This is a genomic window from Streptomyces sp. NPDC058464 (assembly GCF_042721035.1).
In the GTDB taxonomy this organism is placed as follows: Bacteria; Actinomycetota; Actinomycetes; order Streptomycetales; family Streptomycetaceae; genus Streptomyces.
This window is the reverse complement of sequence record NZ_JBHXMA010000002.1, coordinates 303,920-359,774: the sequence shown is the minus strand read 5'-3', so window position 1 is coordinate 359,774 and position 55,855 is coordinate 303,920. Positions and strand designations below refer to the sequence as shown.

Annotated in this window: 49 protein-coding genes; 20 read left to right on the top strand and 29 right to left on the bottom strand. The window is 72.1% G+C overall.

Features of this window, described 5'->3' with window-relative positions; translation table 11 throughout:
• The first annotated feature begins 32 nt into the window (after positions 1–32).
• Entirely contained in the window at positions 33–3,233 is a 3,201-nt protein-coding gene (locus ACFWPQ_RS04635) for a tetratricopeptide repeat protein (protein WP_384029884.1), read from the top strand.
• A gap of 32 nt (positions 3,234–3,265) precedes the next feature.
• Here ACFWPQ_RS04635 and ACFWPQ_RS04630 read toward each other — a convergent pair whose 3' ends face one another.
• Together ACFWPQ_RS04630 and mca are read right to left on the bottom strand one after the other, a co-directional pair.
• Positions 3,266–3,487 (bottom strand): hypothetical protein, encoded by a 222-nt coding sequence (locus ACFWPQ_RS04630; RefSeq protein WP_384029882.1) that lies wholly within the window; start codon positions 3,485–3,487, stop codon positions 3,266–3,268.
• Position 3,488: 1 nt separating this feature from the next.
• Complete coding sequence (gene mca / locus ACFWPQ_RS04625) at positions 3,489–4,370, bottom strand: mycothiol conjugate amidase Mca (protein ID WP_384029880.1); 882 nt, start codon at positions 4,368–4,370, stop codon at positions 3,489–3,491.
• Between the two features lie 105 nt (positions 4,371–4,475).
• Between mca and ACFWPQ_RS04620 the strand changes: the two genes are divergently transcribed.
• The gene (locus ACFWPQ_RS04620) at positions 4,476–4,874 is read left to right on the top strand and encodes a DUF4307 domain-containing protein (RefSeq protein WP_384029878.1); all 399 of its coding nucleotides are present in this window, start codon (positions 4,476–4,478) and stop codon (positions 4,872–4,874) included.
• A gap of 167 nt (positions 4,875–5,041) precedes the next feature.
• Positions 5,042–5,542 (top strand): transcription elongation factor GreA, encoded by a 501-nt coding sequence (gene greA, locus ACFWPQ_RS04615; RefSeq protein ID WP_089099139.1) that lies wholly within the window; start codon positions 5,042–5,044, stop codon positions 5,540–5,542.
• A gap of 182 nt (positions 5,543–5,724) precedes the next feature.
• Here the strand turns inward: greA and ACFWPQ_RS04610 are convergent, their stop codons facing one another.
• The 6 genes from ACFWPQ_RS04610 to ilvA form a co-directional block, all read right to left on the bottom strand.
• Complete coding sequence (locus ACFWPQ_RS04610; RefSeq protein ID WP_384029875.1) at positions 5,725–6,855, bottom strand: catalase family protein; 1,131 nt, start codon at positions 6,853–6,855, stop codon at positions 5,725–5,727.
• A gap of 35 nt (positions 6,856–6,890) precedes the next feature.
• Positions 6,891–8,243, bottom strand: a complete 1,353-nt coding sequence (locus ACFWPQ_RS04605; protein WP_384029874.1) for a Dyp-type peroxidase — start codon at positions 8,241–8,243, stop codon at positions 6,891–6,893.
• Positions 8,244–8,363: 120 nt separating this feature from the next.
• Positions 8,364–8,954, bottom strand: coding sequence for a hypothetical protein (locus ACFWPQ_RS04600; protein WP_384029872.1), 591 nt, complete (start codon positions 8,952–8,954; stop codon positions 8,364–8,366).
• Between the two features lie 314 nt (positions 8,955–9,268).
• The gene (locus ACFWPQ_RS04595; protein ID WP_384030092.1) at positions 9,269–10,048 is read right to left on the bottom strand and encodes an ABC transporter permease; all 780 of its coding nucleotides are present in this window, start codon (positions 10,046–10,048) and stop codon (positions 9,269–9,271) included.
• A 17-nt stretch (positions 10,049–10,065) separates the two neighbouring features.
• Complete coding sequence (locus tag ACFWPQ_RS04590; protein ID WP_384029870.1) at positions 10,066–11,079, bottom strand: ATP-binding cassette domain-containing protein; 1,014 nt, start codon at positions 11,077–11,079, stop codon at positions 10,066–10,068.
• 296 nt (positions 11,080–11,375) lie between these two features.
• Positions 11,376–12,605 (bottom strand): threonine ammonia-lyase, encoded by a 1,230-nt coding sequence (gene ilvA, locus ACFWPQ_RS04585; RefSeq protein ID WP_384029868.1) that lies wholly within the window; start codon positions 12,603–12,605, stop codon positions 11,376–11,378.
• 167 nt (positions 12,606–12,772) lie between these two features.
• Here ilvA and ACFWPQ_RS04580 point away from each other — a divergent pair, with 167 nt between their 5' ends.
• From ACFWPQ_RS04580 to ACFWPQ_RS04570, 3 genes are all read left to right on the top strand, one after another.
• Positions 12,773–13,267 (top strand): MarR family transcriptional regulator, encoded by a 495-nt coding sequence (locus tag ACFWPQ_RS04580; protein WP_361303633.1) that lies wholly within the window; start codon positions 12,773–12,775, stop codon positions 13,265–13,267.
• A gap of 156 nt (positions 13,268–13,423) precedes the next feature.
• A complete protein-coding gene (locus ACFWPQ_RS04575; RefSeq protein ID WP_384029866.1) occupies positions 13,424–13,930 on the top strand; it encodes a sigma factor-like helix-turn-helix DNA-binding protein in 507 nt (168 codons plus the stop codon).
• Positions 13,927–14,175, top strand: a complete 249-nt coding sequence (locus tag ACFWPQ_RS04570; protein ID WP_384029864.1) for a hypothetical protein — start codon at positions 13,927–13,929, stop codon at positions 14,173–14,175. Before ACFWPQ_RS04575 ends, ACFWPQ_RS04570 begins: the two co-directional genes overlap by 4 nt.
• Positions 14,176–14,215: 40 nt before the next feature.
• On the opposite strand, the gene ACFWPQ_RS04565 is transcribed toward ACFWPQ_RS04570, so the two are convergent.
• A complete protein-coding gene (locus ACFWPQ_RS04565) occupies positions 14,216–15,373 on the bottom strand; it encodes a cystathionine gamma-synthase (RefSeq protein WP_384029862.1) in 1,158 nt (385 codons plus the stop codon).
• A gap of 119 nt (positions 15,374–15,492) precedes the next feature.
• Between ACFWPQ_RS04565 and ACFWPQ_RS04560 the strand changes: the two genes are divergently transcribed.
• From ACFWPQ_RS04560 to ACFWPQ_RS04550, 3 genes are all read left to right on the top strand, one after another.
• Positions 15,493–16,611 carry a hypothetical protein gene (locus ACFWPQ_RS04560; protein WP_384029860.1) on the top strand — a complete coding sequence of 373 codons (1,119 nt, stop codon included), beginning with the start codon at positions 15,493–15,495 and terminating at the stop codon, positions 16,609–16,611.
• Positions 16,612–16,736: 125 nt separating this feature from the next.
• Positions 16,737–18,371, top strand: a complete 1,635-nt coding sequence (locus tag ACFWPQ_RS04555) for a M48 family metalloprotease (protein WP_384029859.1) — start codon at positions 16,737–16,739, stop codon at positions 18,369–18,371.
• A gap of 204 nt (positions 18,372–18,575) precedes the next feature.
• Positions 18,576–21,011, top strand: coding sequence for a SpoIIE family protein phosphatase (locus ACFWPQ_RS04550; RefSeq protein ID WP_384029857.1), 2,436 nt, complete (start codon positions 18,576–18,578; stop codon positions 21,009–21,011).
• 104 nt (positions 21,012–21,115) lie between these two features.
• On the opposite strand, the gene ACFWPQ_RS04545 is transcribed toward ACFWPQ_RS04550, so the two are convergent.
• A complete protein-coding gene (locus ACFWPQ_RS04545) occupies positions 21,116–22,363 on the bottom strand; it encodes a vanadium-dependent haloperoxidase (RefSeq protein ID WP_384029855.1) in 1,248 nt (415 codons plus the stop codon).
• 360 nt (positions 22,364–22,723) lie between these two features.
• Here ACFWPQ_RS04545 and ACFWPQ_RS04540 point away from each other — a divergent pair, with 360 nt between their 5' ends.
• Positions 22,724–23,254: a hypothetical protein gene (locus ACFWPQ_RS04540; RefSeq protein WP_384029853.1), complete on the top strand. Its 531-nt coding sequence runs from the start codon at positions 22,724–22,726 to the stop codon at positions 23,252–23,254.
• Positions 23,255–23,364: 110 nt separating this feature from the next.
• Positions 23,365–24,360, top strand: a complete 996-nt coding sequence (locus tag ACFWPQ_RS04535; RefSeq protein WP_384029852.1) for a threonine/serine dehydratase — start codon at positions 23,365–23,367, stop codon at positions 24,358–24,360.
• On the opposite strand, the gene ACFWPQ_RS04530 is transcribed toward ACFWPQ_RS04535, so the two are convergent.
• From ACFWPQ_RS04530 to ACFWPQ_RS04510, 5 genes are all read right to left on the bottom strand, one after another.
• Positions 24,306–24,707 carry a signal peptidase I gene (locus ACFWPQ_RS04530; RefSeq protein ID WP_384029850.1) on the bottom strand — a complete coding sequence of 134 codons (402 nt, stop codon included), beginning with the start codon at positions 24,705–24,707 and terminating at the stop codon, positions 24,306–24,308. The two genes, ACFWPQ_RS04535 and ACFWPQ_RS04530, sit on opposite strands and share 55 nt — an antisense overlap.
• A 49-nt stretch (positions 24,708–24,756) precedes the next feature.
• Positions 24,757–25,254 (bottom strand): hypothetical protein, encoded by a 498-nt coding sequence (locus ACFWPQ_RS04525; protein WP_361303511.1) that lies wholly within the window; start codon positions 25,252–25,254, stop codon positions 24,757–24,759.
• A gap of 82 nt (positions 25,255–25,336) precedes the next feature.
• Positions 25,337–25,849: a peptide-methionine (S)-S-oxide reductase MsrA gene (gene msrA / locus ACFWPQ_RS04520; protein WP_384029848.1), complete on the bottom strand. Its 513-nt coding sequence runs from the start codon at positions 25,847–25,849 to the stop codon at positions 25,337–25,339.
• Between the two features lie 179 nt (positions 25,850–26,028).
• A complete protein-coding gene (locus ACFWPQ_RS04515; RefSeq protein ID WP_384029846.1) occupies positions 26,029–27,405 on the bottom strand; it encodes an APC family permease in 1,377 nt (458 codons plus the stop codon).
• 53 nt (positions 27,406–27,458) lie between these two features.
• The gene (locus ACFWPQ_RS04510) at positions 27,459–28,331 is read right to left on the bottom strand and encodes a carbon-nitrogen hydrolase family protein (protein ID WP_384029844.1); all 873 of its coding nucleotides are present in this window, start codon (positions 28,329–28,331) and stop codon (positions 27,459–27,461) included.
• Between the two features lie 79 nt (positions 28,332–28,410).
• Here ACFWPQ_RS04510 and ACFWPQ_RS04505 point away from each other — a divergent pair, with 79 nt between their 5' ends.
• The 3 genes from ACFWPQ_RS04505 (at position 28,411) to ACFWPQ_RS04495 (ending at position 31,151) form a co-directional block, all read left to right on the top strand.
• Positions 28,411–29,181: a FadR/GntR family transcriptional regulator gene (locus ACFWPQ_RS04505; RefSeq protein ID WP_384029842.1), complete on the top strand. Its 771-nt coding sequence runs from the start codon at positions 28,411–28,413 to the stop codon at positions 29,179–29,181.
• A gap of 114 nt (positions 29,182–29,295) precedes the next feature.
• Entirely contained in the window at positions 29,296–30,414 is a 1,119-nt protein-coding gene (locus tag ACFWPQ_RS04500) for a serine hydrolase domain-containing protein (RefSeq protein ID WP_384029840.1), read from the top strand.
• Positions 30,411–31,151, top strand: a complete 741-nt coding sequence (locus ACFWPQ_RS04495) for a hypothetical protein (protein ID WP_384029838.1) — start codon at positions 30,411–30,413, stop codon at positions 31,149–31,151. Before ACFWPQ_RS04500 ends, ACFWPQ_RS04495 begins: the two co-directional genes overlap by 4 nt.
• On the opposite strand, the gene ACFWPQ_RS04490 is transcribed toward ACFWPQ_RS04495, so the two are convergent.
• Positions 31,133–31,516 (bottom strand): VOC family protein, encoded by a 384-nt coding sequence (locus tag ACFWPQ_RS04490; protein WP_384029836.1) that lies wholly within the window; start codon positions 31,514–31,516, stop codon positions 31,133–31,135. The genes ACFWPQ_RS04495 and ACFWPQ_RS04490 overlap by 19 nt on opposite strands.
• A 91-nt stretch (positions 31,517–31,607) precedes the next feature.
• Between ACFWPQ_RS04490 and ACFWPQ_RS04485 the strand changes: the two genes are divergently transcribed.
• The 3 genes from ACFWPQ_RS04485 (at position 31,608) to ACFWPQ_RS04475 (ending at position 34,852) form a co-directional block, all read left to right on the top strand.
• Entirely contained in the window at positions 31,608–32,660 is a 1,053-nt protein-coding gene (locus ACFWPQ_RS04485) for an ABC transporter substrate-binding protein (RefSeq protein ID WP_384030090.1), read from the top strand.
• Positions 32,661–33,653 (top strand): FecCD family ABC transporter permease, encoded by a 993-nt coding sequence (locus ACFWPQ_RS04480; RefSeq protein ID WP_384029834.1) that lies wholly within the window; start codon positions 32,661–32,663, stop codon positions 33,651–33,653.
• 185 nt (positions 33,654–33,838) lie between these two features.
• Positions 33,839–34,852, top strand: coding sequence for a FecCD family ABC transporter permease (locus ACFWPQ_RS04475; RefSeq protein WP_384029832.1), 1,014 nt, complete (start codon positions 33,839–33,841; stop codon positions 34,850–34,852).
• Between the two features lies 1 nt (position 34,853).
• Here the strand turns inward: ACFWPQ_RS04475 and ACFWPQ_RS04470 are convergent, their stop codons facing one another.
• Positions 34,854–35,897: an NAD(P)-dependent alcohol dehydrogenase gene (locus tag ACFWPQ_RS04470; protein WP_384029831.1), complete on the bottom strand. Its 1,044-nt coding sequence runs from the start codon at positions 35,895–35,897 to the stop codon at positions 34,854–34,856.
• Between the two features lie 174 nt (positions 35,898–36,071).
• Between ACFWPQ_RS04470 and ACFWPQ_RS04465 the strand changes: the two genes are divergently transcribed.
• On the top strand, positions 36,072–36,986 hold the full coding sequence (locus tag ACFWPQ_RS04465) for a helix-turn-helix domain-containing protein (RefSeq protein ID WP_384029829.1): 915 nt from the start codon (positions 36,072–36,074) through the stop codon (positions 36,984–36,986).
• 113 nt (positions 36,987–37,099) lie between these two features.
• Here ACFWPQ_RS04465 and ACFWPQ_RS04460 read toward each other — a convergent pair whose 3' ends face one another.
• From ACFWPQ_RS04460 to ACFWPQ_RS04440, 5 genes are all read right to left on the bottom strand, one after another.
• Positions 37,100–40,345 carry a S8 family serine peptidase gene (locus ACFWPQ_RS04460; RefSeq protein WP_384030088.1) on the bottom strand — a complete coding sequence of 1,082 codons (3,246 nt, stop codon included), beginning with the start codon at positions 40,343–40,345 and terminating at the stop codon, positions 37,100–37,102.
• A gap of 290 nt (positions 40,346–40,635) precedes the next feature.
• Positions 40,636–41,319, bottom strand: a complete 684-nt coding sequence (locus tag ACFWPQ_RS04455; RefSeq protein WP_351486156.1) for an ABC transporter ATP-binding protein — start codon at positions 41,317–41,319, stop codon at positions 40,636–40,638.
• A gap of 227 nt (positions 41,320–41,546) precedes the next feature.
• The gene (locus ACFWPQ_RS04450) at positions 41,547–43,025 is read right to left on the bottom strand and encodes an ABC transporter permease (RefSeq protein WP_384029827.1); all 1,479 of its coding nucleotides are present in this window, start codon (positions 43,023–43,025) and stop codon (positions 41,547–41,549) included.
• A gap of 175 nt (positions 43,026–43,200) precedes the next feature.
• The gene (locus ACFWPQ_RS04445) at positions 43,201–44,730 is read right to left on the bottom strand and encodes a GMC family oxidoreductase (RefSeq protein WP_384029825.1); all 1,530 of its coding nucleotides are present in this window, start codon (positions 44,728–44,730) and stop codon (positions 43,201–43,203) included.
• 189 nt (positions 44,731–44,919) lie between these two features.
• Positions 44,920–46,227 (bottom strand): MFS transporter, encoded by a 1,308-nt coding sequence (locus tag ACFWPQ_RS04440; RefSeq protein ID WP_384029823.1) that lies wholly within the window; start codon positions 46,225–46,227, stop codon positions 44,920–44,922.
• Between the two features lie 170 nt (positions 46,228–46,397).
• On the opposite strand from ACFWPQ_RS04440, the gene ACFWPQ_RS04435 reads away from it, so the two are divergent.
• Positions 46,398–47,003, top strand: a complete 606-nt coding sequence (locus ACFWPQ_RS04435; protein WP_384029821.1) for a CGNR zinc finger domain-containing protein — start codon at positions 46,398–46,400, stop codon at positions 47,001–47,003.
• A gap of 24 nt (positions 47,004–47,027) precedes the next feature.
• Here the strand turns inward: ACFWPQ_RS04435 and ACFWPQ_RS04430 are convergent, their stop codons facing one another.
• From ACFWPQ_RS04430 to otsB, 7 genes are all read right to left on the bottom strand, one after another.
• The gene (locus ACFWPQ_RS04430) at positions 47,028–47,546 is read right to left on the bottom strand and encodes a flavin reductase family protein (protein WP_384029819.1); all 519 of its coding nucleotides are present in this window, start codon (positions 47,544–47,546) and stop codon (positions 47,028–47,030) included.
• Between the two features lie 60 nt (positions 47,547–47,606).
• Complete coding sequence (locus ACFWPQ_RS04425) at positions 47,607–47,852, bottom strand: hypothetical protein (protein WP_384029817.1); 246 nt, start codon at positions 47,850–47,852, stop codon at positions 47,607–47,609.
• Between the two features lie 52 nt (positions 47,853–47,904).
• A complete protein-coding gene (locus ACFWPQ_RS04420) occupies positions 47,905–49,407 on the bottom strand; it encodes a trehalose-6-phosphate synthase (RefSeq protein WP_384029815.1) in 1,503 nt (500 codons plus the stop codon).
• A 122-nt stretch (positions 49,408–49,529) separates the two neighbouring features.
• A complete protein-coding gene (locus ACFWPQ_RS04415) occupies positions 49,530–50,606 on the bottom strand; it encodes a zinc-binding dehydrogenase (RefSeq protein ID WP_384029814.1) in 1,077 nt (358 codons plus the stop codon).
• Between the two features lie 55 nt (positions 50,607–50,661).
• On the bottom strand, positions 50,662–51,876 hold the full coding sequence (locus tag ACFWPQ_RS04410; protein ID WP_384029812.1) for an acyl-CoA dehydrogenase family protein: 1,215 nt from the start codon (positions 51,874–51,876) through the stop codon (positions 50,662–50,664).
• Positions 51,877–52,160: 284 nt separating this feature from the next.
• Entirely contained in the window at positions 52,161–53,135 is a 975-nt protein-coding gene (locus tag ACFWPQ_RS04405; RefSeq protein WP_384029810.1) for a ParB N-terminal domain-containing protein, read from the bottom strand.
• Entirely contained in the window at positions 53,132–54,046 is a 915-nt protein-coding gene (gene otsB / locus ACFWPQ_RS04400) for a trehalose-phosphatase (RefSeq protein WP_384029808.1), read from the bottom strand. The genes ACFWPQ_RS04405 and otsB overlap by 4 nt, the downstream gene beginning before the upstream one ends.
• A 621-nt stretch (positions 54,047–54,667) precedes the next feature.
• Here otsB and ACFWPQ_RS04395 point away from each other — a divergent pair.
• On the top strand, positions 54,668–55,744 hold the full coding sequence (locus ACFWPQ_RS04395; RefSeq protein ID WP_384029806.1) for a helix-turn-helix domain-containing protein: 1,077 nt from the start codon (positions 54,668–54,670) through the stop codon (positions 55,742–55,744).
• The last annotated feature ends 111 nt before the right edge of the window (positions 55,745–55,855 follow it).

The following is a 55,855-nucleotide window of genomic DNA, read 5'->3' as shown; positions in this document are numbered from 1 at the left end:
ACAAAGGAGTTGCCGCTGGAGGGGGACGGGACATGCGGGACGCCCATCGGGCGGAAGCCGATCGGCTGCTGGTGCGGGCCGTGGAGGAGGAGGTCCGCCGTTCGGGCGGCCGCGTCGACGGACAGGTGCTGCTGTCCCGCGCGCGCGGCGGGCTGGAGGAGATGGAGCGGACGGCCGCCGAGGAGTACACGGCGTACACCCTCGCCCTCGACGAGACGGAGGCGGGCCGGCCGAGCTTCGGCCGCCGCTACGCCAAGGAAGGCTCCGGAACTCCCCTGCTGGTCGCGGCCGTCGCGGCGGTCGCCGCCACCGTCGCCGACCTCTCCCTGGGCACCGGGGCGGCCACGGCCCTGGGCGCGGGCGTGGCCGTAGGGGTGATCGGTGCGGCCGCCACGGTCGTCAAGGTCGCCGGTTCGCATCTGCCGGCCGCTCACCACCACGCCGGCGCGGCCGGTCAGCCCGGCGGTCCCGAGCAGTTGCGGCTGCAGTGGCTGACCGCGCTGGAAGTGCGGGGCATCCGGCCGTTCCTCGATCAGCAGCGGGTGCTCAGCGCCTCCACGGGGCCGAAGAAGCAGGGTCCCGGGCTGCGCGGCGCGGACAAGAGCGCGGCGGCCCGCCGGCGTACGGTGCTGCAGCAGTCGTTCGGTCAACTGCCGGCTCCGGACGGCCCGTTCGCCGGCCGGCAGCAGGAGCTGGCACGGATCCGGCAGTGGGCGCAGGCGGCGCGGGCGGCCACGGAGACCCGTCCGACGGTCGTGGTGCTGCACGGGGAGCCGGGCTCCGGCCGTACCGCCCTCGCGGTCCGGGCCACCCACGAGCTGAGGGACCTCTTCCGGGGTGCGGTCGTGGTGGATCTGCGGGGCGCCAGCCAGGAGGAGCCGCCGCTGTCCACGCGGGACGCCCTGCTGCATCTGCTCAACCGGCTGGGCGCCCCGCGTGAGCAGCTGCTGTTCCGTGAGCGTTCCTCCGCCGACCAGCAGGTCAAGCGGCTGAGCGAGCTGTACCACCAGCACCTGACGGGTCTTCCGGTGACGATCGTGCTGGACGACGCCTCGGACCCCGAGCAGGTGCGCACGCTGGTGCCGGAGCGTTCCGACAGCCTGGTCCTGGTCACCGCCCGAAACCAGCTCGACCTCCCCGCCGACCTGCCGGCCTGGGTGCACCGGCTGCCGGTCACGGCGCTGGACGCGGCCGGCGCGGAGGAGCTGCTGGACGCGGCGGCCCAGGACGCGTCGGGGCCGTACGACGCGCAGTCCGCGGACCGGATCCGGGAGTTGTGCGGCGGGCTGCCGCTGGCGCTGCGGGTGGCGGGTTCGTCGCTGGGCTCGCGTTCGCCGCTCCAGCTCGCCACCGACCTGGGCGCGTACGGTCCGGTCGGGCCGGTGGAGCGGGTGCTGTGGCTGCGGTACACCGACCAGTCGGAGACCGGGCGCCGGCTGCTGAGAAGGCTGGCGCTGGCGGGCCGGGCCTCGCTGGGGGTGGCGGCCGCGGCGGCGCTGCTGGGCGCGGACGAGGCGGAGGCGACCCGTCACCTGGTCACGCTCGCCCAGGCCGGTCTGATCGACCATGTCCGCGGCAGCCGGTACCGCCTGCACGACCTGGTCCGCTCCTTCGCCCAGTCCCGTCTCCTGGACGAGGAGACCCCGGCCGACCGCACGGCGGCTCAGCAGCGGCTGATCGTGAACTACGCGGAGCTCGCCGACTCGGTGCTGCGCCTGGTCGACGGGAACATGTCGACCCGCTCGGACCGGTTCAGCCCGCACGGCTTCACCTCGCTCGACGAGGCGCTGCGCTGGCTGGACGACGAGTCGAGCTTCATCACGGCGGCCCTGCGGCACGCGGAGGGCGTCGACCAGGCGGCCGTGCAGAACCTGCTGGGCGCGCTGTGCGACTACTGCCTGCTGCGCGGCGACCTCTACCGGCTCGGTGAGATCAGCGAGCTGGCGCAAGCGGTCGACCAGGGGCTCCTTGTCCGCTCGGTGCAGTGGCGTACCGGTATCGCGGCCCGTCAGCTGGGCGAGCTGGACAAGGCCCGCACCACCCTCACCTCCGTCGTCGACCTCTACCTGGAGGCGCATCACGACGCCGGCGCGGCCCGTGCGCTGTGCTCGCTCGGGATCACCCTGCACCACCAGGGCCACCTCACCGAGGCGGCGGCCAAGCTCCAGGAGGCCCTGGACCTGCAGGCTCCGCCCGAGCTGGCCACCGACCGGGCGTGGACGATGCACGCGCTGGCGGCGGTGCAGCGCGACCGTGCCCGGCTGTCGGAGGCCCTCGACCTGCTCACCCGCTCGCTCGTCCTGCACCGGGAGGGCGGTTCGGTGCACGGCGAGGCCTGGGCGCACTTCCAGCTCGGCCAGCTGGCGCTGCGCATGGGCGACGTACCGCGGGCGGAGCGGGAGCTGCGGGCCGCGCTGGACCGCTACGGCCGTACCCGCGACGCCCGTGGCGAGGCCTGGGCGCTGACCCAGCTGGCCCGGGCCCGACTGGTGGACGGCGACCCGTCCCCGGCGGTCGACGGCCTCCGTCAGGCGGCGTCCCGGCACCGCGAGAACGAGGACGCGCGCGGCGAGGCCTGGACGGTCTACTACCTGGGCCAGGCCCTGGAGGAGACCGGCAACCTCGACCTGGCGGTCCGCGAGCTGGAGCGCTCGCGCACGATGTTCTCCCGGATGCGGGACGTGTACGGCCTGGCCTGCGCCCGCCACCACTCGGCCCGCGTCACCCGCGACCAGCGGGCGGCCCAGACCGGCTCACTGCGCAACTCGGGCTTCGCCCGCCAGCTCCTCGTCGACGCCCGCGCCGACTTCCAGCGCATCGGTGTCGTCCACGGCGAGGCCTGGACCTGTCTGGAGCTGGCCGTCGTCGACGCCGGCAACACCCGCACCCAGCAGGCCCTCGCGCTGTGCGACGAGGCAATCGCCCTGTTCACGTCGTACGACGACCGGCGCGGTGAGGACTGGGCCCGCTTCCTGCGCTGCACCCTGCTCCCCTACGCCGCGCCCGGCGGTGTGGAGGTGGGCACCGCCGTCGCCCAGGAGGACCTGGCCCAGCTGGCCCGCACGGCCCATCCGCTGCGCGACGAGAAGCTGGCCGAGTACGTCACGGCGTACGGGCTGCTCCTGGAGCGCGGGGTGCACCTGGAGTCGGGCTGGCAGGCGTGGCGTCTGGGCATGGTGCCCAGCCGGCACGCCCGCGAGGTGATGGGCGTGCCGGTGCCGGCCGCGGCGTGACGCCGGTCAGCCCCTGCGGTCGGCCTTCGCGGTCAGCCCTTGCGGTCGGCCGGCGCCGCGGAGTCCGCCCCGCCCGGGGCGGACTCCTTGAAGTCGACCTTCTGCATGTGCTTGTTCATGGACTTCATCAGGCCCCAGACGGCCACGGCCATCACCGCGAAGACGATGAAGCCGAGGACTCCGGGGGTGACCTTGTTCTCGTCGACCTCCTTGGCGAGGGGGACGAGGTGCGTCAGTGCCAGGCTTGCGCTCATGTCAGGCATTGTCGCGGATGCCCGCAAAGAGGTCGTCCTCGGGGAGGGAAGTATCGACGAGGGACTTCGCGAGCTCGTACTCCTCGGTCGGCCAGACCTCCTTCTGGAGGTCCATCGGCACCTTGAACCAGCCGCCGTCCGGATCGATCTGCGTGGCGTGCGCGATCAGCGCCTTGTCACGGATCTCGAAGAAGTCCGCGCACGGGATGTGCGTGGTCAGGGTGCGTTCGGTGCGCTCGAACTCGTTCCACCGCTTCAGCCAGTCCCCGTACGGCGACTCCAGGCCGCGCTCCAGCATGGCGTTGTGCAGGGCCTCGGTGCGCGGGCGGTTGAAGCCCTGGTTGTAGTACAGCTTCTGCGGCTGGAAGACCGGCCCGAACTCGGCCTCGGGGTACTTCTCGGCGTCCGCGGCGCCCTCGAAGGCCACCATCGTGATCTTGTGGGTCATGATGTGGTCGGGGTGCGGGTAGCCGCCGTTCTCGTCGTAGGTGGTGATCGCCTGCGGGCGGAACGCGCGGATCTTGCGGACCAGCTCACCGGCCGCCTTGTCGACGTCCTCCAGGGCGAAGCAGCCCTCGGGCAGCGGCGGCAGCGGGTCGCCCTCGGGCAGACCGGAGTCGACGAAGCCGAGCCACTCCTGCTTGACGCCGAGGATCTCGCGGGCCTCGTCCATCTCCTTCTTGCGTACCTCGTGGATGTGCTCCTCGATGTACTTGTCGCCCTGCAGCTTGGGATTGAGGATGGAGCCGCGCTCCCCGCCCGTGCAGGTCACGACCAGCACGTCCACCCCCTCGGACACGTACTTCGCCATGGTGGCCGCGCCCTTGCTCGACTCGTCGTCGGGGTGGGCGTGGACGGCCATCAGTCGCAGCTGGTCAGTCAAGACTCAATCCTTGGTAAGTCGGCGCCCCGGTAGCTCGGGGGCAATCGGCGGCTTCTATAGTGACCGAATCGGGGGGCGAATAATTCCGGGGTCCGGAGGACGATCATGAGTACCGCGAGCACGCGCCTGCCCGAGGGCCGTTACGGCACTTCCTCGGACGAGCGCGCCGACCGCAGACTCAAGGTCGCCGGTGCGGTCCTCGGCGCACTGCTGCTGGTCCTGGTCGGCTACTGGGCCTACCACTACGTCGTGCAGAACAAGATCAGCGCCCAGGTCGTCGCCTTCGACGCCTCGGACAACGCGGTCAAGGTACATCTGGAGGTCCACAAGGACTCCGGTGCCTCCGGCTACTGCACGCTGCGCTCCCAGGCGGCGGACGGCTCCGAGGTGGGCCGGGCGGACTTCCGCTTCACCGGTTCCGCGTCCGAGATCGACAGGGTGGTCACGCTCCGTACGACGGCCCGGGGCACCACGGCGGAGCTGCTCGGCTGCCACGCCGACTGACGTCAGCCACAATACGTAGGCGCTGACCTGCGTTGACGTAATTCTGATGGCTTATGTCCTCCCCCTTCCGCCGTTGAATTGTTAGGCTCGTGGTTTCGCCCTTCCGTGAAGGAACATGCTTCTGGGTAGGGCGATGCTTTGTATCCCAGTACCTACGAGGAGCACCTGTGACCCAGACCAGCGAGAACGTCACCTGGCTGACCCAGGAGGCGTACAACCAGCTCAAGGCCGAGCTGGAGTACCTGTCTGGTCCCGCGCGCGCTGAAGTCGTCGCCAAGATCGCGGCCGCGCGCGAGGAGGGCGACCTGCGCGAGAACGGCGGGTACCACGCGGCCAAGGAGGAGCAGGGCAAGCAGGAGCTCCGGGTGCGCCAGCTGACCCAGCTCCTGGAGACCGCCAAGGTCGGCGAGGCCCCGGCGTCCGCGGACGGCGCCGTCGCGCCCGGCATGGTGGTGACCATCGCCTTCGACGGTGACGAGGACGACACCATGACCTTCCTCCTCGCCTCCCGCGAGTACGCCAGCGCCGACATCGAGACCTACTCCCCGCAGTCGCCCCTGGGCACCGGGGTGATCGGCCACAAGGTGGGCGAGAACGCGGAGTACGAGCTGCCGAACGGCAAGAAGGCCTCGGTGAAGATCCTCAAGGCCGAGCCCTACTCGGGCTGACACGGACAAGCACAGGCCCCCGGCGTCCGCGGGATGCCGGGGGCTCTGCCGTGCCGCGCGTCAGGCGGTGGCGGAGCGGTACTTGCGGACCGCCGGCGTCCGGAATATCGCGATGATCAGGCCGATTCGTACAGCCGTGCTCACCTGCGGGCAGTGAGCCGCTCACTCCCGCACGGGCCGCTTCACCGGGCCGGGCCGAGTACCTCGTCGGCGCTGCGGGGCTCTGTGCGCGGCTGCTGGTTGAGCTTGTGGCGCGCGATGGAGGAATGACGGTAGGCCTCCTTGCGGGCCCGCATGATGTTGCCGAGCGGTGCGTGCTCGGCGGTGACCCGCCAGGGTGTGAAGGACAGTGCGTCCATCTTCTCCAGGTTTTCCGGACCGGAGATGTCCTGCTGCGGCAGCCGCAGTTTCGCCACGGTGAAGGACGGCGAGAGCTGTTCGGGCCACTCCACGGTGGTGTCCTCCACCGGCATGCGTTCCAGGTCGGTGCAGAGCTGGACCTGGATGTCGAAGGCGTAGGGCCGCTCCTGCAACTCGGCCTGCAGGGTCGGCCGGAACACCTCCGCCCCCGATTTCGGGTCGATGTCGCGCCGGACCACCGCGGCGGCGAAGGACGGATCGGGGGTGATGCGCACCTTGGCGATGTAGTCCCCGTGCCGGACCGCGCCCATCGTCCAGTAGCTCGACAGCAGCAGGTTCGCCGGAGGGGTCTTTGCCAGGCGCAGGAAGGCGAGAAACTCGTCCCACGCCCAGTCGTCCTGGTCCAGCGTTCCCTTTCCGGTCACGAATTCGGTGAAGAAGCGATGTGCGCCGGGGCGGCCCTTTGAGAAGTAGGCCGGCGCGTTCAGGAACAGGTCCTGGATGAACAGGTAGTGCTCGACCGTGTTGCAGAAGAAGACCGGTCCGTTGATGTTGGCGTAGTCGAACGTGCCCGAGTCCGGTTCGTCTTCCAGCAGGGTCGGGCCGGGAATGTCGAACATCTTCAGCGCCAGCCCGGTGGCGGCACCCAGTCGCGCGTCCGCTCCGGCGTGGGGCGAGCCGTTGGAGAAGCGGATGAGCGCATCGTGGGTTCCCGGAGTCGCGTAGATGCCCTGGGCGTACTCGGGAGGCAGCCCGGCCAGGATCTCCACCTCCCCTCGAACCAGCCCGTAGCCCTTTGCATGGGCGTCGCGGAGGGCCTGTCCGGTGCCGCCGGCCTTGACCGACTCGGCGATGTAGCTCTCGGTTTTCTCGATCACCGTCTGCACGTTGCGGTCGAAGTTCGGGTCGTCGTCTTCGACGTCAGGCGTGTAGCGGACGAACTGTGCTGCCATGACTTCGGCCTCTCCTCGGAGAGTGTGATCGGACCTCAGTCCTCCAGTTCGGCGAGCCAGCGCAGGGCACGTAGACCCGGCAGGAAGCAGTACTCGCCGCCGCGGGTCACCACAAAACTCGGTAGGTTCTGCAGACGACGCCGTACCGGCCGTTCCGGGATGGTCATGCTGCCGGTTCCGCCGTGGTGCCCGGCCACCGGATCCTTCTCGCCGGGGTAGCCGATGAAGTTGCCGTCGTTGACCCACTCGGCCTTGACGAACTCGAACTGCCGCTCCAGGTGGGCGCCGATGAAGACCCCGACCAGGCCCCGGTCGGCGCCGTCGTCCTCCAGTACGCCCTCGGGCAGCGGCGGGCCGTAGGTGGTGCCGCGGCGGATGAGCCGGTGCAGGCGCACGTCACCGATGACGGTGGAGTCACGGGGGTTGATCCGCCGGATGTGCGCACCGGCGGGACACCGGTAGCCGCGGTCGTCGTTCTCCCGATAGAGGAAGTTGTTGACGCGATGCGGATCGGCCGCCAGCTCCGGATCGTCGTGCTCCGGCGCCAGCGCCAGCGGTGCCCCGCTCGGCCAGCGACCGACCATCTTCGCCGCCAGAAGTGCCTCCTCCTCGGCGCCCGAGCTGTTCGCGCGCAGGTACCGGCGCCAGGCCGCCACATCGGTGTGGATCTTGCGAACGGCGACGTAGGTCCCGTTGCGCCCCAGCACGTCGGGGCTGGGCATGGACGGCAGGCCGCCGGTTTCGTCGGGGTAGCCGAGGATGAACTCGCCGGCCTTGATCGGGGCTTCCTGCGGGTTGGAGCCGGGCAGTCCGACACCCTCGATGTTGGGATGACTGATGCCGTCACGGAAGCCGAAGGTGGTACGCCCGGTCGGGAGCTGGCGGACCTCCTGCTGCCAGATCACCCGGACACCGGGAGTGTCCTCGTAGGCGGCCCGGGCCCGCTCCAGCTCCTTGTCCAGCCGCGCCGCATCGGAGGAGAGGGCGCTCAACGCGATGTGGATGTCGCCCGTTCCGAACGGCGCCTCCCAGTGGACCGGCGCGCTGTCGCCCACGTCACCGATCAGCTCGGCCCGAGCCGCCATGCCCTCACGGAACGCCAACGGAAAGCTGTCCAGCGACTCCTGAGGCACCCCGAGAGCGCTCAGCCCCCGGTAGGTGAGGGCCACCGCCACCCACGCTTCCTGTTCTCGGCCCTCGCCGGGCAGACCGCCCGAGGTCAACGGGAGCAGCCGACGCAGCAGGGCCCGCCCGGCGTGGCGGTCGTCCACACGCAGGAAGACGAACTTTCCCGCGTAGGGCACGGGCCGTGGGCGCAGGGCCCCGCTCTGGACGTCGTCGATCTCGACGCGCACGCCGGCAGCGCTGCTGCTGTCCGCTGTGTTCATGATCCCTTGTGCCTCCACGTCGCGTCGGTTTCTGCCTGGACAGCCCGGCAGCGGCCATGGGGCCCGCCGACACGGTCCACCGATGGCGGATGGATTCCGAGGGTCGGCTGTGTCCGCCTTCTAGGCCGAGGCTTCCTCCAACAGCTTCTGGAAGGCCGGCGTGGCCAGCAACTCGGCATTCGCCGGGTTTTCCAGCGCCGCCCGGAACTGGGGGGTGTCCAGCACCTCCTGGAACGCGTCGTCCACGCGGTGGTCCTTGTAGATCTGTTGAACGGTCAGGTCGGGATAGGCGCTGACGAAGACTCCTGCGGGCTCCTGGTGAGCGACGAACCAGTCCTTCACCCCCGGATCGGTGACGCCCGGGAACCCTTCGCTGTGCGAGAAGACCTTGTCGAAGCGGGCCCCGACCACCGTCTGGGCGAAGTCGTCGATGTAGTTGTCCCAGGAGCCGTCGAAAACGCTGGCGAACATGAACCGGGTGTCGTTGTCGAAGATCACGTGCCGTGCGTCATGCAGGGTGCCGATCTGGCGCACCGCCGCGTGGACCTTCTCGTCGTCCGCCGTATCCGACAGCGCGGCGAGATCCCTGCGCAGAGCATCCGCATGCCCCGGCTTGATCTTGGTGAAGACCGTGAACTCGTTGCAGACCCCGTCCGACCTGCCCGGGCGCTCGGGGTGAGCCGATTGGCTTGCGCCTGTCGTCGCAGTCATTGTGACGTCCTCCTGCCGCGATGCGTACGAGGGTCGCCAAGCGTCCGGACATGAGGCGCCGTCGCCCTCACCTCTTCATCCTCGCCACATACGACTCGTCTCGCATCCCCCGACCAGGGTGGTGCAGGTACCCGGTGCGGCTGCTCGGCGACGGCATCGGCATCCTCATCTCCTGACGGACCGGGGCGGCGCGGAGACAGAGAGAAACGCCCACCCAGACGGAGGCCGGACCCGCAACCAGATGCCGAAGAGCCCCCTCCCATCAGGGAAGGGGCTCAACTGCTAGGAGGCAACAGCTTCTGAGAGAGACGCGCTCAGCCGGCAGCCCGGCGGTACTTGCGAACCGCGAGCGTGCGGAAGGCCAGGATGATCACGACTGACCAGATCAGCGAGGCCCAGACAGGGTGCTGCATGGGCCAGGCGTCGGACGCGTTGAAGCCCGGCGGGAGGTTGCCGAACAGCTCGCGGCACGCCTGCACGGTGGCGCTGAACGGGTTCCACTCCGCGATGTGGCGCAGGAAGGTCGGCAGATGGTTCGCGTCCACGAAGGCGTTGGAGATGAAGGTCAGCGGGAACAGCCAGATCAGACCGCCTGAGGTCGCCGCCTCGGGAGTGCGTACGGTCAGGCCGATGAGTGCGCCGATCCAGGAGAACGCGTAGCCGAGCAGCAGGAGCAGGCCGAAGCCGGCGAGTACCTTGCCGAGGTTCTCGTGCGTGCGCCAGCCGACTATCACCGCGACAATCGCCAGGACGACGAGGGTGAGTGCCGTCTGGACCAGGTCGGCGAGGGTGCGTCCGGTCAGGACCGCGCCGCGGGCCATCGGCAGGGAGCGGAAGCGGTCGATGAGGCCCTTGTGCATGTCGTCGGCGATGCCCGCGCCGGCGCCCGCCGTGGCGAACGTGACGGTCTGGGCGAAGATGCCGGCCATCAGGAACTCGCGGTAGGCCTGGGTGGAGGTGGAGGAGCCGACCGTGATCGAGCCGCCGAAGACGTAGGTGAACAGCACCACGAACATGATGGGCTGGATCAGCCCGAAGATCAGCATCTCGGGAATCCGGCCCATGCGAATCAAGTTTCTGCGGGCCACGACCATGGAGTCGTTCACGGCACTCACTTCACGGCCTCCTTGCGGGTGTTCTTCCTGGTCCCCTGCTTGGTCACCCGCGCACCGTCCTCGGGTTTCTCCTCGGCCACGTGTCCGGTCAGGGACAGGAAGACGTCGTCGAGGGTGGGGCGGCGCAGGGCGATGTCGTCGATCTCGATGCCCCGGGAGTCCAGCTCGCGGATGACCTCGGCGAGCAGCTTGGCGCCGCCGGTGACGGGCACCGTGAGCCTGCGGGTGTGCTCCTCGACGGTGGTGTCGCCCTTGCCGAAGCCGCGCAGCACCTCCGCGGCGGTGCCCATGTGCTCGCGCTCGTGCACCACGACCTCGACGCGCTCGCCGCCGGTGCGGGCCTTGAGCTCGTCGGAGGTGCCCTTGGCGATGACCTTGCCGTGGTCGACGACCGCGATGTCGTGGGCGAGGTGGTCCGCCTCTTCCAGGTACTGGGTGGTGAGCAGCAGGGTCGTGCCGCCGGAGACCAGCTGCTGGATGACCTCCCACAGCTGCTGGCGGTTGCGGGGGTCGAGGCCGGTGGTCGGCTCGTCCATGAACATGACCGGCGGGGAGACGACGAGGGCTGCGGCGAGGTCGAGGCGGCGGCGCATGCCGCCGGAGTAGGTCTTGGTGGGGCGGTCGGCCGCGTCGGTGAGGTGGAACTGCTCCAGCAGCTCGACCGCGCGGGCCTTGGCCTGCTTGGCCCGCATCTGGTAGAGCTGGCCGACCATCTGCAGGTTCTCGCGGCCGGTGAGGTATTCGTCGACCGCGGCGAACTGTCCGGACAGGCCGATGGAGCGGCGTACGGCGTCGGGCTGCTTGAGCACGTCCATGCCCGCGACGACGGCCCGGCCGCTGTCGGGGCGGAGCAGGGTCGTCAGGCAGCGGACGGCTGTCGTCTTGCCCGCGCCGTTCGGCCCGAGCAGTCCGAGGACCGTGCCTTCGGGGACGTCGAGGTCGACGCCGTCCAAAGCCCTTACGTCACCGAAGGTCTTGACCAGGCCTTCGGCATAGATGGCGCCTGGCATATGGGTCTCCACGTCGTCGGGGATTCTGCGAGAAAGAGTAGATATGCGGCCCTCGGCTCGCCTATGGTTTTCCGCCGACGCGACGGCAGGGGTGGGCGGGCGGGGGCGGGCAGCCTTGGCCACGCGACACACCATAACGCGATGTATCGCGTCCGTCGACGGATTTCCCCGAACGAGTGAATGAACATTGACTGACCTGGACGTTCACCGCGGCGAGCGGGAGCCGAAGGAACCGTCGGCGGTACGGCCGCCCCGGCCGTCTCTGCCGTCTCTGCCGCTCCGCGACCTCTCGCCCCTCAGTCGATGACCGTGTAACCGGCCTCGCGCAGCGCCTGCTGGACCTCGACGCAGTGCTCCGGGCCCTTGGTCTCCAGGAGCAGCTCCACCTCCGCCTCGGTGAGCCCGAGCCGGGGGTCGGTCCGGACATGGCCCACGTCGAGGACGTTGGCGTCCGCCACCGACAGCACCCCGAGGAGCGTGGCGAGGGCGCCGGGACGGTCGGTCAGCCGCAGCCGTACGGCGAGGTAGCGGCCCTGCGCGGCCATGCCGTGCCGCAGTACGCGCTGCAGCAGCACCGGGTCGACGTTCCCGCCGGACAGCACGGCGACGACGGGTCCGTGGAAGGCGCCGGGTTCGCCCAGCAGCGCCGCGACCGGGCTGGCCCCGGCCGGTTCCACGACCATCTTGGCCCGCTCCAGGCACAGCAGCAGCGCGGCGGAGAGCTGGTCCTCGCTGACCGTGCGGACCTCGTCGACCAGTTCCTCGACGATCGCGAACGGCACGTCACCGGGCCGTCCGACCTTGATGCCGTCGGCCATCGTCGCCGGGTTCGCCACCGTGACCGGGCGCCCGGCCGCCAGCGAGGGCGGGTACGCGGCCGCGCCCTCCGCCTGGACGCCGACGATCCGCACGTCCGGCCGGACCGCCTTCACGGCGACCGCGATCCCGGCCGCGAGACCACCGCCGCCGACACCGACGACGATCGTGCCGACCTCGGGGCACTGGTCCAGGATCTCCAGCCCGACCGTGCCCTGACCGGCGATGATGTCCGGGTGGTCGAAGGGGTGGATGAACACCGCTCCCGTCTCGGCCGCGTACTCCTGGGCGGCGGCCAGCGTCTCGTCGACCACCTGGCCGTGCAGCCGCACCTCCGCGCCGTACTCGAGGGTGGCGCTGATCTTGGGCAGCGGGGCGCCCTTGGGCATGAACACCGTCGCGTGCACGCCGAGCAACGACGAGGCCAGCGCCACGCCCTGCGCGTGGTTCCCGGCGCTCGCGGCCACGACTCCGGCAGCGCGCTCCTCGGGCAGCAGCCCGGCGATCCGGACGTAGGCACCGCGCAGCTTGAAGGAACCGGTCCGCTGGAGGTTCTCGCACTTGAGGTGCACCGGCGAGCCGACCAGCTGGGACAGATGCCTGCTGCTCTCCATCGCGGTCGCCCGCGCCACGCCCGTGAGCATCTTCTGGGCACCGCGTACATCGTCGAGGGTGACGGGGCGCAAGGAGTCAGCCGTGCTGTAGCTCATGACTCAAGTCTCGCAGTTCACAGGCCGAAGGCGCGGGTGTGACCAAGCTCCGAGACCGGTTTGCGCAGCGCCGGTACGGCTCGCCCCCTGTCCGCGTACTCTGTCCCCCACATCAGCACTCTTCATGAAGTGAGCTCCCCGCCATGCCCACAACACCTGAAATGTCGATGGACATGACGACCGTCGGTGACAGCGGTCTCCTCGACACGCTGCAGCACGAGGTGGCGGTGTTCGCCCGCCGCGCCGAACAGACCCGGCTGGGCGGTGTCGGGCAGGTGCGCAACTCCATGGACCGCGCCGCGTATCTGCTGCTCAACCGTCTGGACAAGGAAGGCCCCATGGGGGTCAAGGCGCTCGCAGCGAGCATGGGGATCGACTCGTCCACGGTCACCCGGCAGGTGGCTCCGCTGGTCGACACCGGGCTCGTCAAGCGGACCTCGCACCCCGAGGACGGCCGGGCCGTGGTGCTCCAGCTGTCCCCGCGCGGGCTGTCCCGGCTGGAGGAAGTGCGTTCGTCCCGGCGCCAGTTGATGGCGGAGTTGACGCAGGACTGGGAGCCGCAGGAGCGCGAGGCGTTCTGCGCGCTGCTCACCCGCTTCAACAGCGCGCTGTCCGCGCGGATGGCCGTGCCGCCGGGCACGGACGCGCCGCCGGCCTCCTGACCGTCCGGCACGGCACGGACGCCCGCCGGCCTCCTGACCGTCCGCATCCGTCACGCGCGCGTGGCGCGCGGCTCTTGACCGTGGACCCGCCCCTGGCCTCATATGAGACCGGGCCCTGTCGTACCCGTGTCCGGGGCCCGCGGTCGGGGAGGCACGGTGCGCGATCGGCAGATGTTGCAAGACGCCCGCCGGGCCCGGGAGTTCGAGGCGTTCGTCGCGGGCGCGGCAGGACGGCTGCTGCATGCCGCCACCCTGCTGACCGCCGAGGCGCCGGACGCCAACCCCCGTGCGCGACGCCTGCTGACTCTCGCGCTCGCGCACACGTACGCGTGCTGGGACCGGCTGCGCGGCGAGGATCCGTACGACCGGGCCCGTCAGTACCTCGCCCTGCGCTTCGCCAACTCCGCGTGGCACCAGTACGGCGGCCCGCTCGGCCGCGGCCGCCCGCACCCGCGCAGCGCCCTCGCCGTGCTCACGCCCCGGGAGCGCCTGATCCTGGTGCTGCGGTTGTACGAGGGGGTCGCCGAGGAGCAGACGGCGGCGCTGCTCGGCATGCCGACCGAACGCGTGCACGCCCTCTGCGACCGGGCGACGGCCACCCTGCTGCATCCGCCGCGCAAGGCGGCGCCGACGGTGCTGGGGGCGAAGGTGGCGCCGTCGTGAACCGCGTCGAACGCGAGGCCGCGACCCGGCGGATCATGGAGCAGGCGCCGCCTTCGGTGCCGCCCGACCTCTACGGCGAGGTCCTGCGCCGGGGCGGCAGGATGCTGCGGCGCCGGCGCCGGGCGCGCCGCCTGTTGTGGCTGCTGCTGTGCGTGGCGGCGGTGGCGTTCGCGGTCTGGGCGGCGACAGTGCATCCGTGGGTGGAGCCGCCGTCCACGACGACTCCGCCCATCGTCGGCTGGTGAACCGGCCGGCCGGTGGGACCGAACGGGCCGGCCGACCGGACTAGCCGAGCGCCTGCTGCAGGTCTTCCAGCAGGTCGTCGACGTTCTCGATGCCCACGGACAGCCGCACCAGGTCGGCGGGCACCTCCAGGGCGGAACCGGCCGCCGAGGCGTGCGTCATCCGCCCCGGGTGCTCGATCAGGGACTCGACGCCGCCCAGGGACTCGCCGAGCGTGAACACCTTCGCGCGGTTGCAGACCTCGACGGCCGCCTCCTCGCCGCCCGTGACCTGGAAGGACACCATGCCGCCGAACGCCTTCATCTGCTTGGCGGCGGTCTCGTGCCCCGGGTGCTCGGGCAGGCCCGGGTACAGGACCCGCGTCACGCGCGCGTGCCGGCTCAGCATGTCGGCGATCTTCGTGGCGTTCTCGCTGTGCCGGTCCATGCGCACGGCGAGCGTCTTGGTGCCGCGCAGCACCAGCCACGAGTCGAACGGCCCGGCGACCGCGCCCATCGCGTTCTGGTGGTAAGCCAGCTCCTCGCCGAGCGTCTGGTCCGACACGATCAGCGCGCCGCCGACCACGTCCGAGTGACCGCCCATGTACTTCGTCAGCGAGTGCACGACGACGTCCGCGCCGAGCGAGAGCGGCTGCTGGAGGTAGGGCGTGGCGAAGGTGTTGTCGACGACGAGCCGGGCGCCCGCGTCGTGGGCGATCTGGGCGACGGCGGCGATGTCGGTGATGCCGAGCAGCGGGTTGGAGGGGGTCTCCACCCAGACCGCCTTGGTCTTCGGGGTGATCGCGGCCCGCACGGCGGACGGGTCGCTGGTGTCGGCGACGGACCACTCCACGCCCCACCGGGAGACGACCTTGGCGAACAGCCGGAACGTGCCGCCGTAGGCGTCGTTCGGGATGACCACGTGGTCACCGGGGCTGAGCAGCGTGCGCAGCAGGGCGTCCTCGGCCGCCAGTCCGGACGCGAACGCGAGACCGCGCCGGCCGCCTTCCAGCGCGGCGAGGTTCTCCTCGAGGGCGGTCCTGGTGGGGTTGGCGCTGCGGCTGTACTCGTAGCCGCCGCGCAGGCCGCCGACGCCGTCCTGCTTGTAGGTCGAGACCTGGTAGATCGGCGGTACGACCGCACCGGTGAGGGGGTCCGCCGTGTTGCCCGCGTGGATGGCGAGCGTCTCGAAGTGCTGACTGATGTGGTGCCTGTCGCTCATGGTTGACGAGCCTAGTGCTCCGACGGCCCCGGCGCGTCGTCCACAGGGCGGGGCGGCGGTTGTCCACAGGTCAGGGCACCGGTTGGCCAATTGTCGGCGCCGTCTGGTTCGCTTGACGCATGGCGATTCTCTGGGCCCTGATGGCGGCGCTCCTGCTGAGCTTCGCGCTGCTCCCCGTCCTGCGGCGGCGGCGCGGCATGATCGAGCGGGTCCACCCGAGCCACCCGGACGCCGCCGACCCGGCGGACTACGGCTTCATGCTTGAGGAGGACCTGGACATCCGCATGCCGGGCCCCGACCAGGACCTGCTGGACGTCCTCGACGTCGTGCAGCACACCCAGGACTACCGGGCGGCCTCGCAGCTGCTCGCGGGCACGGAGATCGCGGGCGAGCTGCGCTGGCAGCGCGTGCAGGCCTTCGCCGGCGCGGCGGCGCTGGAGCTGCAGCAGCGGCCGGGCGGGGTCAGCGAGACGCCGGGCGGGCAGTGGCTGCGGGTCTGGCGGGCCGAGCAGCCCAAGGACGCCGGCGGCGCGGCCGTGCACGCGGAGTTCCTGGTACAGCAGGCGTGGCGGACGTCGACGCCGGGTACGGACGACTTCCGGATCATCATGGAGGAGGCGAGGGACGCCTGCGGGCAGGCGGCGCTGCTCTCCCCCGGGGACCCGGTGCCGTACATCATCGAGCTGTCGGTGGCGCGCGGGCTGAACTACTCGCAGCCCGAGTTCGAGCAGCTGTGGCTGAAGATCCTGGACCGCGCGCCCGCGCACATGGGAGCGCATCTGGCGGCGCTGCACTACTGGTGCGAGAAGTGGCACGGCTCGCGCGAGCTGGCGTACTCCTTCGCCGAGGCCGCCGCCGCCCGCGCCCCGCAGGGCTCGCTGCTGGCCGCGATGCCGCTGTTCGCGGTCTTCGAGCACCTGCCCGAGGTGAACCTGGTGGTGAGCTTCTACCAGAGCGAGGTCGTCACCAAGGCCGTCCACGGCGCCCTGCACGCGGTGCACTCGGCCCGCCAGGACGACCCGATGCTCGCGCACGTCCGCCATCTGCTGGTCTTCTTCCTGGTGCGCTCGGAGCGCTGGGCGGAGGCCATGGGCGAGCTGATACGCGTCGACGGGCACGTGGGGGCCCTGCCGTGGACGCTGTCCGCGAACCCGGCCGCCGAGTTCGCCCTCTACCGCGCGCTGGCGGTGGCGGGCTACGAGGCGAACGGCGGGAGCCCGGCGACGCTGCACAGCTGAGGGGGCCGACAAAAAGACACGTCGTGTGTCGGCTGCGGGTGAGTGGGGGCTGAGCGCGCAGTTCCCCGCGCCCCTTAGGGGCGCTTGAGTCCCGTTCGTTGTCCGTAAGTGGGGGGATCTGCCCGATGGGTGCAAGTCTGCGGGCGCTGCGCGCCCTTGTTCTGCTCTGTGGTTTCTATCTGCTCGGCCTCGTCCTGCTGGCGGTGGCGGCCGCCGTCGACGTGGCGGCGGTGACGTGGGCGCCCGGTGCCCTCGCCGGGAAGATCGTGATCGTCTCCCTGCTGCTGGCGATCCCGGTCGTGCGGGGCATGTTCATGCTCCGGACGCCCAGGGGCGAGGCCCCGCCCGGCCTCCCGGTGACGGAGGCCGAGGAGCCCCGGCTGTGGGCGCTGGTGCGGGAGCTCGCGGCGGCCACGGGCACGAGCGCACCGGACGCCGTCGTGCTCACCGGTGACGTCAACGCGGCGGTCAGTGAGGAGCCCCGGCTGCTCGGCCTGCGCCCCGGACCCCGCCGCCTCTACCTGGGCGTGCCACTGCTGACCGGGCTGACCGAGGCCCGGCTGAAGGCCGTACTCGCCCATGAGTACGGCCACTTCACCGGCGGTGACACCCGGCTGTCGGCGCTCGCCGTGCGCGGCCGGGTGCAGATCGGGCGGACGGTCGGGCACTTCCGCTCGCGGGCCGACGGCAAGGAGGCCGCCGAGCGCGCCCGGCAGGAGAAGGCCGCCGCCAGGCGGACCGCGAAGGGCAAGCAGGCCAAGGAGATCGACACCGCCGGTGCCGGGATCACGTACCGGCTGATGGCGGCGGTCTACACGGCGTACGCGAAGCTCTACATGCGGGCCACGCTGTCGACGGCCCGCGCGCAGGAGTACGCAGCCGACCTGGCCGCCGCGCGGATCGCCGGCCGGGACGCGACGGCGTCGGCCCTCCGCGAGATCCCCGTCCTGTCCGCCGCCCACGACTTCTACCTCGACTCGTACGCGACGCTCGGCCTGCGGGCCCGGCAACTGCCGCCGCGCGGGCAGTTCTTCGGCGGCTTCGGCCGGATGCTCACGGCACGCGAGACGGAGCTGGCGGGGCTGCGGAGGGAACTGCCTTCGGAGCCGAGATCGCCGTACGACTCGCATCCGCCGATCGCCGACCGGGTGCGGCGGATCGAGGCGCTGCCCGCCGACGGGCGCGGCGCGGAGGACGGCGGCCCGGCCCTCGCGCTGCTCACCGACCCGGCCCGGACACTGGCCGCGCTGGAGGACGCGGTGCTGACCGACGAGGTGGGGCAGTTCGAGCGTGCCGGGGAGTGGGAGCAGTTGCTGAGCTCGTCGATGGCCGTGGGGCTGGCCTCGCTCGACACCCCGCTGCACCGGGCGCTCGCCCGCTGCACGGAGGGCCGGCCGACGCTGCCCGCGCTGCTCACGGTGATCGACGAGGGCCGGCTGTGGCAGCTGGCCCAGGGGCTGCCGCTGCCGGACCTGGAGACCGCCGGGCGGGACCGGGAGTTCCGGGCGGCCGTACGGCCGGTGCTGCGGGACGCGCTGCAGAGCATGGTGCTGGCCGAGTTCAGCGCGCGGTCGCTGCTGCACTGGGAGTTCTCCTGGTCGCGGCCGGCGGCGGTACGGCTGCCCGGTTCCGCGTCCGACCTCGACGGCGAGGCGGGCACGGAGGCCGCGCTGCACGCCGCGGTGACGGCCGCGCTGGCCGACCACCCCGACACCGGCCCGCTGCGGGCACTCCTGCCACCGACCCCACAGTCGGCCTGACCCCACACCCGGCCTGGACCGGCAGCCGGCCTGCCCCGGACCCGGCCTGACCCCACACCCGGCCTGCACCGGCAGCCGGCCTGCCCCGGACCCCGGCGGGCCGAAGGTCCGGGCGGGCCGAGGCTCCGGGCCGGGGCGAACGGGAGAGTCGCGGACGGAGGGCACGGGGAGGAACCTGGAAGGCACGGAGGCAAGGTGGTGGCTATGGGGACGCCGTCGACGCGTTTCAGCGAGAGTCCCGAGGACCCGTTCGCCCTCGGGCGTGGCGCGTCGGCCGTGCTCGACGATCGCGGCACCGTGGTCGGCTGGAGCGCACGTGCGCAGGAACTGCTGGGCTATCCGGCCGGGAAGGTGCTCGGCCGGGCGTGGCAGGACCTCCTGGTGGACCCCGCTGACCTGCCTGTCGTGCGGTCCGTCGTGGTGACCGCCGTGAAGGCGGGGGGCTGGTTCGGCGTCCTGCCCGTGCGGCACCGTGACGGACGCCGTGTGGAGATGGGTTTCCGGGCCCGTTTGATCGCCCGTGAGGGGGGCGGCCGGGAGTGGCTCCTGGTCGGCGCTCCGGCCGCGGAGGTCATCGCCTGGCAGCGGGACCGTGCGCTGCTGGACGGCCTGTACCGCCGCTCCCCGATCGGCCTGGTCACGTACGGCCCGGACCGGACGGTGATCCGGGTCAACCGCGCGGTCGAGAAGGCCAGCGGTGTCCCGGCCTCGGCGCCGGTGGGCCGTCGCCCCCGCGAGTTCATGGTCGACGAGGACGCCGGTCCGGCCGATGAGCGGGTGCGGCACGTGCTGGAGACCGGCGAGCCGTTGATCTTCACCGAGCAGTCCGCCCGGGCACGCCACGATCCGGGACGGGAGCGGATCGTGTCCGTGTCGGCGTTCCGGATGGAAGACCCCGCGGGCCGGGTGCTCGGCGTGGCGGAGACGATCGAGGACGTGACCGACCGGCACCGGGCGCAGCGCAGACTCGCCCTGCTGAACGAGGCGAGCGCCCTGATCGGAACCTCGCTGGACGTGACGCAGACCGCCCGGGAACTGGCCGGGGTGGCCGTCCAGGGCCTGGCCGACTACTGCTCGGTGGACCTCCTCAAGCCGGTGACGCTCGGTGACGATCCGGTGTCCGGTACGGCAGGTCCGCTGCTCCGGGCCGCCCTCGCACCGCCGGAACACCGGGTGCCGTACCAGGAGGGCGAGGTGGTCCCGCTGCTTCCGGAGTCCCCGCAGGCGCGGTGCCTGGCCGAGCGCCGTCCGATCCTCGAAGGGCTGCTCTCCCTGCGCCCCGAGTGGTACGCCATGGACCGGCGGCGGATCGAGATCGCCTCGGGGCTCGGCGTTCATTCGCTGATCGCGGTGCCCCTGGTCGCGCGCGGTCTCGTGCTGGGCGTGGTGAGCCTGTGGCGGTCGCGCGATTCGGAGCCGTTCGAGGACGGCGATGCCGCGGTGGCCCAGGAGCTTTCCTCGCGTGCGGCCGTCTGCATCGACAACGCACGCCGCTTCACCCAGCAGCAGAGCGCCGCGCTGACTCTGCAGCGCAGTCTGCTGCCGAGCGTGGCCTCGGACCTGCCGGCCGTGGAGGTGGCCTGCCGGTACCTCCCCGCCAGCGGTGAACCGGGCATCGGCGGCGACTGGTTCGACGTGATCCCGTTGTCGGGGGCGCGGGTCGCCCTCGTGGTGGGAGACGTGGTCGGCCACGGGATCCACGCCGCGGCCTCGATGGGCCGTCTGCGGGCCTCCGCGCGCACCCTGGCCAGCCTCGACCTGGAACCGGACGAGGTGGTGGCGCGGCTGGACGACCTGGTCAGCCTGCTGGCCACCGAGCTGGAGGCGAACGCCGAGGGCAACCACTCGGCGATCGAGCAGGTGCTCGGGGCGACCTGCCTCTACGCGGTCTACGACCCGGTCTCCCAGCACTGCTCGCTGGCCCGCGCCGGCCACCCGGCGCCGTTGGTGTCCACCCCGGACGGCGAGGTGACCGTGCTCGACCTGCCCGCGGGACCGCCGCTGGGACTGGGCGGACTGCCGTTCGAGACGCTCGATCTCGACCTTCCCGAGGGCAGCCTGCTCACGCTCTACACCGACGGTCTGCTGGAGGCGCGCAACGGCAACATCGACGCCGCGCTGAAGGACCTGCACGCATGTCTGGCCTACGTCACCGACCCCCTGGAGCAGACCTGCCACACCGTGGTCGAAGCGCTGCTGCCCAAGGACCACCGCCCCACCGACGACATCGCGCTGCTCATCGCCCGGACCCGGGTGCTACGGCCGCAGAACGTCGCCTCGTGGCAGCTGCCCCTGGAAGCGACCGCCGCCGCCCTGGCCAGAGAGCTGACCACGGCGAAGCTGACCGAATGGGGGCTGTCCGAACTGGCCTTCACCACCGAGCTGGTCGCCAGCGAGCTCGTCACCAACGCCTACCGGTACGCGACCGGCCCCGCCACCCTGCGCCTCATCCGCACGCACTGCCTGATCTGCGAGGTGTCCGACACCAGCCACACCTCCCCCCACCTCCGGCGGGCCCTCAGCACGGACGAGGGCGGCCGCGGGCTCTTCCTGGTCGCGCAGCTCACGGAGCGGTGGGGCACGCGCTACAGCCACGAGGGCAAGACCGTCTGGACGGAGCAGCCCCTGTCACCCGCCTGACCCACGACCTCACCGGCCTGACTTACGACCTCCACCACCGCGGCCGGGCCGGCCACGAAGGTCGGAAGCCCGGTTCGGCGGCGGGTTCCTGGGGGCTTCGTGGTTCAGTGGGTGTCGTCGCCGCACTTCGGCTCGGCGGGCCTGTCCTGGCGAGCCGTTCGGGTCGGCGGGGACGGCTGGGTGCCGTTCCTGGCGAGCGGCCGGAAGTAGTGGTCCAGCGCCCAGTCGGCCACATGGGTGCCGGCCCGGCAGCCGACCACGTCCGCCGTGCGGGAGTGGACGCCGCCCCACACACGGGCGTCGACGACGTCCCGGTTCAGCTCGTCGGCGGACCCGTAGAACCGCGTGGTGCCGGTGACCTCGGAGGGGAGGTAGAGGTCGAGGTGCGAGGTGCCGAGGACTCCGGTCAGGGCGCGTGCCACGGCGGCGGCGACGGTCGTGTGGCCGGCGACGTAGTCCGGGTGCGGTGGGGTGATGAGCAGCGGCTCCCAGGCCGGGTCCGCCGTCGTCGCGGGGTTGCCGTCGGTGTCGGCGAGGCGGATGGCGGTGATCGGCCGCCAGGAGCCGTAGTGGAGCTTGGCGTCCCAGGCCGTGACGACGGCGTCGGTCGCCGACGCGTTGACCGCGGCGAACAGCCGGGCCGTCTCGGCGATGCCCAGCCGGTGCCGGGCGGCGTGGTCCCGTACGGCCGACTGGACCTGTGCGGTCAGGTTGCCGCTGAAGAAGAGCGCGGTCTCGGTCTGCCGCGCGCTCCTGCCCGAGCCGGTCTTCGCGCCCATGGCCTTCAGCTCCTGGAGATCCTTGGCGTAGGCGGCCGAGGAGAGGGCGGGCGGTCCGCCGGGCCGGAACTGCTGCGGGGAGGCGAGCAGGAGGGGGCGGAGCTTGGCGAGCCAGGTGTCGATGAAGGGCTGGAACGCGGGCGGGGTGGGCCGCCAGACCCCCGGCGCCGGGGTGGCGGTGAACGGAACGTCCGCGAACCTCCCGTCCCCTTCCCGGAGTTCGAGGATGCGGGCGGCGGCGCGCTTGCCGTAGTCGACGCCCCGGTCTCTGGCCTGACCGGCCGGAAGAGCGGCGAGCGAGTTCGCGTAGGCGGTGTCGAGCCGCGCCTTGGAGGCGGGGAAGCAGGCGAGCAGCATGTCGTGGGCCGCGGTGGCGGCGGCCGCCGCGGAAGACGCGTTCGCCGGGCCACGCTCGCGCCATTTGTACAGGGCGTAGCGGCCTTCGATCCCCACCACGGCGTTGTACACGGCGACGGAGACGAACCCCTCCCAGATCGCGGCCTGCCCGGAGGGGCGTGGGCCGAGACTGGCCTTGATCGTGTCGGTGGCGACGGCGTTCCACTCGCGGACCACCGCTGCCGGGTCCCCCGCGGTACGGGTGTCCGCGGCGGGGGGACTTGCCGCGGCGGGGGGGACTTGCCGCGGCGGTGAGCGTCACGAGGGCGAGGGCCGCGACGGCGCAGGCGAATCCCCGGACACGTGAACGCGGAGGAACGGGCAGAGGGGGCTCTTGGTACACGTCGTCCTCACTGGAGTCGAGTGCCCCAGGCTTAGCAACGGCCCGCTTCACGATCAAGACAACTCGCCGCAAAACGGGCAGGCCGAGAACGAGTGCGCAACGGGTGGGTCGCGACGCTGCCGCCCGACGACGCCCGCCCCTACCATCCGAGCACGGGAGGCCGACGCGCGCTCTCCTGGCAGGGGGGTCGGTCCATGCGGTCCAGGACTTCACGGTCGGTGTTCCGGCGCTGCGCCGGTGCCCTCGCGGTCTGCGGGGCGCTCGCCGCAACCTCCGGGTGCACGGTCCCCGTCGATGCCGTCGCCGGTGTCTCCGTGACCGCCGACGGCCATCTGCTCGGCGTCATGATGGTCTGCGGGCACCATATCGACGGCGCGTCCCTCTACGTGGACAGCGCCGACACCGACAAGACGGTGACGGTCGGTTCATGGACGTCCGACCGTCCTCTCGAGGCCGGTCTCACCACCTGGCCCCTCGATTCCGCTGTCGCCGGCTGGACCACGACCAGGCCCCTCGCCCGGCTCGGCGCCAGGACCGCCTACACCCTCTACGGCTGGACCGAGGACAACTCGTGGTCGTCGAGCGGCGTCTCCTTCACCCCGGCCGACCGAGACCGGCTCACCCCGGGGAAAGTCCTCTACGACCGCGTCTCGGACGACGGCGACGAATCCGCCGTCACCGTCCCGATGGCGGAGTTCGAAGCCGGGGCCTGCAAGGACACATGACGCCACGGCCGCGTCCACGGCCGCACCCCGAGCCGAACCCGCTGAGGACGAAGCCGAGGACGAAGCCGAGGACGAAGAGGACCGGGGCGACGGCGCTACCCTGCTCTGTCATGCAGGAGACGCGCCTCGACACTGCTCGGATCCGGGCGGCCCGCATGGTGATCGACCCGGTGTTCCTCGACACTCCGCTGTACCGCTGCGAGGCTCTGGAACCCGGTCTCGGGTGCGCGGTGAGCATCAAGCTCGAAACGGCCAACCCGGTCCGCAGCTTCAAGGCCCGCGGCACCGAGGTGGTCACGGGCCTGCTCGCCGGGCACGGGGCGCCGGCCGTGGTGTGCGCGAGCTCGGGCAACCTCGGCCAGGCCCTCGCCTGGTCCGGCCGCCGCCGGGGGCTCGACGTGACCGTCGTGGCCTCGCGCTTCGCGACCGCGGCCAAGCTCGATCGCATCCGCGCGTTGGGCGCCACGCTGGAGCTGGTGGACGGCGACCACGAGACGGCTCGCGAGCGGGCGGTGGCCCTCGCACGGGACGACGGCGTCCGGCTGGTCGAGGACAGCCTGGACATCGGGACCTGCGAGGGCGCGGCGACCATCGGCCTGGAACTGGTGGACGCCGCGCCGTCGTTCGACACCGTCCTGATCGCTCTGGGCGGCGGGGCACTGGCCACCGGCGTGGGTCATGTGATGAAGGCGCTGGCACCCGGGGTCGAGGTGATCTGCGTCCAGCCGCTGGGCGCACCGGCGATGACGTACTCGTGGCGCCGGCGGCGCGTCGTCAGCACCGAGTCGGCCGACACCATCGCCGACGCCGTCGCCGGCCGGCATCCCATTCCGGCCGTCCTGGACGACCTCCTCCTGGTCGCCGACGATGTCGTCCTGGTCCAGGAGACGTCGATCGTCGCCGGTATGCGGATGCTCCTCGACCACGCCGGCCTCGTCGTCGAACCGTCGGCCGCGCTCGGCATCGCGGCGATCCTGGAGGACCGCGAACGCTTCGCCGGCCGGCACGTGGTCACCGTCGTGTGCGGCAGCAACGTCGACGTGGCCGCCTATCACCGCTGGGTCGGTGCGGCTCCCGGCCCCGGGCCCTCGTCCGCCACCGCGTAACCGGGCACGGACGGCCATCGAACCGTCAGGACCGTCGACTCCTCCTCCGCGAACCACGAGTGGTCGACTCCGTGTCCCCAGACGACGTAGTCACCCTGTTCCTCCAGCAGGACGCTGCGGCCGGGGAGTTCGACGCGGAAGCGGCCGCTGACGAGAACCAGGAGGGCTGTGCGTTCCTCGCCCCGCACCCACTGCGACCGCTCGTCGCCGCGCGGGTGTACGCCCCACTTGATCTCCACCGCCTCGCTGTGGCGCGGATCGCCGGCGCCCTTGAAGTGCCCGAGAAGCCATCCCCGGTCCAGGGGTGCGTCCCTGCCCGCATTGCCGACGTACACGGAGTCGTTCACAGGGGCGGACGCTAGCAGTCACCACGAAGAACGGGCGGGCCGGCGGACGTCATGCCTTGAGGTGCTGCTCCCGGACGGCCTTCATGAGGCCCGCCATGGCGGACAGGGTCTCGCGGTCGCCCCCGTCGTCGATCGCCTCCAGAGCGGCCGCCGCGGCCTCACGGATCTGGTGGGGAAGCCCCTCGGCGGCCGTGAGACGGTAGGCGGCCCTACGGCGTGCCCTGCGCTCGGCGATGTCCACCGCGTCGGGGCCGGAGAGCGGGAAGACGGCTGCCCGGTACGCCGATATCCCGAGCACCACCATGTCCGCGATCCCGTCGGCGTATCCGGTCGCGGCGGCCTTGCGCCGGCCCTCCTGCATGGCCGCCATGATCCGGCGGCGGGACAGGATGGTGCCGAGGGCGCCGCCGCCCGCCAGGGAAAGGGCGCAGGTGACGGCGAGGAACGGTCCGTCCCACGCGTAGCCGGTGAATCCTCCGAGGATCGAGAGCGCGACGGTCCAGGCGGCCGCAGTCCGGGCGCTTATCTGCTCGGGTGTGGTGTCCATGACGGCAGTGTCCCAGCGGGTGCCGCCGCCACCCGCGCGGGGTGGACCGGCGGCCCGGAACCGTGGCCGCCGGTCCTCGCGGTCAGCCCTGCGCGCGGGCGGGGAGCTTCCAGCCGGGGCGGGGGAAGTGGCAGGTGTAGCCGTCCGGGTAGCGCTCCAGGTAGTCCTGGTGCTCGGGCTCGGCCTCCCAGAAGGGGCCGACCGGCTCCACCTCGGTGACCACCTTGCCCGGCCACAGGCCGGAGGCGTCCACGTCCGCGATCGTGTCCTCGGCGATCCGCTTCTGCTCGTCGTCCACGTAGTAGATCGCCGAGCGGTAGCTGAGGCCTATGTCGTTGCCCTGGCGGTTCCTGGTGCTCGGGTCGTGGATCTGGAAGAAGAACTCCAGGAGCGCCCGGTAGTCGGTCTTCGTGGGGTCGAAGAGGATCTCGATGGCCTCCGCGTGCGTGCCGTGGTTGCGGTACGTCGCGTTCGGCACGTCACCCCCGGTGTAGCCGACCCGGGTCGCCGTCACGCCCGGGAGCTTGCGGATCAGGTCCTGCATGCCCCAGAAACATCCGCCCGCCAGCACGGCCCTCTGCGTCTGCGCAGTCATCGCGGCCCCTCCAATACTCGTCGGCCTGGTCATTCGGGCTACCCGGCTCGCACATCCACCGGCGTCCGATGCCCACCCTCCTCAACGCGCGAGGGTTCCCGTCGATTCCGTGCCCCGCTCCTGTGCGCAGGAGCGGGGCATGGAGGGCACGGGGGGGGAGGAGAAGTTCGCGGCCGGTGTCAGTGGGCCGGCTGCGGATCGGCCGCCGGGGCCGGTTCCTCGTCGAAGGTCATCTCCGGCGGGGCCTTGCGGAAGCCCCTGGTGAGGTAGGCGAGGTAGCAGACGCCGACGGCCAGCCAGATCAGACCGAGGGTGCGGGCCTTGCTGTCGAGGTGGCACAGCAGCCACACGTCGACGACGGCGCCGACGGCCGGGAGCAGGACGTACGACCACACGGCGGGACGGCGGCCCGCGCGGCGCTCCCGGACGTAGGTCGCGATGACGGAGAGGTTGACGAAGGTGAAGGCCGTGAAGGCGCCGAAGTTGATGAAGGACGTGGAGGTGGCGACGTTCAGGCGCAGCGCGATCAGGCCGACCGCTCCGGCGAGGAGGATGTTCAGGGCGGGGGTGTGGTACTTGGGGTGGATGCTGCCGAAGACCTTCCTGGGCAGTACGGAGTCGCGGCCCATCGCGTAGAGCAGCCGTGCCGTGCTGGCCTGCGCCGCGATCCCGGAGGCGAACTGGGCGACGATCAGGCCGGCCAGGAACACGGAGGAGAACACGTCGCCGCCGATCGCCTTGGCGATCTCGAACGCGGCGGAGCTGGAGTCGGTGAACGCGTACCCGGGGTGGGCCAGCTGGGTGGCGTACGCGACGACGACGAAGATGCCGCCGCCGATGAGCGCGGTCAGCATGATGGCGCGGGGGATGGTGCGCTTCGGGTCGACGGTCTCCTCGGTCAGCGTGGTGACCGCGTCGAACCCGAGGAAGGAGTAGGCGGCGATGGCGGCGCCCGCGGAAATGCCCGCGAGGCTCGTCGCGTGGTTCGCGAACGGTGTGGCGCTGGCGAGTCCCGCCGCTCCCTGGTGCTGGAAGACGTGCCGCAGACAGAGCAGCGCGAAGATCGCGACGACCAGGACCTGGAAGACCATCAGCAGGTCGTTCACCCGCTCCGCGGTCTTGATGCCCCGGACGTTGAGCGCGGTGGTGACGGCGATGAACGCGACGATCCACACCCAGAACGGCACCGAAGGGTACTCGGCCTGGAGATAGGCCCCGCCGATGAGCCAGATGACCATGGGCAGGAAGAAGTAGTCCAGCAGGGTGGCCCAGCCGACGAGGAAGCCGATCCGGGAGTCTATGGAGCGCCGCACATAGGTGTAGGCGGACCCGGCGACGGGGTGGGCCGCGGCCATCTTCCCGTAGCTGTGCGCGGTGAAGAGCATGGCGCCGAGGGCCAGCAGGTAGGCCGTCGGGACGGAGCCGTGGGTGCTGTCGGCGACGACGCCGTAGGTGCCCAGGACGATGATCGGGGCCATGTAGGCGAGCCCGAAGAGCACGACGGATCTGAGGGTCAGGCTGCGGGTGAGGGTGGGCGGGGAGGCGGGAGCGGACATGGCGTTCCTTGGGCCGAGGGGACGGGGTGCCTTTTTTCTGGGGGGGGTGACGATCAGTTGTCGGTGACGTGCCAGCGGCGGGGGTCCAGGCGGCCGTCGTAGAGCGGGAGGTCGATGGGGGCGTCGGCCTCGGTGAACTGGTTCCACATGCGGTTCAGGCCGGCGGTGCCGAAGGTCCGTACGCGGGTCACGTCGTCCAGGTCGAGGACGTCGGTCAGCACGGTGGGCGCGGAGTCGGGGGCCTCGACGCGGACGCGTCCCTCGGGGTCGACGACCAGGCTGCGCCCGGTGCCGTCGGGGCCCGCGGTGTTCACGCTGACCACGTAGACCTGGTTGACGATGGCGTTCGCCCGGGCGAGGACGAGTTCCTGGGCGCGGTCCGCGGAGGTGGTCATGACCGGGTTGACGATGACCTCGGCGCCCATCCAGGCCAGGTGCCTGGCCACCTCCGGGAACCAGGCGTCGTAGCAGATGGCGAAGCCGACGCGGCCGGTGTCCGGGAGGTCCAGGACGACGAAGCGGTCGCCGGGGGTGTACGGCTCGAAGGGCCGCCACGGGAAGACCTTGCGGTAGTGGGCGGCGAGCCGCCCCTCGGGGGAGAGGGCGAGGGCGGTGTTGAAGAGCTCGCCGGCCGGACCGCGCTCGCAGACGGTGCCCGGAAACAGCCAGACGCCCAGGTCGCCCGCGAGCTCGGCGAGCTGTCGCACGCGGGGGCCGTCGAGCGGCTCGGCCGCGTCCCGCAGCCGGCTCTCCGACTCGGCGGGCGGGCCGTCGGTGCCGCACAGGTGCAGCTCCGGGTAGGCGAGGAGGCGGGTCTGCGGGAAGCGCGCCAGCACGCCCGCGACGTCTTCGGCGAAGCCGGACAGCGGGTCCGTGGCCGGGCGGGGAGGGGCCTGGACCAGGGCGACGGGGAGGGGTCGGGACATGGCCAGGAAATTAACTCAATATGAGTCCTTATACAATGGTCTCATTATGAGCAGTTTTACTGGCCGCTACATTGAGGGCATGACCGGCACCCCGAACGGATCCGCGCCCGCGCACTCCGAGGCGCACCCCGAGGGGACCGTCCTCGCCCTCAACTCGCCCAAGCTGAACGGGATCCGCCGGCTCACCGCGCTGGACACGGTGCGCGCCCGGATCGCCATGGCGGTCGATCTCGGGCTGCTCTCCCCCGGCGAGCGGCTGCCCCAGACCGACGCCATAGCCGAGGCGCTCGGCGTCGGGGAGATCACCGTGCGCCGCGCCCTGAGCACCCTGTGCACGGACGGCGTCCTGGAACGCAGGCGCGGCCGCAACGGCGGCACCCTCGTCGCCGAGCAGCCGACCCGGGGGGTCGTCGACGCGGCCGAGGCGTACCACGGGCAGACCGCGGAGGTGCACCGCCTGATCGACGAGCGGACCGTCCTGGAGTGCGGGATCGCCCATCTCGCGACCCGCGCCGCGTCCGCCGCGGCGCTCGACGAGCTCGACGTGCTGGTCGCGGCCATGGACCGGGCGGAGAGCTGGGCGGAGTTCCACTCCTGCGACGAGCGGTTCCATCTCGCCGTGGCCCACGCCACCGGCCTCGACGCGAGCGTGCAGACCTACGGGACCGTGCTGCGCCGGCTCTACGCGTACTACCTCCCCTACCCCCTCGCCGCCCTGCGCGAGTCCAACGACGAGCACCGGGCGCTGGTGGCGGCGCTCCGCGCGGGTGACGCGGCGGGGGCGGCCGACATCGCCCGCCGCCATGTGGAGACCCTGCACCGGACGATGTTCGTCGGGCTGGTGCGCTGAGCCCGACGGGGGGGCCGCATATGGATACAGCCCCGCGCCCCTTACGGGGCGCCGCCGAACGCAGGCGCCGATATTCGGTTGCCGGGCGGCGCTCCCGCGGGCTCAATGGCCTACATGGCCGACATCCAGGGCTCGTACGACGAGCTGTTCACCGCCGTGCCCACCGCTCTCGCCGCGCTGATCGACGACGGTGACGTGGGAGGTGCCGTGGCCGTCTTCGTGGACGGGGAGCCCGTCGTGGACGTGTGGGCCGGCTTCGCCGATGCCGGCCGGACCCGGGCGTGGGAGCGGGACACGATCGTCAACGTGTTCTCCGTGACCAAGACGATGACCGCGCTGTGCGCGCTCGTCCTGATCGACCGCGGAAAGCTGGATCCGGACGCGCCGGTCGCCCGCTACTGGCCCGAGTTCGCCGCGGCCGGCAAACGGCACGTGCTGGTGCGGCATCTGCTGTCGCACACCGCCGGCCTGCCCGACTGGGAGGGTCCGGTCGAGGAGCTGTACGACTGGGCGGCCGCGACGGCCCGGCTCGCCGGGCAGGCCCCGCAGTGGGAGCCCGGGACCGCGGCCGGCTACCACTCGGCCACCCAGGGGTTCCTGGTGGGTGAGGTGCTGCGGCGGATCACCGGGCGGAGCGTGGGCGAGTTCTTCGCCGCGGAGGTGGCCGGACCGCTGGGCGCGGACTTCCACATCGGCCTCGGCCCCGAGCACGACCACCGCGTGGCGCTCACCGTGCCGCCGCCGGGCAGGGACGAGGACTACACGGCGAGTGCGCCGAACCGCGACGCGGCCCCCGCCGCCCCCACCACCGCCACCGCCCTGCGCGTCCGGGACGGCAACAGCCTCGCCTGGCGCCGCGCGCAGATCCCCGCGGCGAGCGGCTACGGCAACGCCCGTTCGGTCGCCCTCGTCCAGTCGCTGCTCGCCTGCGGCGGAACCGTGGGCGGGGTGCGGGTGCTGTCCCCCGAGGGGTGTGAGCGGGCCCGGGAGCTCCAGTTCGAGGGCGAGGACCGCGTCCTCGGCATGCCGGCCCGGTACGGCCTCGGCTACGGCCTCTTCGGCAGCGCCCTCGGCTGGGGCGGCTGGGGCGGCGCGCTCGTCTGGGCCGACCCCGACGAGCGGCTGGCGATCGCGTACGTGACGAACCAGATGCGCGAACCCGCCGCGGACAACCGGGGCATCGAGCTGATCATGGCCGCCCAGGACGGCATCAAGGGGCTGCGGGCGACATGAGTGGTGTGCTCTCTCTCGTCGGCGGCGGCTGGGACGCGCCCGAGGTGTACGGGCCGCTGCTGCGAGCCGCGGGCGGCGGCCGGATCGGGTGCGTGATCGTCGACGAGGGGGACGGCGAGGCGCAGTTCGCGCGGTACGCGGAGGCGTTGCGGACCGCGGGGGCCGATGCCGTGGTGCCGTTGCTCGTGCCGCTCGGGGGACGGTTCGAGCCGGAGTCCCTGCTGGAGAGCGGAACGGCCGGGCTGCTGGTGTGCGGTGGGCTCACACCCGCGTACCAGGACGCGTTCGCCGGGTGTGCCGCCCGGCTGACCGGGCTGCTCGCCGAACGCGGCATCCCCTACGCCGGGTTCTCGGCCGGTGCCGTGCTCGCCGCCCGGCGGGCCGTGGTCGGCGGCTGGCTGGCGGACGGTGTTCCGGTCTGCCCGCCGGACGCCGCCGAGGATCTCGAAGAGGTCGACGTACGGCCCGGGCTCGGCCTGGTGCCCTTCGCGGTGGACGTGCACGCGGCCCAGTGGGGCACGCTGGGACGCTTGGTGGCGGCCGTGTCGCGAAGGTCGGTGCCGTTCGGGGTGGCGATCGACGAGAACACCGTGCTGGAGGTGACCGGCCGGACGGGCCGGGTCGGCGGGCGCGGGCGCGTCCATGTCGTACGGCCCTCGGGCGACACCGCGGACGCGGTCGTACGGTCGTACGCGCCCGGTGCGTCCGTCCCGCTGGGTCAGCCGCCGCTGCCGTAGGGGCGGGTGAGGATCTCCAGGCGGTGGCCGTCGGGGTCGTCGAAGTAGGTGCCGCGGCCCCCGTCGTTGGTGTTGATCTCGCCGGGACGGGTGTGGTGCGGGTCGGCCCAGTAGCTGAGGCCGGCCGCCCGCAGCCGCGTGAAGATCTCGTCGAAGTCGTCCTCGGAGACCAGGAAGGCGTAGTGCTGCGGCGGGATGTCCCCCGGGCTGTCCATGAAGTCGAGGGTGACGCCGTTCGGCAGCGCGACCGGGGCGAACGGACCGTAGTCCGGGCCGACTTGCAGTCCGAGGATGTCGGCGAGGAACCGGGCCGAGGCGCGCTTGTCGTGTGCGGCGACGATGGTGTGGTTCAGGTTCACGGTCATCGTGGGACCTCCTGCTGTCCAACGTACTCCCGACAGCGGATAAGGTAAGGCTCGCCTTAGTCACCGATCGGGAGAGCCAGTCGTGCGTGCGTTGAGGTTGAGGGCCGTCCTGGCCGTGTCCGCCGTGTCCGTCGTGGGCGGCCTGCTGGCCGGCTGCTCGTCGTCCGGCGGTGACAACGATGCCGGTGCCGCCGCACACGGCGACGGAACCGTGAACAAGGTCGCCGGCGCCTCCGAGGGCCCCTCCGCCGCGCCGAGCGCGCTCGCCGACGGGATGGGCTCCGACACCGACACCGACGGCGTCTTCCCGCGCACGGTCACCCACTTCGAGGGGAAGACCACCATCAAGGCCGAGCCGAAGCGGATCGCGGTGCTCAGCACCGGGCAGCTCGACGACCTGCTCACCCTCGGCATCGTCCCGACGGCCGGCACCCGCGCCGAGAACGCCGGGCTGGTCCCCGACTATCTCGCCGACGCCTTCCCGCAGTACAAGAAGAAGCTCGCCGCGATGACCGACGCGGGCACCCGCCAGTCCCCCAACCTGGAGTCCCTGGCCGCCGCCGAGCCGGACCTGATCCTGGTCAACGACTCGCTCGGCGACCTCTACCCCCAGCTGTCGAAGATCGCGCCCACCGTGGTCACCGCCGGCCAGGGCATCAACTGGAAGCGCGATCTGCTGCTCGTCGGGGACGCGGTCGGCGAAGGGCAGAAGGCCGAGGAGCTGCTCACCGACATCGTCGACAACGCGAAGGCCAGCGGGTCCGCCCTGAACGGCTCGGCGACCGTGTCCATGGTCCGCTTCACGCCCGACCGCACCCGGATGTTCGGGGTGTCCTCCTTCACCGGCTCGATAGCCGTCGACATGGGCCTGTCCCGCCCCAAGTCGCAGCAGTTCACCGCCATTTCGCAGGACATCAGCGCGGAGAAGGTCGACACCGCCGACGGTGACTGGATCTTCTACTCCGTGCAGGGCGACGCGGCGAAGACGGACGCGGCGACCGTGCTCGCCGGTCCGCTGTGGAAGTCCATGAAGGCGGTCGAGGCCGGGCACGCCGTGCAGGTCGACGACGACCCCTGGTACCTCAACGCCGGTCCCACGGCCGCGCGTCTGGTCGTACGCCAGCTCGCCGAACACCTCCGGTAAGTGCGCCGCGCCCTCGTCTGGCCGACGGCCGCCCTCGTGGTGGCCGTCGTCGCCGTGCTCAGCCTCGCCGTCGGCACGCGTGCCGTACCGCCGGCGACCGTCCTCGACGCCCTGCTGCACGGCGGGTCCTCCCCCGACGCGCTCGTCGTCCGCTCGCTGCGCCTGCCCCGCACCGAGGTCGGCCTCACCGCGGGCGCCGCGCTCGGCCTCGCCGGCGCCACGCTCCAGGCGGTCACCCGCAACCCGCTCGCCGACCCCGGCATCCTCGGCCTGAGCCAGGGGGCGGCGGCCGGGGTGGTGCTCGCCATCGTCCTAGGCGGCTCGGGGTACGGCTTCGGGTCCTACGTCTGGTACGCGTTCACCGGCGCCGTCGTCGCCGCGTGCCTGGTGTACGGCATCGCGGCGCGGGGGCGGGGTGGGGCGTCCCCGGTGAAGCTGGCGCTGGCCGGCACCGCTCTGTCCGCGATGACCGCGGGGGCGACGACGGTGGTCCTGACGTCCAGTTCGGCGACCCTCGACCAGTTCCGGTTCTGGCAGGTGGGGGCGCTCAGCGGGCGGGACGCGGGGACCGTCGTACGGATGCTGCCGTTCCTGGCCGCGGGCGCCGTGCTGGTGCTGGCCTGTGCCCGGGGGCTGGACGCGCTGGCCCTCGGCGACGAGACGGCCCGCTCGCTCGGACACCGGGTGCATGTCGTGCGGGGGTGCGCCGCGCTGGGGGCGACCCTGCTGACCGCGTCCGCGGTGGCGGCGGCCGGGCCGATCGCGTTCGTGGGGCTGGTGGTACCGCATCTGGCGCGGCGGATGGTCAGGGGCGGGGGCTACGGGCGGGTGCTGCCGCTGTCGGCGCTGCTGGGAGCGGGGTTGCTGGTGGCCGCGGATGTGCTGGGGCGGGTGGTGCGGGCTCCTGCGGAGGTGCCGGCCGGGGTGATGACGGCGTTGGTGGGGGTGCCGGTGCTGGTGGCGCTGGTACGGAGGAAGGGGGCCGTGACGTGAGGCGCACCCGGGGCTGGGGCCGGGGGGTGGGGACGCTTACCGGCGCTGGCAGGGTGCCGCCCGCGCCCACCCGTGCCGCCCCAGCGGCACGACTGCCCGCGGCTGAAGAGAGGCAGCGGGCGAAGCGCCCCGTAAGGGGCGCGGGGAACTGCGCGGCCGGCCCCCACCGGCCCGCAGGGACGTTCGTGCTGCGCCCCCGCCCCCGCTTCTCCCTCGTCCTTCACAAGCGTTCGATCCTCGTCGCCCTCGTGCTGCTCACCCTCCTCGCCCTCGCCATGGCCGCCTCCGCCTCCCTCGGCCAGACCTACATCTCCCCCGCCGAGGTCTGGCGCACCCTCCGCGGCGAGCAGACCCCCTACGACCTCGTCGTCAACGAGCTGCGCGTCCCGCGGATCGTGCTCGGGGCGCTCGTCGGCGGGGCGCTCGGGCTCGCCGGGGCGCTGGTGCAGACCGTCACCCGGAACCCGCTCGCCAGTCCCGACGTCATCGGCGTCGGGCACGGCGCCGCCGCCGCGACCGTGGTCGCACTGGCCACGGGGGCCGTCGCCTCGCCGTCCGCGATGCCCGCCGTGTCCGTGGCCGGCGGCCTCGCTGCCGCCGCCCTCGTCTACGTGCTCGCCTGGCGGCACGGCATGCAGCCCAGCCGCTTCGTGCTCACCGGCGTCGGTATCGGCGTCGCCCTGTCCGCCGTCGTCCAGCTGTACCTCGCCGACAGCGAGCTGGACGCGGCCGAGCAGGTCAAGCTGTGGCTGACCGGGAGTCTGAACGGGCGGGGCTGGGAGCAGGCCGGGCCGCTCGCCGTCGTCCTCGTGCTCGCCCTGCCGGGGCTGGTGTGGGCGGCCCGGGCGGCGCGGCCGCTCGGGCTCGATCCCGACACCGCCGCCGCCCTCGGCCTCCGGGTCGACCGGGCCCGGCTCGGTGTCACCGCCCTCGGCGTCGTGCTCGCCGCCGCCGCGACCGGTGCCGCCGGGCCGATCGGGTTCGTCGCGCTCACCGCGCCGCAGCTGGCCAGGCGGCTCACCCGCACCCCTCAGCTGCCGCTGGTCTGCTCGGCGCTGACGGGCGCACTCGTGCTGGTGGCCGCCGACCTGGTGGCCCGCACCCTGGTCCCTCCGCTGGAGATCCCGGTCGGTGCGCTGACCTCCCTGGTCGGCGGCCCCTATCTGCTCCATCTGCTCGGCCGCAGGCCGAAACCCTGACTCAGATCGTCGCCGTGTCGATCACGAAGCGGTAGCGGACGTCGCTGTTCACGACCCGCTCGTACGCCTCGTTGATCTGGTCGGCGCCGATGAGTTCGATCTCGGCGCCCAGCTGGTGCTCGGCGCAGAAGTCGAGCATCTCCTGGGTCTCCGGGATGCCGCCGATGCCGGAGCTGCTCAGGCTGCGGCGGTTGCCGAAGACGGAGGAGAGGAGGATGTGGACGGGCTCCTCGGGGATGCCGACGTTCACCATGGCGCCGTCCGTCTTCAACAGGGACAGGTAGGCGTCGAAGTCGAGCGGGGCCGACACCGTGTTGAGGATGATGTCGAAGGTGCCCTTCAGATCGGCGAAGGTCTGCGGGTCGCTGGTCGCGAAGTAGTGGGTCGCGCCCAGCTTCAGGCCGTCGTCCTTCTTGCGGAGGGACTGGGAGAGGACGGTGACCTCCGCGCCGAGGGCCGCCGCGATCTTCACGCCCATGTGCCCGAGGCCGCCGAGGCCGACGACCGCGACCTTCTTGCCGGGGCCGGCGTTCCAGTGCCTGAGCGGGGAGTACGTGGTGATGCCGGCGCAGAGGAGGGGCGCCGCCACGTCGAGGGGAAGTCCGTCGGGGATGCGGACGACGTAGTTCTCGTCGACGACGACCTTCTGCGCGTAGCCGCCGTAGGTGGGCTGCCCGTCCTTGCCGACGGCGTTGTACGTCCAGGTCGGGCCGCCGCCGGTGCAGTACTGCTGGAGACCGGCCTTGCAGTTGTCGCACTCACGGCAGGAGTCGACCATGCAGCCGACGCCCACCCGGTCTCCCACCGCGTACTTCGTGACGCCCGGGCCGACCTCCGAGACGACGCCCGCGATCTCGTGACCGGGCACCATCGGGAAGATCGCCGTACCCCAGCCCTCACGGGCCTGGTGGATGTCGGAGTGGCAGATACCGGCGAACTGGATGTCGATGAGGACGTCGAACTCGCCGACCGCGCGCCGCTCGATCGTGGTCCGCTCCAGCGGGGCCTTCGCGGCAGGCGCGGCGTAAGCAGCAACAGTGGTCATGAGGGGGGTTCTCCTAGAGGTGTCTTCGCACCCGGTCGCCTTCTTCCGTCCCGGGCACGTGTCCAGGCTCCTCCACGCTACGTCCGTCACCCAGCCCCCGCCTCTGCGTACGTCTGCCGTGCCTACCACTGGCGGGGTCAGGTTCCGGTGCGTACGACCGTGAATACTGGATGGATGGAAGACCAGCCCCGACCCTCCACCGCCACCACTGCCTCCGCCTCCCCGTCCCTGGACCGGCGTGCCGAGCTCAGCGAGTTCCTGCGCACCCGGCGCGCCCGGCTGCGCCCCTCCGACGTGGGGCTGCCGGACTTCGGGCGGCACCGCAGGGTGCCGGGGCTCCGGCGCGAGGAGCTGGCGCAGCTGGCCGGGGTGTCGGTGGCGTACTACACGCGCCTGGAGCAGGGCAACGGGCGGAACGTGTCGGCGGAGGTGCTGGACTCGATCGCCCGCGCGCTGCGGCTCACCGGCGCCGAGCACGCGCATCTCACGCATCTCGCCAAGGGCAAGCAGCACAAGAAGAAGGCGTCGGCGCGGCCGCAGCAGGTGCGCCCGGCGCTGGGCCAGCTGCTGGAGGCGATGGAGGGCGTACCGGCGTACATCGGGGGGCGCCGCTCGGACATCCTGGCGTGGAACGGGATGGCGGCCGCGGTCTTCGGTGACTGGTCGGAGCTGCCGGTCACGGAGCGCAACTGGGCGCGGCTGGTGTTCCTGCGGCCCGAGTACCGCGATCTCTTCGTCGAGTGGGAGCAGAAGGCGATCGACATCGTCTGCCTGCTGCGCATGGACGCGGGCTGCTATCCCGACGACACCCGGCTGTCCGCGCTGGTGGGCGAGCTCTCGGTGAAGAGCGAGGAGTTCCGCCGGTTGTGGGCGACGCACGACGTCAAGGAGAAGAGCCACGGTGTGAAGCGGCTGCGCCACCCGCTGGTGGGCGAGCTGTCCCTCAGCTACGAGTCGTTCCGGATGCCGGACGACCCTGACCAGTCCCTGGTCACGTACCACGCGGAGCCGGGCTCCGCGTCGGCCCAGGCGCTGAGCCTGCTGGCCAGCTGGGGCACCGACGCGGCCCGGGTCGCCCCGGCCCCCTGACCGACCGGCCGAATGATCGGCTGATCGGCTGATCGGCGGCATGGAGAACGGCCCGCCGGAAGCCGCGCTTCCGACGGGCCGCTCGCTGGGGTTCTACTCGGCGGTCTACGCGCTCACTTGCCGTAGTACGCGTTGTAGATGGAGATCGTCGACTTGTTGCCCTTCTTGTCGGCGATCTTGGCGTGGAACGAGATGGCCTTGCCCTTGGCCGGGTTCTTGACGGTGATCTTGCCGTGGCTGACCGTCAGCTTCTTCCAGGTCTGGCCGTAGTCGTACGACACCCAGACCCCGAGGGACTTCAGGTTGCGGCCGGCGGCCGCGCCCTCGACGGTGACCGGGAAGGTGACCTTCTTGCCCGCCTCGACGCGGCTGTCCAGGCCGGTCTTGGCGCCGAAGTGGACGGTGGAGGCCGGGAGCTGGGCGAATGCGGTGCTGCTGCCCGGCTTCTTCGAGTGGAAGGTCCAGCTCGCGTCGATCCGGGTGGAGGCGGCGGCGACCTTGACCGAGCGGATGACCGAGGTGGTCAGCCTGTACTCGGCGTCGGCGGACGGCACGGTGAAGACGCCGTCACCGAACAGCGGGTCCTGGTTGGAGCCCACCTTGGTGCCGTTGCGGTAGAGGGTGGTGTTCACCGACAGGAAGTCGGAGGACCCGGCGTGCCTGGCGCCGTCGGAGAACAGCGGGACGATGCCGAAGATCTGGTTGCCGTCGCGGTACAGGCCGTACTCGGACGTCAGGTGCGGGCCGAAGACCGCGACGTTGAAGGTGTTCCGGTAGGAGTTGCCGGCCTTGTAGGTCTTCGGGTCGCCCAGCGTGTAGAAGGCGTCGGCGATCGGCAGGCCCTGGGCGTCGTGGCCGGAGTACTGCGTGGCGTCGAAGGCCCACTGGGCGCCGTCCACGGTGGAGACGTGGAAGGTGCGGGTGCCGGGCAGCTTCTGCTCCACCGCGTCACCCATGACGAGGTCCTCGCCGACCACGCCCCAGGGTGCGACCGAGCCGGTCTTGTTCGGGGCCGAGGCACCGAAGGCGTTCTTGACGGTGGCGAGCTCACCGGTCTTGAAGTGCCGGACCTTGTCGCCCTGGATCTTCTTGACCTGGGCGCTGGTGGCGACGTCGTACTCCTCGTCGGCACCCTTGGTGAACTGGCCGCTCCAGGTCTGGGTCAGACCGCTGGCGACCTCACCGCCCAGCGGTGCGAGCCGGATGTTGGCGAAGGTGTCGAAGCCGACCCCGAAGCCGATGCCGGCCGGGTCGTACATGTAGTCGACGGTCGCCGAGTGCGGGGTGGCCTGGGCGTCCGGCACGGTGATGTCGGCGGACTTGGTGGTGCGGGCGTCGATGGTGAGCGTGAGGTCCTTGGTGACGCTCAGCTTCGGGTTGACCAGCCAGTCGAGACCGCCGTCGAAGGTGGTGAAGTCCTTGGCGATCCAGGCGTCGAGCAGGTACGTGCCCTTCGGCACCCGGAAGCTGGCGGTCCCGGTGTCGGAGACGGGCACGACGTAGTCGCGGCCGTTGCCGAGGCCCGAGTAGCCGGCGAGGTCGGTGGCGTAGACACCGGTCGGGTTGCCGTCGCGCCCGATGTGCTTGACGGTGACGGTGTACGACTGCACCTCGCGCGTGACCGCGGCCGCCGTGCGGATGCTCTGCCCGCCGCCGGTCGCCGTGACGTACGCCGAGTAGGCGCCGTCGAGGGTGCCGCCCAGCTTGGTGTCGACGGTGACGCCGACGGCGGCCGTGCCGCCCGCCGGGACGGTCACCTTGGTCGCGCCGAGCTTGAAGAAGCCGGCCGGGGCCGCCGCGCCCTTGGGGTCGGTGCCGGCCGCCGCGAGGCTGAGGGTGACGTCCTTGGTGCCGGTGTTCCGGTAGGTGACCTGCTTGGTGACCGGGGTGTCGTCGGTGTGCGGCCACTGCTGCACACCGAAGTTCACCGACACCGGGTCGGCGAGCACGGTCTGCTTGATGGCCTTGTCGACGGCGATCCGGCCCGAACCCTGCTCGAACGGCGTGTACTTGCCGCCCTTCGCGGAGCCGGTCAGGGCCGCCTTCAGCTGCTGGTAGCCCCAGTCGGGGTGCTCCTGCTTGAGGATCGCGGCGGCGCCCGCGACGTGCGGGGTCGCCATCGACGTACCGGAGATGGTCAGGTAGCCGGGCGGGTTCTCGCCGACCTCCTGGTCGATGACGCTGCCCTTGGCCGCGGCCGCGGTGATGTCGACGCCCGGCGCGGTGACGTCCGGCTTGATGGAGCCGTCGGCGGCGGGGCCGGTGGAGGAGAAGTCGGCCAGCTTGTCGTTGCCGTCGACGGCGCCGACGGTGAGCGCGGCGGCCGCGCTGCCCGGCGAACCGATCGACTCGGGGCCCTCGTTGCCCGCGGCGATCGCGAACAGGATGCCCTTCTCGGTGGAGAGCTTGTTGACCTCGGCTTCGAGCGGGTCGATCTCCGGGGTGTCGTAGCCGCCGAGGCTGAGGTTGACGATGTCGGCGCCCTCGGCCGCCGCCCACTCCATGCCGGCGAGGATGCCGGAGTCGTCACCGGAGCCGGTGTCGTCCAGGACCTTGCCGTTGAGGATCTTCGCGCCGGGCGCGACACCCGTGTACTTGCCGTGCGACTTGGCGCCGGTGCCCGCCGCGATGGACGCGACGTGCGTGCCGTGGCCGAAGTGGTCGGTGGCGTCGGCGGCCCCGCTGAAGTTCTTGGACTCGATCACCTGGTCCTTGAGGTCCGGGTGGGTCGTGTCGACGCCGGTGTCGAGGACCGCGATCTTGACGCCCTTGCCGTTGTAGCCGGCCTTCCAGGCCGTGGGCGCGCCGATCTGCGGCACGGACTTGTCGAGGCTGGCCTTGCGGACGCCGTCGAGCCAGACGTGCGCGATGCCGGCGGCGGCCTTGTTCCCGTTGGTGACCGCGTCCCAGAGCTCGGGCGTGTCCTTGACCGGGGTCTGCACGGCGTCGGCGTTGAGCGTCTTGAGGCTGTGCCGCAGGGTGCCCGCGTCCCGCACGTCGGCCCTGGTGGCCGTGGCGGCGCCGCTGTACCCGACGATGACCTTCAGGCCGTTCTTCTGCGCCTTGCGGGTCGCGGCCTTGTTCAACTCGGTGACGTCGAAGAGCCGTTGGTCCAGCTTGCCGGAGGACACCAGTTGGACGGCGTCACCGGGGACGACGAGGGTGTGCCCGTCGACCTTGCTGATCCGGAAGGGTATGTGCTGTCGCCCCTCGGCCCGCTCCAGGCCGACGACGCGGCCCTTGGCGTCCAGGGCGACCCGGTCGCCGGTGATCAGGGTGACGTGGTGCTTGGCGGTGAGCGAAGAGGCGGCGGCCGTGGCGGCGCGCTGTTCCGGCTTCGCCGACGCCGGGCTGGTCATGCCCGCGGCGAGCGCGACGGCTGCTGCCGTGGCCACGGTGGCCGCGGCAGCTCTTTTCACTTGTCTGCGCAAGACTCCCCCAGGAGACGGTGTGCCGGGCGAATTCCCCGTTCACCCGGCCGGGGGCAGTCCCGTACGCACATACGTCAACCCCCCGGAATACGGAGTATGCCGGGGGGTGATCAGTGGGCTCAATAGATGAGAGGCCGGTAAGAAGAGTGCGGGACAACTGTTACGCGCCGGGGTGAACACCGTTACACAACCGCGTGGTTTCACTCGGCGCGCCGGTGTTATGCGCCGGCGTTCTCCTTGACGGTGATCTTGCCCTTGCGGATGGTCGCGAGGCGCGGGGCCTTCTTCGCGATCGCGGAGTCGTGCGTGACCATGATGAAGGTCAGCCCGTGCTCCTTCCACATGCGCTCCAGTACGTCCATGATCTCGTCGCGCATGCCCTCGTCGAGGTTGCCGGTGGGCTCGTCGGCGAGCAGCACCTTGGGGTGCTTGACCAGGGCCCGGGCGATGGCGACGCGCTGCTGCTGGCCACCGGACAGCTCGGAGGGCAGGTGGCCGAGGCGCTCGCCGAGACCGACGGACGTCAGCGCCTCGGCGGCGCGTTCACGCCGTTCCTTGGTCTTGACGCCGAGCGGGACGAGGGCGGTCTCGACGTTCTCCTGGGCGGTGAGCGTCGGGATGAGGTTGAAGGACTGGAAGACGAAGCCGATGTTCTCGCTGCGGACCCGGGTCAGCTTGGTCTCGGAGAGCTTGGCCAGGTCGGTGCCGTCGAGCACGACCTCACCGGACGTCGGCCGGTCCAGGCCGCCCAGCATCTGCAGGAGGGTGGACTTGCCGCCGCCGGTGGGGCCCTGGATGACCAGGCGGTCGCCGTCGGCGATGGTGAGGTCGATGCCGTCGAGGGCGCGGACGGTGTCCTTGCCGCGTGTGTAGAGCTTGGTGACGTTTCTGAGTTCGTACATGGTGGCTCCTGGAGGGTTTTCGGGGTGGGGCGGTGCGTTGTCGGCCGCGGGCGGGTGGGGGCTGGTCGCGCAGTTCCCCGCGCCCCTGAAAACACCAGCCGCGGGCAGTCGTGCCGCTGGGGCGGCACGGGTGGGCGCTGGGGGTCCCCCCGGCCGAAGGCTGGGGGAGGCACCCGGCAAGCGCCGGTGAGCGTCCCCACCCCCACCCCAGCCGCAGCCGACGTCAACTACTCGACCCGCCGCAGCGCGTCCGCAGGACGGAGCCTCGACGCGCGCCAGCCGCCGAACGCGCCCGCGATCAGGCCGCCGGCCACCGCGAGACCCACCGCCAGCGCGATCGTCGTCACGCTGACCGGGGCCGTGAGGGCGACCTCCAGGGTCTTCGCGGCCTGCTGGCCGGGACCGCCGCCGAAGCCGCCGCCCCCACCGCCGCCGAAGCCGCCGCCACCGGTGCCGCCACCGCCACCGCCGCTGCTGCCGACGGAGGCGTCCAGCGTGGGGCTGATCGCGGTGACCACGTAGGCGCCGACCAGACCGAGCCCGATCCCGAGCGCACCGCCGACCAGGCCGTTGACCATGGCCTCGCCGATGACCTGCCGGGTGACCCGGCCGGACTTCCAGCCCAGCGCCTTCAGCGTGCCGAACTCACGGACGCGGCGGGAGACCGCCGAGGAGGTGAGCAGGCCGGCGACCAGGAACGCGGCCACGAGCACCGCGATGGACAGCCACTTGCCGACGTTGGTGGCGAGCGAGGACGCCGTGGAGAGGGAGCCGGAGACGGTGTCCGCGAGGTCGGCGGAGGTGGTGACCGTCGTACCCGAGACGTTGCTCTGGATGGTCTTCTTGACCGAGGAGATCTGCTTGGAGTCGGTCGCCTTGACGTAGATCGTGGTGACCTTGTTCTTCTCGTCGGCCAGCGTCTGCGCCTGCTTCAGCGGCATGTAGAGGTTGGCCGCCGCGTCACCGCTGTCGGCCGTCGCGATGCCGATGATCGTGAACTTGACCTTGTTGATCGTGACGGTCGAACCGACCTTGTACTTCTTCTCCTTGGCGTACGCCGAGTCGGCGACCAGCACCTTGGAGTTCGTCTCGGTGGTCTTGAAGGTACGGCCGCTGGTGATCTTCGACGAGGTCAGCGGGCCGACCGCGGTCTGGGTGACGTCGGTGCCGTAGACCGTGTACGAGTTGACGTCGAAGTTGGCGCCACCGCCCTGGACTTCGCCCTGCGGAGCCCCGGTGCCGCCGCCCCCGGGGCCGCCCTGGCCGCCGGAGCCCTGGTTCTGCTGGAACTGACCCCGGGTGAACTGGCCGCTGATCTTGACCACGTTGAGGTTCAGCCCGCCGACCGCGGTCGCGACGCCCTTCTGGTCGCCGACCTTGGTGACGGTGGTGGAGGCGAGGGTGGTGAAGCCCTGCACCATGACGCGGTCACTGCTCTGGGTGCTCGACGAACCGTTGTTCTGCGCGTCGAAGTTGAAGCGGGGCCGCTGGGAGGCGCTCGTGGACGCCGACGCGGCCTTGGTGACCGTCATGTCCGTACCCAGGCCGTACAGCGACTGGAGGACCTTGTCCTGCGCCTTCCCCATGCCGTTGGACACGGAGTTGACCACAATGACGAGTGCGATGCCCAGCGCGAGGCCGGAGGCGACGACGAGAGCCGCCTTTCTGCGGCGGCGCAGTTCGCGCCTCAGGTAGGTGAAGAACATGACCGCAAGGTAGGGACGCACCGTGATGGCTCGATAAGGCCTAAATAAGAGATGCATGAGAAGGCTGTCCGGAGGCCAGGAATCGCCCCGCACCGGGCTGTCAGCGCCGCCCGGGCACGCCGGAACCCCGGCCGGGCGGGGGAATCACCGGCCGGGGCGGCTCGAAGTCCGTCGCTCAGCGCCCGCCCAGGAGTACGTCCGCGGCGCGTTCGGCGAGCACGGTCACGGGAGCGTGGGTGTGCGCCCGTACGAGGCTGGGCATCGCGGCGGCGTCCACCACCCGCAGACCGCTCACGCCCCGGACCGCGAACGCCGGGTCCACCACGGCGAGTTCGTCCGTGCCCATCCGGCAGGTGCTCACCAGGTGGTGGATGCTGCCGCCGGTGGCGCGGATGTACGCGGTGATGTCGTCGAGGTCCTCGGAGAGCGCGCCGTCCGTGAGCGGCTTGCCCAGCCACTGCGCCAGGTCGGGCTGGCGGAGGATCCGCTGGGCCGCGCGGACACCCGCGACCAGGGTGCCCAGGTCCTCCCCCGCCTCGTCGCTCAGGTAGCCGGGGTCGATCAGCGGGGCGTCGTACGGGTCAGCGCTGCGCAGGGTGACGGTGCCGCGGCTGTGCGGGCGCATGAGGATGACGCCCAGGGCCATGCCGTGCGCGGCGGGCCGCTGGTGCTCGCCCAGCGGCACCACCAGGTGGACGATCTCGACGTCGGGGGCGTCGAGTTCCTCCCGGGTGCGCAGGAACAGCAGCGCCTCGGAGATGATCGAGTCCAGCGAGCCGTGGCGGTCGCGCAGGTACTGGTCGATCTGCTCGGGCGAGGTGCCCGAACCGGGCGACCAGAAGCCCTGTGCCTCGAAGGCCAGCGGGACGAGCAGATGGTCCGTCAGGTCACGGCCCACCCCCGGCAGGTCCCGCACCACCGGGACGCCGTGCCGGGCGAGTTCCCCGGCGGGGCCCACGCCGGACCGCAGCAGCAGGTGCGGGCTGCCCACGGCGCCGGCCGACAGGATGACGTCGCGTTCGGCGCGCAGGGTCTCGGTGCCCGACTCCCCCTCGACCTCGATCCCGACCGCCCGCGTGCCCTCGAACAGCACCCGGCGCACCAGCGTGTCCGCGAGGACGGTCAGGTTGGGCCGCTCCCGGGCCGGTGTCAGATAGGCGTCGGCGGAGCTGTGCCGCAGGCCGTCGCGGTGGGTCGCGCGGGCCAGGGCGTACCCCTCCTGGACCTCGGCGGCCGGGGTGTACCCGAGGCGCGCGCAGGCGTCGACGAAGGCCGGGGTCACGGGCAGCGGATAGCGCAGTCCGGAGAGGCTGATCCGCTGCTCGGCGCGGTCGAAGTAGGGCTGCAGGTCGTCGTGGCCCCAGCCGTCCAGGCCCGCCTGCGCCCAGCCGTCGTAGTCCGCCCGGTGGCCGCGGGTCCACAGCTGGGCGTTGATCACCGAGGAGCCGCCGACCGCCTTGCCGCGCGGGATCGGTATCTCACGGTCGCCCAGGCCGGGCTGGGGCACCGTGCTGAAGTTCCAGTCCAGGTCGCCGCCGAACAGCCGCGGGAAGAGGATCGGCACCTGCACCTCGGGGCGGGTCTCCGGAGTCCCTGTGCCCGCCTCGACGAGGAGGACCCGGGCCGTGCCGTCCGCGCTGAGCCGGTCGGCGAGCACGCAGCCGGCGGAACCGGCCCCGACGATGACGTAGTCCCACCGGCTCACCGGGCGACCGCCTCTCGGCCCTGGGCGGTGCCGTCCGGGGGCGTGGTCAGGCCCCAGGTGGTGCTTTTCCGGCGGTCCCGGGCGGTGCCTTTGCGGCGCGGGGTGTCGGCCATGACAGCTCCTTCGTGTGTGCGGAGAGTGCTGAGGGGGGTGACGGGGCGACTGCTGGGTGCCCCGGCGGGCGGTCCGTCAGCGGGCCGCGGGGGCGGAGTCGGAGGGCGAGGCGGTGGAGGCGGGGGCGGTGGAGGCGGGGGCGGTGGCCTGCTCCGGCTCCGGGGCCGCGGCCGGGCGGGCGCGCAGCACGTGCCGGAGGAGGGCGAGACCGGCCAGGATCATGACCAGGCCGCAGACGCCGTTCCAGCCGAAGGCGGAGTACGCGCGCACGCCCAGCCAGGAACCGGCGCTGCCGCCGAGGAACGCACAGGTCATGTACGCGGTGTTGAGGCGGGCGCGGGCCTCGGGGCGGAGCGCGAAGATGCGCGCCTGGTTGGCGACCTGGCCGGACTGCATGGCCACGTCGAGCAGGAGCATGCCCGCGCCCAGGCCGACCAGACCGGCGGCGCCGCCGAGGTGACCGGTGAGCAGCAGGGCGCCGGCGGCGATGGCGCCCACCATGCACACCAGGTTGACGGCGTCGGGGCCCTGGCGGTCGGTGCGGCGCCCGGCGACCGGGGTGGCGAACATGCTGGCCGCGCCCACCAGGGCGAGCACGCCGACGGCCGGGGTGCCCAGGTGGTAGGCCGGGCCGGTGATGTACAGCGCGAGGGCGGTCCAGGCGGCGCTGAAGGCGGCGAAGACCAGCACCTGGTTGAGGGCCGAGCGGCGCAGCTGCGGCTCGGTGCGCAGCAGGTGCAGGGAGGCCGCGAGCAGGGCCGGGTAGGGCTGGTCGGTGCTCGGGGTGGTGGTGGGGAGCGCGGCGGCCAGGGCCAGGGTGAGGACGAGGACCAGGCCGGCGGCGACCAGGTAGGGGGCGCGCCAGCCGAGCCACTCGCCGAGGGTGCCGGAGAAGGTGCGGGCCAGCAGGATGCCGCCGATCAGGCCCGACAGCAGGGTGCCGGTGACCGCGCCGCGGCGCTCCGGCGCGGTGAGGCCGGCCGCCATGGGGATGAGGATCTGCGGCACCACGGTGGTCAGGCCGACCAGCGCGCTGGCGACGGCGAGGACCGGCAGGGCGGTGGCGGTGCCCGCGAGCACCAGGCCGGCGCAGGTCACCAGCAGCAGGGTGGTGACCAGGCCGCGGTGGCGCAGCCGGTCGCCGAGCGGGACCAGCAGGAAGATGCCGGCCGCGTAGCCGAGCTGGGCGCAGGTGACCACGACGGCCGCGGACTCCGGGGAGACGTGCAGGTCGTCGGCGATGAGCGGGCTGATCGCCTGCGGGAAGTAGATGTTGGCCACCGCGACGCCGCAGGCGACGGAGAGCAGCAGGATCAGGCGCCGGCTCAGCGTCGGCGAGGAGGGCGAGGGAGCGGAGGGAGCGGAGGGAGGCCCAGCGGACACGACACACCTCTGGCGAGGAAGGGGACAGAGACAGGGAAGTGCTGAGAAGAGCTGAGAAGTGCTGAGAGGGGAGCCGAGAAGAGAGGCGGAGCCGCGAGCTCCGCATGGAACCGTTTTAACCGGTTCCTCGACGGTACCAGTAAAACCGGTCCCGAAGTAGGGTGGTCCTCATGCCCGACACGCCCGCGCCCACGGCCCCCCGCTTCCGCAGCGGCGCGGGCCGGATCTGCCTGGACTTCATGCGCACGCTCCGGCTGCGCGGCATGGACGGCGCCACCGAGGAACTGGACACCCCCGAGGCCCTGACCGCCTGGGTCGCCCAGCTGGGCCCCTATCCCGACGGCACGGCCGTCCCGGCCCCGGCACCGGACGTGCTCCGCGAGGCACAGGCACTGCGGGAGGCGGTGCACGCGCTGCTGACCGCGGCCCGCTCGCCCGCCGGCCCGGCCGGCTGCCCGCCCGGGGAACGGGAGCTGCTGAACCGGGCCGCCGCCGCGGCGCCCCCGGTCCCCGTGCTCGCCGCGGAGGGCACGATGACCTGGACCGCCGCGGACCCGGTGGGCGCGGTCCTCGCCGACATCGCGCGCGACGCGCTCGCGCTGGCGACCTCGCCCGCCCTGGACCGGGTGCGGGCCTGCTCCGGACCGCACTGCGCCGCCTGGTTCCTCGACACGTCCCGCCCGGGCAACCGCCGCTGGTGCTCGATGGAGACCTGCGGCAACCAGGCCAAGAAGCAGACCTGGCGCACCAGGCACACCAGCCCGACCGGGGCCTGACGGGCCGTCGCCCCGGCCGCCGGCTCAGCGGGGACCGGCGGCAGGGGGTGCGGCGGGGCGGACGAAGCCCCGGTCGACGTAGACCAGCGCCTCCCGCTCGTGGGAGGTGACGCAGTCCAGGACCCGGCCGACCAGCATGCTGTGGTCGCCGCCGTCCACGACCTCGTGCATCCGGCAGGCCAGCCGGACCACCGCCCGGGGGATGCCGGGCAGTCCGCGTTCCAGGGGCTCGGTGTCGCCCGCGGCGAACCGGTCTACGCCCGAGGTCGCGAACCGCCGGGCGATCTCCGACTGGTCGTGCGCCAGGACGTTCACCATGAAGTGGCCGGCGACCGCGAACGCGGCGTGCGTACTGGCCTTCTTGTCCAGACTCACCGTCACCAGCGGCGGGTCGAGGGAGAGGGAGACGAAGGAACTCGCGGTGAATCCCCAGCGGCGTCCGCTGTCGTCGACCGTGGTGGTGACGACCACCGGGCCGGGGACCCGGGACATGGCGCGGGTGAAGCCGATTTCCTCGGCAGCTTCTTCGGCAGCGACGGACATGGGATACGGCGCCTCCTCGGGCGTGGTCTCGGTCAGAGCGACGATGGTGGGTGCGGCGGGTCAGCCGGCGAGTTCCGCCGCCGCGAAGTGCCGCAGCCGGGCGCGGAACTCCGGGCCGATGTCCTCGCGGCGGCAGGCCGGCCGGACGGTGGCACGCAGGTACTCGCCGCGGCCTCCGGTGTCGTAGCGGCGGCCGGTGAAGACCACCGCGTGCACCGGGCCGCCGCGCCCGGGGCCGGTCTTGGCCAGCACCTCGAAGACGGCCGGGACAACGGCCTTGCGAGCGTGCGGCGTTGGACGGGCCATGAGGGATACGTCCTTTTTTGTCAGGGCGTCAGGGCGTCAGGGCGTCAGGGCGTCAGGCGACGCTCGCGTGGGGTGCCGGGTCGCCGGTGGTGTCCGGGAGGAGCGAGCCGTGTCCGGCGCCGCCCAGGGCGGTGAGGAAGGAGCGGGCCCAGTGGTGGACGTCCCGCTCGCCCAGGTGCCGGCGCAGCTCCTGCATACGGCGCCGGCCGTCCGCCGGGTCCAGGGTGAGGGCGGTGGCCATGACGTCCTGGAGTTCGTGCCGGTGGTGCGGGTTGACCAGCAGGGCCCTCGTGAGTTCCTGCGCGGCGCCCGCGAACTCGCTGAGCACCAGCGCGCCGCCCAGGTCGGGGCGGGCGGCGACGAACTCCTTCGCGACCAGGTTCATGCCGTCGCGCAGCGGTGTCACCAGCATGACGTCGGCGGCCCGGTAGAGGGCGGCGAGTTCGGTGCGGTCGACGGTGGTGTGCAGGTAGTGCACCGGGACCTGGCCGACCTGCCCGAAGGTGCCGTTGATGTGCCCGACCTGGGCCTCGATGCGGGAGCGCAGGCGCCGGTAGTGCTCGACGCGCTCCCGGCTGGGGGTGGCGATCTGGACGAGGACGGTGTCCCGGGCGGTGGCGCGGCCGTCGGCGAGGAGTCCCTCGAAGGCGCGCAGCCGCTGGTCGATGCCCTTGGTGTAGTCGAGGCGGTCGACCCCCAGCATGATCCTGCGGTGCTCGCCCAGTTGCCGGCGGATCTGCCGGGCCCGTTCCCGTACCGTCTCGCCGCGGGCCAGCTCCTCCAGACCGGCCGCGTCGACCGAGATCGGGAAGGCGCCGACGCGGACCTCGCGGTCGCCCACGAGGACGGTGCCGAGGACGGACGAGCGGGGTGCGTGGCCGACGCTCTCCGCCCGCCGCAGCCGGCGTACCAGGTGCAGGAAGTTCTGTGCGCCGCCGGGCAGTTGGAACCCGACCAGGTCGGCGCCGAGCAGGCCGTCGACGATCTGGCTGCGCCAGGGCAGCTGGAGGAAGAGCTCGGGCGGCGGGAACGGGATGTGCAGGAAGAAGCCGATCCGTACGTCGGGCCGCAGGGCGCGCAGCAGTTCGGGGACGAGCATCAGCTGGTAGTCCTGGACCCAGACGGTGGCCCCCGGGGCGGCGAGGGCCGCCGCGTGCCGGGCGAAGCGCTGGTTCACCCGCTGGTAGCTCTGCCACCAGCCGCGGTCGAAGTCGGGTGGCACCACCACGTCGTGGAAGAGCGGCCACAGCGTGGTGTTCGAGAAGCCCTCGTAGTACTCCCGGTACTCGGTCTCGTCCAGCGGGACCGCGTGCAGCCGGACGTCCTGGTCGGGCAGGTCCGCGGGGGCGCTGTCGGCGGTGGTGCCGGCCCAGCCCGCCCAGGCGCCCCGGCGGGTGCGCAGGATGGGTTCGAGGGCACTGACCAGTCCCCCCGGACTGCGCCGCCAGCGCGGCCCGTCCGGGCCCTGGGCGTCCAGGTGGACCGGGAGACGGTTGGCGACGACGACGAAGTCCGCGTCGGACGCGCCGGGCTGACGGATCCTGTGCGTATCCACGTCCTGCTTTCCCTTCTACGGGGGGTAACCGCGCCCCAAAGGGGCGCGGGGCTGCGTTCGCCATGCGGCTCCGCCGCGTGGGCGCGACCAGCCACAACGGACCCGCAGTTGACACACGGCCCCTACAGCGGAGCGCTTTCGCGGAAGTCGACGATCGTCTTGAGGTCAGTCGTGCTCCGGTAGTTCTTGAAGATCTCGACGAGACCCTCGTAGTCCCGGAAGCTGTGCACGGTGGAGAGCAGGCGCCTGCCGTCGACGATGCCGGACAGCAGCATCTGCATGGCCGTCTGGATCACGTTCGCGGAGTGGTGCATCGGGAACGCGGTGACGTCGAAGGGCGAGGCGCTGATGTTGATGCCCTTGGCGAGCATCAGCCAGGTGTCGAACTTCTGCATCTCCTGGGAGGCCCCGTACAGCACGTACCGGCCCTTGGGCTTGAGCCGGCGCATCGCGACCCGCCGGGGGTCCTTCTCCTCGTCCTCGACGCGCACGGTGGGCAGCGCGTCGAAGACGTAGTCGAAGGTGTTCTCGGCGACCTCGGCGATGAGCTCCTCGGGCAGGTAGGCACGCTCGGAGAAGTGTTCCGTGGCGTGCTGGTTGCGCATCGGGTTGGCGTCGACGGACACCACCTGGTTCGGGGCGAACAGGCGCCTGATGACGCTGCCGGCGATGATGCCGATCGGGCCGGTGCCCATGATGAGGACCCTGTCGCCGATCTTCGGCGGGTTGCCCAGGAGGGAGCGCAGGGCACCCGTGGTCGGCTCGATGAAGGAGGCCTGCAGGTCGTCGAGGGCGTCGGGGATCTTCACGGCGGCGGCCCGCAGGTCGTCGTTGAAGTTGCGGTCGGCCCAGAACACGTCCTCCTTGACCTCGCCGGAGAAGACCGGGCGCAGCGACCGGTACTCGGCGAAACCACCGAAGTCGGTCTGCCCCCAGTAGACGATCCGGTCGCCGATCGCGATGTCGGAGCGGGCGAACTCCGGGCCCTTCTCGACGACTTCGCCGAGGTACTCGTGCCCCAGGATCACCGGGTACTCGGAGGGGAACAGATGCCCTTCGAAGAAGGAGATGTCGGTCGAGCAGATCGACACGCAGCGGGTGCGCAGCAGCAGGCCGTCGGCGGGCGCCGCCGGGCGCGGCACGTCGGCGAGCACGGTCTGGCGCGGGGCGAGGAGCTGAAGGGCCTTCATGGTCTGCATGGTTGTCCTTCCGGGCAGGTCGCGGTTGCGGAAGTGGGGCCGGTACCGGGGCAGGTCAGCGGCGCATGGCGAGGCCGCCGCCGAGCAGGTACTGGCCCGCCATCTCGACGTTGGTGGGCGAGAGGGTGATGTGCTTCGCGGCCGAGTGGGCGTCGCGGAAGTAGCGTTCGAGCAGGCTGCTCGCGTACAGCGAGGAGGTGCCCGCCACCGTGAACAGCGAGGTGATCGCCGCGCAGCTCAGCTCGGCCACGGTCGCCGCGGTCAGCCGGACCGTGGCGCTCAGCGCGTCGCCGCCGGTCTCGCCGTACTGCTCGGCGTGCCAGCCCGCGTCCGCGAGCAGCAGCCGCGCGGCCCGTACCTTCGCCTCGGCGCGGGCGTACCGGTCCTGCACGGTGTGGCCTGCGGCCAGCGTGGTGGTGCCCGCGGCCGGCCGCTTGGCCAGGGCGAGCCGCTGGAACTCGCGCAGCGCGCCGCGGGCCGCGCCCAGCACGGTCGACGACGAGCCGAACAGCCCGAAGTCGTAGTAGCTGATGGCGTAGCCGCGGGACGGGCGGGCGGGCGGTGCGGCGAACATGTCCCGCTGGTCGACGGTGTACTGCCCGGCGACGAACACGTCGTCGACCTCGTAGTCCTCGCTGCCGGTGCCGCGCAGGCCGAGGGTGTGCCAGGTGTCCAGCATCCGTACGGCGGACTTCGGCACGAACAGCATCCGGATCTCCGGCCCGCCCCCGTCCGTGGTGCGGGGTGCGCCGCCGGTGGTGACACGGGCCGCGCACACCAGCCAGGCGGCGTGCGCCGAACCGCTGGCGAAGCCCCAGCGGCCGGAGAGCCGGTAGCCGCCGTCGACCGCCTCGGCCGTCCCCGTCGGGTTGACCGAGCCGACGACCAACGCGTCCTGGTCCTGGAACAGTTCACGGGCCTGCGGCTCCGGCAGGTAGTCCGAGATCCGGCCGATGGCCGCCTGCACCCCCATCTGCCAGGCGATCGCCGGATCGAGCCGGGCCAGTGCCTGCAGCGCCTGCGACCCGGTCTCCAACGGCACCTGGGCACCGCCCAGTTCACGGGAGACCAGCATCCGGGGGAACCCGGCGTCCCGCAGTGCCTCGAACACCGGGAGCGGCGAGAACCGCTGCCGCTCGCCCTCCTCGCGCCACTTCTCGATGACGGGGGCGATCGCGTCGACACGGCCGAGCCAGTCGGCCGTCGGAGCCGACACGGGTTTCCCGTCGAGCAGGGCGAGGAACTCCTCGCCCTCGTGGTCGTGGTCCATACCCACCTCCTTCAGGTCGCTCGGAGCGTAGGCAGCACAAACACGTGTTCAATACGGGAAACCAGCCGGTAGGAGGGCCCGCGGACCGACAGCCCCGGCCCCGGCCCGCACACGGCAAAGAGCGGCACGCGGGGACGGCAAGGGGCGGGAAAGACACGGCAAAGGGAGCGGGGCCGAGGCGGCACGGGGAGCCGACGGGCACCCCGTGGCACGACGTTCCGGGCAGCGGAGAAGGGCGGCCCGCAGGAGACTTCGCGGGCCGCCCCTGGACGGGCGTGGGAGGGTCAGCCTGTCTGTTCCAGCAGGCCGGCGAAGGCCAGCCACAGGTCGATGTGCTGGTGCACGGCGGCGATCAGCGCGGCCCGGCAGTGGCCGGGCAAAGCGTCCGCCAGTACCGCGCCCTCGGCGCCGACGAGCGCACGGTTGTCGAGCATGCGCAGCAGGTGCCGTCCGGGGTCGGAGAAGCGGATCGAGGGGTCGCGGGCGAGCACGGCGAGGGGGTCCTTGGCCAGGACGCGCCGCCGCACCGGGCGGGCCGGGGCGTCGGCGGGGCCGACCGCGGCCAGCGGCAGGGGCTCGGCGCCGGCGGTGTTCCGCCGTGCCCGGACCGGGTCCTCGCCCCGCTCCATCCGCGCCCGCACGTCCCGGGCGGTGCCCACCGACACCCCGGCCGCGGCGGCGATCCGGCGCAGTGACGCCTCCGGATGCCCGCGCAGGTACGCGGCCGCGCGCTCCCGGCCGGCGGCGGGGTCCACCGGGCGGGCCCGGCCGTCCCGTCCCACCCGGGTGTTCAACTGGGGTCCGTTCCCGGATGAACGCTGTCGCAGCGTCGCGACGGTCTTCGTGGACAGGCCGGTGGCCTGGGCGATCGCCCGGTTCGACCACGCGGGGTAGGCGGCCAGGATGCGCCGGGCGGCCGCCGACCGCTCCTGCTGGTTGAGCCGCCGCCCGTGGTGCAGGTTCGCCCGTACGGAGGCCACGAACGCCTCCCGCTCGTCGCCGTCGAAGAACCGCACCTCGATCTCCGGGCGGCCCGCCAGCATCGCCGCGGTGAGCCGGTGCATGCCGTCGACGACCCGCAGCGTGCGGCGGTTCACCAGGATCGGGGGCAGTTCGCCGAGCTCCATGAGGGACCTGGCGTAGGCCAGGTCCACGTCCTCGGCCCGGGGGGAGTCGGCGGGCGCCAGTGCGGCGACCGGCACGCTCTCCACCGGGGACGGTACCGGGTCCGGCCGGGTGGGGGGTGGGGGTGTCGTCATGGCCGGCGGTCCACGACTCCCCGGCCGAGGACGGCGAGCAGCGCGGCCACCCCGGCCGGACCGGGCACCCGCAGGTCGCAGTGGTCCCGCAGCTCCGGCACCGCCTCGCCGGGACCGGCGGGCGCGCTGTAGACGGTGACGGCGGGCCGGCCCTGGGCGCGGCGCCGGGCCAGCAGCCGGAGCACGGGGAGGTCGGCGAGGTCGTCGCCGGCGTACAGCACGGCGTGCGCGGGCCGTTCGGCGAGGAACCCGGTCAGGGCCGTGGCCTTGTCGACCCCGTCCGGCCTTACTTCGAGGACCAGGCGCCCCGCCTCGACCCGCAGCCCGAGGTCGTCGGCCAGTGCGCGCACCGGGGGTGCCAGGAGCCGCAGGGCCGCGCCGGGGTCAGGACAGCCCCGGGTGTGCACGCAGATGCTGTGCGCCTTGTCCTCGATGCGGGCGCCGGTGCCGTGCCGGGCCACCAGCGGGCGCAGTTGCCGGCGCAACCGGTCGATCGCCGGGTGCGGCGCGGGGGTGCGCAGCCGGCCGGTGGCCGAGTCCCAGCGCTGCAGGCCGTAGTGGCCGAGCACGGTGATCCGCGGTGCGCCGGCGCCGGTGCGCAGGGCGGCCGCGGCCACCACGTATCCGGCCGGGCGGCCGGTCGCGATCACCACACGCATCCCGTGCCGGGCGAGGGTGACGAGGGCCGTGAGGGCCTGCGGCAGCGGGCGGGCGGCGGCGGGGTCGGTGACGATCGGGGCGAGGGTGCCGTCGAAGTCGACGGCGACGACCGCCTCCTCGGGGCGGTCGAGGAGGGCCCTCAGGCCCTCGGAACCCGCGGGTGTGATTCCCGTGGTACCGGCCTTGCGTAGGGCCGGCCACAGCTCTTCGTCCGGCGTGCGGACAGGGCGAAGCGATGACGTGCTGGTCATGGGCGGTGTCTCCGTTGGCGTCCACATGCGGGATGACGGGCGCTGAGACAGCCGGGAACATCAGCGGTCCACGGCTGGTGGCCCTCGCCCGGACGGCCGGCCGCCGGCGGCGGGCATCGGTCACCGGTGCGGAGGGAGGCGCGGAGGTTCACATAGGCGAGGAACGAGACCTCGGGTGAGAAGGCGTCACATGGGTGGGCAGTACCGAAGACACCGGAGATCGGTGCCGGGCGGCCGCGACGGCGTCGCCTTCGGCGCGCTTTCGGCCACGGTCGTGCTGCTGCTGTACATGCTCGGACATCCCCCGTCGCGTTTTCACACGTACTTCTGCGCAGTGGCGAGTTCACAGGGCGCCGACTTCGAAGACCAGGGGAAGTTGTGGCCGATCGGACACAAGCGGCCAACTCCGCGTCCGCCGCCCGCCGTCGATCCGTTCCGGTCCCACCCGGACGCGGGGCTTCCGGTCCGCGGCGGCAACCGCCGCCCCTCCGCCCGCACCCCGCCGACCTGCGGAGACAACTCCCGTCCGGTATTCCGGACTACCATCCGGCAGATTCGGGGGGGCCGTACGGACCCTACCCGGATGTACAGAATTCAATGAAGCAAACGGGGAGGAAGATTGTGGACAGCAGGCCACCCGGAGACGCACGGCTCATTGACAGATCCCCAGGCCTCTCCACCGCGGCCTCGGAGCTCCTCGACCAGACCGTCGGCACGCTGACGGCGCTCACGAGTCCGGACATCGCGGCGAGCTACCGGACCCTGGCCGAAACGGATGGTCCAGTTCCGCTGGCGGACGCCGACCGTCGGCTCGGCTGCGCGGGAAGCGCCGTCCGGCTGCTGGACCTGGGCCTCGCACACGTCCTGCCGCACGACCCGCCGGTCCTCGCGGCGGCGGCCCCGTTACCGGCCCTGGAAGCGGCGCTCGCCCACAAGCAGCACGAACTCAACGCCCAGTACGACATCGTCGCCCGCTCCCAGCGGGAGGCCGCACAGATACGCCGGCTCGCGCACCGGCAGGCGCAGGCGGCCACCTCGCACCGGCTGGCCCGGGTGCTCACCGACTCCGACGACATCGCGGCCCTGTCCAACACCATCGGCACGGCGGCCACCGCGGAGCATCTGACACTGGAGACGTTCCGCTACGACCTGCCCCTGTCGGACGGCTCCGCACAGCCGCCCACGGCCGCCTCGATCGCCCGGGGCGTACGGCACCGCAGCATCTACGAGTCCGCCTTCCTGAGCGACCCGGTGGGCGCCAGGATCATCGAGCGCTGTGCCGCGGCCGGGGAGGAGATACGGCTGCTGCCGCGGCTGGAGATGAAGATGAAGGTCACCGACGGCGCCCAGGCCCTGCTCGCGCTCACCCCGACCGGTTCCAGCGCGGCCCTGCACCTGACCTCGCCGGTCGCCGTGGACGCGCTGCGCCACTACTTCGAGCTGCTGTGGCGCGACGCCCGGCCGCTGACGCTCTCCGGCTCCTCCGGCTACGGGGACCGGGAGGGGCAGCGGCACGAGATCGCCGCGCTGATGCGGCAGGGCCTCAAGGACGAGGCGATCGCCCGGCGCCTCGGGCTGACCCCGCGCACCGTGCGCCGCCGGATCAGCGAGTTCATGGAGGAGCTCGCCGCCGAGACCCGCTTCGCCGCGGGCACCGAGGCCCAGCGCCGCGGCTGGTTCGACGCACCCGCCGAGTAGGTCGCGGAACGCGGAAGGGGGGGCCCCCCACGGGGCGCCCCCAACCGGCCGAAACGTGGGGGGCGGGGGGGCAGGATAGGCCACCCCCCCCAGCACGACCGCCCCAGAATG

Excerpts from the sequence above, each read along its gene's own strand:
- ACFWPQ_RS04425 (WP_384029817.1), bottom strand. The coding sequence starts at position 47,852 with ATGGCCCGTCCAACGCCGCACGCTCGCAAGGCCGTTGTCCCGGCCGTC.
- ACFWPQ_RS04560 (WP_384029860.1), top strand. The coding sequence starts at position 15,493 with ATGGCGATTCTCTGGGCCCTGATGGCGGCGCTCCTGCTGAGCTTCGCG.
- ACFWPQ_RS04590 (WP_384029870.1), bottom strand. The coding sequence starts at position 11,079 with ATGCCAGGCGCCATCTATGCCGAAGGCCTGGTCAAGACCTTCGGTGAC.
- ACFWPQ_RS04525 (WP_361303511.1), bottom strand. The coding sequence starts at position 25,254 with ATGGACACCACACCCGAGCAGATAAGCGCCCGGACTGCGGCCGCCTGG.
- ACFWPQ_RS04635 (WP_384029884.1), top strand. The coding sequence starts at position 33 with ATGCGGGACGCCCATCGGGCGGAAGCCGATCGGCTGCTGGTGCGGGCC.
- ACFWPQ_RS04630 (WP_384029882.1), bottom strand. The coding sequence starts at position 3,487 with ATGAGCGCAAGCCTGGCACTGACGCACCTCGTCCCCCTCGCCAAGGAG.
- ACFWPQ_RS04550 (WP_384029857.1), top strand. The coding sequence starts at position 18,576 with ATGGGGACGCCGTCGACGCGTTTCAGCGAGAGTCCCGAGGACCCGTTC.
- ACFWPQ_RS04580 (WP_361303633.1), top strand. The coding sequence starts at position 12,773 with ATGGACATGACGACCGTCGGTGACAGCGGTCTCCTCGACACGCTGCAG.
- ilvA (WP_384029868.1), bottom strand. The coding sequence starts at position 12,605 with ATGAGCTACAGCACGGCTGACTCCTTGCGCCCCGTCACCCTCGACGAT.
- ACFWPQ_RS04500 (WP_384029840.1), top strand. The coding sequence starts at position 29,296 with ATGGCCGACATCCAGGGCTCGTACGACGAGCTGTTCACCGCCGTGCCC.
- ACFWPQ_RS04405 (WP_384029810.1), bottom strand. The coding sequence starts at position 53,135 with ATGACGACACCCCCACCCCCCACCCGGCCGGACCCGGTACCGTCCCCG.
- ACFWPQ_RS04620 (WP_384029878.1), top strand. The coding sequence starts at position 4,476 with ATGAGTACCGCGAGCACGCGCCTGCCCGAGGGCCGTTACGGCACTTCC.
- ACFWPQ_RS04510 (WP_384029844.1), bottom strand. The coding sequence starts at position 28,331 with ATGTCCCGACCCCTCCCCGTCGCCCTGGTCCAGGCCCCTCCCCGCCCG.
- msrA (WP_384029848.1), bottom strand. The coding sequence starts at position 25,849 with ATGACTGCGCAGACGCAGAGGGCCGTGCTGGCGGGCGGATGTTTCTGG.
- ACFWPQ_RS04450 (WP_384029827.1), bottom strand. The coding sequence starts at position 43,025 with ATGTTCTTCACCTACCTGAGGCGCGAACTGCGCCGCCGCAGAAAGGCG.
- ACFWPQ_RS04595 (WP_384030092.1), bottom strand. The coding sequence starts at position 10,048 with ATGGTCGTGGCCCGCAGAAACTTGATTCGCATGGGCCGGATTCCCGAG.
- ACFWPQ_RS04565 (WP_384029862.1), bottom strand. The coding sequence starts at position 15,373 with ATGAGCGACAGGCACCACATCAGTCAGCACTTCGAGACGCTCGCCATC.
- ACFWPQ_RS04610 (WP_384029875.1), bottom strand. The coding sequence starts at position 6,855 with ATGGCAGCACAGTTCGTCCGCTACACGCCTGACGTCGAAGACGACGAC.
- ACFWPQ_RS04540 (WP_384029853.1), top strand. The coding sequence starts at position 22,724 with ATGCGGTCCAGGACTTCACGGTCGGTGTTCCGGCGCTGCGCCGGTGCC.
- ACFWPQ_RS04535 (WP_384029852.1), top strand. The coding sequence starts at position 23,365 with ATGCAGGAGACGCGCCTCGACACTGCTCGGATCCGGGCGGCCCGCATG.
- ACFWPQ_RS04435 (WP_384029821.1), top strand. The coding sequence starts at position 46,398 with ATGCCCGACACGCCCGCGCCCACGGCCCCCCGCTTCCGCAGCGGCGCG.
- otsB (WP_384029808.1), bottom strand. The coding sequence starts at position 54,046 with ATGACCAGCACGTCATCGCTTCGCCCTGTCCGCACGCCGGACGAAGAG.
- ACFWPQ_RS04430 (WP_384029819.1), bottom strand. The coding sequence starts at position 47,546 with ATGTCCGTCGCTGCCGAAGAAGCTGCCGAGGAAATCGGCTTCACCCGC.
- ACFWPQ_RS04455 (WP_351486156.1), bottom strand. The coding sequence starts at position 41,319 with ATGTACGAACTCAGAAACGTCACCAAGCTCTACACACGCGGCAAGGAC.
- ACFWPQ_RS04470 (WP_384029831.1), bottom strand. The coding sequence starts at position 35,897 with ATGACCACTGTTGCTGCTTACGCCGCGCCTGCCGCGAAGGCCCCGCTG.
- ACFWPQ_RS04495 (WP_384029838.1), top strand. The coding sequence starts at position 30,411 with ATGAGTGGTGTGCTCTCTCTCGTCGGCGGCGGCTGGGACGCGCCCGAG.
- ACFWPQ_RS04465 (WP_384029829.1), top strand. The coding sequence starts at position 36,072 with ATGGAAGACCAGCCCCGACCCTCCACCGCCACCACTGCCTCCGCCTCC.
- ACFWPQ_RS04600 (WP_384029872.1), bottom strand. The coding sequence starts at position 8,954 with ATGACTGCGACGACAGGCGCAAGCCAATCGGCTCACCCCGAGCGCCCG.
- ACFWPQ_RS04415 (WP_384029814.1), bottom strand. The coding sequence starts at position 50,606 with ATGCAGACCATGAAGGCCCTTCAGCTCCTCGCCCCGCGCCAGACCGTG.
- ACFWPQ_RS04410 (WP_384029812.1), bottom strand. The coding sequence starts at position 51,876 with ATGGACCACGACCACGAGGGCGAGGAGTTCCTCGCCCTGCTCGACGGG.
- ACFWPQ_RS04605 (WP_384029874.1), bottom strand. The coding sequence starts at position 8,243 with ATGAACACAGCGGACAGCAGCAGCGCTGCCGGCGTGCGCGTCGAGATC.
- ACFWPQ_RS04505 (WP_384029842.1), top strand. The coding sequence starts at position 28,411 with ATGACCGGCACCCCGAACGGATCCGCGCCCGCGCACTCCGAGGCGCAC.
- ACFWPQ_RS04555 (WP_384029859.1), top strand. The coding sequence starts at position 16,737 with ATGGGTGCAAGTCTGCGGGCGCTGCGCGCCCTTGTTCTGCTCTGTGGT.
- ACFWPQ_RS04515 (WP_384029846.1), bottom strand. The coding sequence starts at position 27,405 with ATGTCCGCTCCCGCCTCCCCGCCCACCCTCACCCGCAGCCTGACCCTC.
- ACFWPQ_RS04460 (WP_384030088.1), bottom strand. The coding sequence starts at position 40,345 with ATGACCAGCCCGGCGTCGGCGAAGCCGGAACAGCGCGCCGCCACGGCC.
- ACFWPQ_RS04490 (WP_384029836.1), bottom strand. The coding sequence starts at position 31,516 with ATGACCGTGAACCTGAACCACACCATCGTCGCCGCACACGACAAGCGC.